The sequence below is a fragment of the Microbulbifer sp. ABF4_148 genome (assembly GCF_056158985.1).
In genome coordinates this window covers 2,890,349-2,948,019 of sequence record NZ_JBSWUI010000001.1, presented here as the reverse complement: position 1 = coordinate 2,948,019, position 57,671 = coordinate 2,890,349, and the positions used below count along the sequence as shown (strand labels likewise).

Sequence of the window (57,671 nt, the reverse complement as noted above, 5' to 3'; positions counted from 1 at the left end):
ACGAAGAGAGCACGAAATGAGAGCGAGAAACCCAAACATCCTTCACCTGGCGAGAGGCGTCTGTTTTGCCCTTGCGGGCCTGCTGGCGGTCTCTGCCAGTTGGGCACAGGAGACACCGGAGGCCCCGGAAAGTCCGGAGGCGCCGCCAGCACCGGCTGCCGCTCCGGAAGTCAGGCAGCATGATCTGGAAAAGAAAGAGGTGCGGATCCTGCGCGGCGAAGATGGCAGCCTGAGGATTATTACCCGCGACGAACGTGGTGAGCGGTCCGATGTACACGTTGACCTGGGTGAGGCCTTTGGCGGCGAAATCGCCACCAGGATCCACAAGCAGCTCGAGGCGAAGGGCATCCTTGATGAAAAGGGCCTGGTTGTTGAAAGTGCTTTGGATGGTGTGCCCAAGAACATTTCCATCGGCGTCGCAGGTAACGTCGACCCGGATGTGCGCATGCACCACCCCCGCCATGAGCCTCGTAGTTTCGAGGGGCTGATTGCGATCATGGGAATCCTGGCCGTCTTTGGTACCCCGATCTTGATTGTCTGGTTGGTGACGCGTAACAGCTATCGCAAGCGTCAGCTGCTGCTCGACAACATCAACCGGATGGTGGCTGAAGGACGGGATATCCCACAGGAGTATCTGGACGCCGTCGATGGCTCCACTGCCCCCAAGGCGCGTGACCGTGGATACACCTTGATGGCGGTCGGCCTGGCCCTCTTTATCTGGCTCAGCGCCATGGCGGGCTTCGACGTAGGGAGTCTGGCTTTGATCCCGCTCTTTATCGGTATCGCCCGGTTTGTCAGCTGGCGCTCTGAACAGAAAGACGGTCAACAGGCGGGCTAAGGGATAGCGTAATGGACCTCAATGACGAGGACTTGATCCGACGCGTAAAAGAGCAGGGGGACCAGCGGGCATACAGCCAGCTGGTTCGCCGCTATCAGTCACAGCTGCGATTCTCGCTCCGTCAGCTGTGCGATGGCGACCAGGCTCTCGCGGACGATATGGCGCAGGAGGCTTTTATCAAGGCCTACAAGGCATTGCCCGCGTTTCGTGGCGATGCCCGGTTCAGCACCTGGCTGTACCGTATCGCCTACAATCTCGTCATGAGCCATAAGCGCAAGAACGCCCCTGAAGTTGATCAGGAAGCGGTAGACAGGGCTCAGGCCCAGGAAAGCGTGGAAGAGTCCCACCAGCTCGGCATGGCCCGGGATCTGGATGCTGCGATGGAAGAGCTGAGTGACGCCCAGCGTCAGGCGGTTCACCTGTGTATGCAAAGGGGCTTTTCACACGAAGAAGCTGCAAGTATCATGAAGCTGCCGCTCGGTACGGTTAAATCTCATGTAAACCGTGCGCGGGCTAAGCTCCAGACCCTGCTTCAAGCATGGCGCGAGGAGGTGGTAAATGGATAAATTTGGCACAAAGTTTGGCAAATTGAATACTTTTGATAGCAACAGCGCGACAGAGCCATCGCTCACCGGTACTGATCCGGAGTTCGATGCCTGGCTGAGCCAGCAACTCAAGTTTAGCGAGCCGCATTTGGACAATGATGGCTTCTGCGAACGAGTGATGGAACAGCTTCCAGAGCCGGCTCCTGCGCCCACTTCAGATCGCCGCATTGTGCGCACCCAGTACGTTGGTGCCGCGCTGGCGTCCTGTATCGTCGCCTGGCAGTTCCCGGCGGGAGACGTGCTTTCCAGTGTGCTGCAGCAGTCAATTAGCCTGTACAGCCTGGTTGGCGTTGCAGTGCTGACCTCTCTGGTTGCCACGACTGGAGGCATCTTCGCCGCGCGCCGCCTCTGAGTTCGGGCTATCGGATCGAAAAAAACGGCTGAGCACTTTTCCGAGTGCCAGCCGTTTTTTGGTTTATGGGGTTTGCCAAGGGCGGGCTCAGGGTTGCTCTGGCCCTGCAAGCGGCGGATTCACACGGGTTTGTTCAGGACGCTGGCGCAGCTGCCAGTGTCGCAGCCCGACGATGGTGGCTCCGGACAGGTACATCACCAGGGAATAGATTGCTGCTGGAACCGCGATCGCTGCATCCTGCAGGATGGTGGTCGCGATGAGGATCGCCATGGTCGAGTTCTGGATGCCAATTTCGATCGTGATGGACGTGGATTGTGCGGCATTCAGCCGTGCCAGGCGCGCCGTGACAAAGCCCAGTATCGCCATGCCAAAGTTGAGGGTCAGGGTCGCCGGTCCGCTATTGCGCAATTGATCTGCAAAGGCCTCTCCCTGCTGACTGATAATGACCACGACCAGAAAGGCCAGAAATAACGCGCCAAACAGGTTGATCTTCGGTTCCAGCCAGCGGGCGAAGCCGGATGCGTATGCTTTCAGGAGCATGCCCAGCGAGACCGGCAACAGCGTGATGACGAGCAGTGTGCCGATCATCGTGGTGGCAGGCACTGAGATTTCAGTCCCGCTGCCGGAAAAGGTTGTCAATGCAAGACTGACCACCAACGGGATGGTGACAATGGTCAGCAGGCTGCTAATAGCGGTCAGGCTGATAGAAAGTGCGAGGTCGGCGCGGGCGAGATAGGAGACCAGATTTGAGGTGACACCACCCGGACAGGCGGCCACCAGTACCAGCCCGATCGCCAGAGCCGGGGTGGGCATAAGCCAAGCTGCGATCAGGAATCCGGCAATCGGCAGCATCACCATCTGCCCAAATGTGCCCAGAAACGCGGCTTTCGGATAGCGGCCTACCCGGGCAAAGTCCCCAAGCGTGAGGGACAGTCCCATTCCGAACATAATGATGAAGAGGGAAATGGGGAGAACAACCTGCGAAAAAACACTGCTGACCATGTACGTGCGACCCCTTTGACTGAGTCCTTTATTGTTGGCATTCGTGCTGGCACAGAGGCAGTGAAGCCCGGCCGGCAACTATCCAGCGTAGACGACATCGGTGGCGCGTGGAACTCCCTGGTGTCAGATTTGGGTGAAAAATGTACGAGGGTGTCCGGCTGTGCGGGCAAATCGGCGGTCGGAAGGGGTCAATTTAAGCGGATGACCCCACTTTTGCGCACCTTGATATAGGGCAGAAGTGATCTCCGAAGCCCAAGCCTTGCCTCGAGCTCGTAGGGTACGGTATCACCTTGCATGCGCATCAGCTTTGCGGCGGCCATCATGGAGCTCATAACGTTCGCCGAGGCATCGACACTCAGGTCGGCCTGGCCAAAGGCGGGGATTTCCGGGACGGTGCTGGCGGTTCCGCTCACTATCCTGTGTCCGGCAAGGTTGAGAGAGTAATACAGGCCCGAAAGCTGGAGTGGGGTATTGTTGGGGTTCAGGACACGCAGTTGGATCCGGAATTGTAAATGTCCGGTCGCACCACCCGGCACAGGCTCAAGCCCGATGACCTGGATCTCAGGCTCCTGAAACCCTGGCTTGAGCGCTGCGCAGCCAGAAAGGCTGAGCGCCACCAGCGCTGCAACGACCAGCGCCAGGACTGACAGGGATTTGCGCCCGGCTACGGTAGGTGGCAAGGCGGGTGTTGTGGTGGCAGGCACAGGCAGCTCTCTGTGAACACAAGTAAAGGGTGCGGTCAGAGTGTACTATCGGGCTGGTTTTCCGGTCGAGCCCGCTCGAAGGCATCGAGTGCGTCGCAGGCGCGTTGGATACGGTGAATCGACGGATAGTCGTGCATATCCATGCCAAAGCGCTCAGCATTGTAAATTTGCGGAATCAGGCAGCACTCAAACAGGCCCGGCTCCGAGCCCGCGGCGAATGGCGCTGGCGCAAGCTGTTCTTCCAGCGCCGAAAACCCGAGGTGAATCCAGTGGCGGATCCAGCCGGTTTTTTGTGTGTCGCTAATCCCGTACTCCCCCTGTAAATACTTGAGCACGCGCAGGTTTTGCAATGGCTGGATGTCGCAGGCGATGTTGTACGCCAGGGCCCGGATACGGGCGCGCTCAAACGGGTCGGCAGGGAGGAGGGCCGGTAATGGGTGTTGTTCGTCGAGCCACTCCAGAATGGCGAGAGATTGGGTCAGAACCTTGCCGCCGTGGGTAAGCGCGGGGAGCAGCCCCTGAGGGTTCCGGCTACGGTACTCATCGCTCCGTTGCTCACCCTTGAGCAAATTGACCGGAACGTAATCGTGATCGAGTCCCTTCAGGTTGAGTCCAATTCGTACCCGGTAGCTGGCGGATGAGCGAAAGTAGCTATGGAGCTGCAGTTTGTCTTGCATGTTGAGTCCTTATGATTGCGCCTGGGTTCGGGCGCCGGCGCCGGGCAATGCGGCCCTAATGCCTCACGCTCCGCGCCTTTAGGGGGCGATCGTTGGCGCGAGCCGCAGGCGCTGTTTGAGGTTGCGTCGGGGCGGGAAAGCTGGCGTGCAAAAAATCGGTATAATGCCGCCCCCGTCAATGCGCGGTTCGGGCGTATTGCGGGCATTTCCGCGTCAATCCGCCGTCACAATTTCGTGTGGTGGTCCCCTGAGGCTTTGCGATCTGACATTAGTGGTTACAATTGAAACCAATGTTAGTTACATTTGTTGACCGGAACAACCCTGGGGTTCGCCCCCCGAGCGGATGCGATACGGCAGATCCGCGATGCGTGAGAGCGCCAGTGAGACAGTAGCCATGACTTTTGATAAAACCGCGACACCCGATAGCCACGAAAGCGACGACCTTCGACTGGAGAAGTTCCTCCCTTACCGGCTGTCTGTCCTGTCGAACCGGGTGAGTAATGCGATCGCCGATGCGTACGGTGCGCGTTTCCGGCTGACGATTCCGGCCTGGCGCGTCATGGCAATCCTGGGACGTTTTCCCGGAATGTCCGCGGCAGAGCTTGTCGAGCAAACGGCCATGGATAAGGTGGCGATTAGCCGCGCAGTGTCAGCGCTTATCAAGCATGACTACATTACCCGCAGCGAAGACCTCTCTGATCGCCGGCGCCAGGTTCTGAACCTGTCAGAGCTCGGGCGAGAAGTTTACGCGCGCATTGTGCCGCTGGCGCAGCAATATGAAAGTGACCTGATGTCGTCACTATCGGACGAAGAGCGCGAGCAGCTCGACAGCATTATTGAAAAATTAATGGATCGCGCGCAGGCCTGGGCCGATCGCGGTCTGATTGATCGATAACTCAAAGGACATAACGGAGTTTTTATGTTTGACCATCTAGAGAGTCTGGCGCCGGATCCGATTTTGGGATTACTGGCCGAGTACCGTGCGGACGACAACCCCAATAAGATTGATCTCGGTGTGGGGGTGTACAAAGATGAGTCAGGCCATACCGCTGTACTGCAGGCTGTGAAAGAGGCGGAAACCCGCCTTTTGCAATCTGAAGAGACCAAGGCGTATATCGGGCCCGCCGGGGCCGCGGGATTTAACACTGCGATGCAAGAGTTGATTCTCGGCGCTGGTCACCCGGCACTGGTTGCGAACCGGGTGCGGTCCGCGCAAACCCCGGGTGGCTGCGGCGCCCTGCGTGTACTGGCTGAGTTTGTAAACCGGGCGGAGCCCGGCGCGACGGTCTGGGTAAGTGACCCAACCTGGGCCAATCACGTTCCACTTCTGGGCAATGCTGGACTGCAGATCAAGAGCTATCCCTACTACGATCGCGCCACCAGTAGCCTACGTTTTGATGCGATGGTGGAGACGCTCAAAAATGTGGGCAAGGGAGACCTGGTTCTCCTGCATGCGTGTTGCCATAACCCCTGCGGTGCCGACCTCAGTCGGGAGCAGTGGCAGGTTCTGGTTGAAATGGCGCAGAAGCAAGGCTTTACGCCATTCATCGATATGGCCTACCAGGGCTTTGGCGACAGTCTGAGCGATGATGCCTGGGGATTGCGCCTGATGGCAGAGTCGGTTCCCGAGCTGTTGGTTGCTGCATCTTGCTCCAAGAACTTTGGCCTCTACCGCGAGCGAGTGGGCATGGCGATGGCGATTTACAACACGCCGGAGTCCGCCGACAAGGGCCAGAGCCAGATGTTGAATGTGGTGCGTGGTAATTACTCGATGCCGCCGTCTCACGGCGCCGCCATTGTGGAATCAATCCTCATGGATGCGGGCCTCAAGGCCAATTGGGAGTCGGAACTCACCGAAATGCGCGAACGTATCAATGGTCTGCGCTCAGGTTTGGTTGCCAGTCTGGACGCTGCCGGTGCTGCGGGCGATTTCAGCTTTATTCAGCGTCAGAAGGGCATGTTCTCATTCCTGGGTATTTCTCCGGAACAGGTGCACCGCCTGCGCAGCGAGTATTCGATTTATCTTGTTGACTCCAGTCGTATCAGTATTGCCGGCTTGAGCCAGAGCAATATGGATTATTTCTGCAAGGCAGTTGCCAGCGTTTTATAAGCGGCCTGTCCATTTCTATTGCTGCCATCAGGCTCCATTGGGGCCTGATGATGCAGTCGATGTATCCAAGGGAAGTTAAGTTTTATGCAAGTTGATGCAGGATCCACCAGCTCATATTCTCCGGTTGAAAACTGGGAGCCACAGAGCTGGCGTAACCATACCGCGCACCAGCAGCCAACTTACCCGGATATGTCCGCGCTCGCCGGTGTTACCCGAGAGTTGGGTAGCTATCCGCCGCTGGTGTTCGCGGCGGAAGCGCGAGAACTGCACCGGCAACTGGGAGAGGTGAGTAAGGGACGCGCATTTCTGCTTCAAGGCGGAGATTGTGCCGAGTCATTTTCCGATTTCAACGCCGGTCGTATCCGCGATACGTTCAAGGTCCTTTTGCAGATGGCGGTGGTCCTGACGTTCGCCGGTAACCTGCCTGTTGTAAAAGTCGCCCGGATGGCGGGCCAGTATGCCAAACCCCGCTCGTCAGATATCGAACAGATGGGCGATCAGGCTTTGCCCAGTTATCGCGGCGATATCATCAACGGTATCGACTTCACCGCCGAAGCGCGTCAGCCCGACCCGCAACGGATGTTGACTGCCTATAACCAGTCGGCAGCAACGCTGAACCTGCTGCGCGCATTTGCCCAGGGCGGATTGGCCGATTTGCACCAGGTGAATGCCTGGAACCTGAGCTTCCTCGAAAATAACCCTCAGAGGGAGAAGTACGTGCAACTTGCCGAGCGTCTGCAGGACGCTCTCGAGTTCATGGAAGTGTGCGGTGTTACCTCGGAAAACACGCCGGCTATTCGGGAAACTGTGCTTTACACGTCCCACGAAGCCTTGTTGCTGGACTATGAGCAGGCATTGACGCGTACCGACAGCCTGACAGGAAAGTGGTATGACTGTTCTGCCCATATGTTATGGATTGGGGAGCGTACCCGTCAGCTGGACGGCGCGCATGTCGAGTTCCTTTCCGGCGTATGGAACCCAATCGGCGTAAAGGTCGGGCCGGGAATGTCAGAGGACGACCTGATTCGTCTGATTGATCGCCTGAACCCGGCAAATGAGGCTGGCCGACTGACGTTAATTACGCGGATGGGCGCGGATACGCTCGGAGAGAAGCTGCCCGCGCTGGCCCGGGCCGTAAAGCGTGAGGGCAGGGAAGTGGTCTGGAGTACCGACCCGATGCACGGAAATACGGTGAAAGCGAGTAGCGGATACAAGACCCGGGATTTTGACAAAATCTTGCGGGAGATCCGTGACTTTTTTGCCGTGCACCGCGCCGAGGGTACGCATCCCGGTGGTTTGCATCTTGAAATGACCGGTGAGCATGTGACCGAATGCACCGGTGGCGCCTGGAAGATTTCAGAGGCGGATCTCGCGAGTTGCTATCGCACACAGTGTGATCCACGCCTGAATGCGGATCAGGTACTGGAGCTGGCATTCTGTGTGGCAGACTGGCTGCGCGAACGACGAGAATTTTAATAGGTAATCCAGGGAGGGGCGTTATGTACCAGCTTTTTATCGGCAATAAAAATTATTCCTCGTGGTCTCTGCGGCCGTGGATTTTGCTGAAACAGCTCGAAATCCCGTTTGAAGAAACGCTGGTGCCGTTTGATGAGGGAAGCAGTTGGTCCAAGTTCCGTGCCTTTGCGCCGACTGGGTTGGTCCCGTGTCTCGTTGACGGTGAGACCACGGTGTGGGACTCGCTGGCAATTGCGGAATATCTGGCAGAAGATCATCACCGTGTATGGCCTGCGGGCAAGGCCGCACGGGCCTGGGCCCGCTGTGCCAGTGCAGAGATGCACTCAGGGTTTTCGACGCTGCGCCAGCACTGCCCGATGAATTGCGGTGTCCGTGTCACACTCAATGAAGTCCCTGATGGATTGAAAAGGGATCTCGCTCGAATCGATGAGCTTTGGTCAGAGGGGCTTCAGCGATTCGGTGGTCCTTTCCTCGCGGGTGATTCTTTTACTGCGGTCGATGCGTTTTTTGCTCCCGTTGTATTCCGGGTGCTGGGTTTTTCTCTGCCATTGAGCGGCCTTGCGCAGGAATACGTGCAGCGAGTTCGCCAGCTTCCAGCGATGCAGGCCTGGTTCGACGATGCGATTGCGGAGCCCTGGAGGGAGCAGCATCACGAGGAAGAAATTCTGGAAGTGGGTAAGGTGTTGGAGGATCTGCGCGGAACACCGGCCTGACAGTCGCGCCGTCACATACTTCGCAGGAGGAGGGCTCAATGGGGGCCTCCTCTCTGTTGCGGAGGGTCCTTACTATGCCTGCCACGCCACGCCACGCCACGCCACGCCACGCCATGCCTGCCACGCCATGCCTGCCACGGACTACTGCTTTCCCATCGTTTGATCTCCTGCCCGAGCGGTCTACTCATGGCCGCCTGATGCTTACGCCCATGCTCTACCGTCTTCCCGGAAGGCGTGTCCTCGGCTAGAGCCCTGTAACGCGGCCAGATTTCTCACAGGTCAATCGCTCACCATCGCCCTGAGGCAGGCCTCTTCTGCGGTCGCAGGAAATATCCGACCTTATATATACCAATGTATTAAGTCGTTATCATATGAGAAAACTAATATTACGGACCGACTGTGGCCCTTGGGTTGGTCAGAAAGAGGGGGCGTCATCTCCTGGAAAGCTCCAGCCGGCGGATTTACCACTCGGACCAACCCGCAAAATTGGCCTGTTTGGCGCAAATCCGGTTACACTCGAAACCTTCTTCCGATTGATAGCAAATATAAATAGAGGAAAACGCCCATGCGTCGATCACTGATTGCCCTGTCTATTGCTGCCGTTGTCTCCGCGACAGGTTGCAGTAAGGACGTGGATCAGCAGCAAGTTGCACAGTCTCCTGAGGAGTCCGCACCCGTGGCAGAAATGACTGGTTCCGCGGCAAAGGATAACGTTCTGCTGGCGGAATGGACGGGCCCATACAACGGTGTTCCGGCGTTCGACAAGATGCGTGTAGAGGACGTGAAGCCGGCCATGGAATTCGCGATGGAGAAAAATCTGCGCGAAATCGATGCGATCGCGGCCAACCCCAAACCGGCCACTTTTGAAAATACCATTGCTGAACTCGAGCGGAGCGGTAAAGAGCTCAATCGTGTGTACAGCTATTACGGCATCCTTTCTGCCAACATGTCTTCACCCGAGTTCCGGGCGGTGCAGGCTGAGTTGGCCCCGAAACTGTCCGCATTCCAATCCAAGATCGTTCAGAACGATGCGTTGTTTCAGCGTGTGAAGGCGGTCTACGACGCGCGGAATGGTTCTGATCTGAACGCTGAGCAAAAGCGTGTTGTCGAGTTGATCTACCTTCAGTTCGCTAACAATGGCGCAACACTCGATGGTGAAGCGAAAGACCGCTATGCGGAGATCAATCAGCGCCTGGCGGAGCTGCACACCAAATTTTCCAACAATGTGCTGGCTGATGAAGAAGGCTACGATATTTTCCTGACAAAAGATCAGCTGGCGGGTCTGCCAGAGTCATTTGTCAAAGCTGCCGCTGCGATGGCGGAAGAGAAGGGTCAGGCAGGTAAATACGCCATCAAGAATACCCGTTCTTCCATGGACCCCTTCCTCAAGTATTCCGAGGAGCGGGAGCTGCGCAAGCAGATTTGGACCAACTACTACAGCCGCGGTGATAACGGCGATGAGCATGACAATAACGGCATCATCGCGGAGATTCTAAAGCTCCGTCATGAGCGCGTTGGTCTGCTCGGCTTCGATAATTATGCGGAGTGGCGTTTGCAGGATCGCATGGCGAAGCACCCTGCGCGTGCAATGGAGCTGATGGAGTCCATCTGGCCAGCTGCGACTGCTCGTGTTGCGGAAGAAGTGGCTGACATGCAGGCAATCGCCGATGCAGAAGGTGCGAATATTACCATTGAGCCGTGGGACTACCGTTTCTATGCGGAAAAGGTCCGCAAGGCGAAATATTCCCTCGATTCTGATGAAGTGAAGCAGTACCTGCAGTTGGATAACCTGCGTGATGCCATGTTCTTTGTGGCCGGCGAGCTGTTTAACTTCACGTTTAGCCCGGTGGAAGAGGGTAGTGTTCCCGTTTTCCACGAAGACGTGAAAGTCTGGGAGGTGAACGACAAGACGACCGGTGAGCATATTGGTCTCTGGTACCTCGATCCGTTTGCTCGCTCTGGTAAGCGCTCTGGTGCCTGGGCAACGATGTATCGCAGCCATACTACCTTTGATGGCAAGCAGAACGTGCTTTCTTCCAACAACTCCAACTTTATTAAAGGCGCACCTGGCGAACCGGTACTGGTGAGTTGGGACGATGCGGAGACGTTCTTCCACGAATTTGGTCATGCGCTGCACTTCCTTGCTGCCAACGTTGCCTACCCGACGTTGAACGGCGGTGTGCGCGACTACACCGAGTTCCAGTCCCAGCTGCTTGAGCGCTGGTTGCTTACCGATGCGGTCATTGACAAGTATCTGGTGCATCATAAGACTGGGGAGCCGATTCCTGCTGAGCTGGTTGCGAAGATTAAAAAGTCGTCAACCTTCAACCAGGGCTTCGCAACGACCGAGTATCTCGCGTCTGCGCTGATCGACATGAAGCTGCATACGACTGATCCGGAAGGTATTGATCCTGATGCGTTTGAGCGCGACACCCTCGCGGCACTGGGTATGCCCAGCGAAATTGTCATGCGCCATCGCACGCCGCATTTCGGTCATATTTTCTCTGGTGAAGGCTATTCAGCAGGCTACTACGGATATATTTGGGCCGAGGTGCTGACTGCAGATGCCAGTGAGGCGTTTGAAGAGGCTGAGGGTGGCTTCTACGATAAGGAAGTCGCTGCGAAGTTGGTTGAACACCTGTTTGCACCGCGCAATGCCGTGGATCCTGCAGACGCGTACCGTGCATTCCGCGGCCGTGACGCTGACATTGGCGCGCTGATGCGTGACCGTGGATTCCCGGTGCCGGAAGAGAAGGCGGATACTGTCGCTTCCAACTGATGCCGTGAATGGCAATCAGGCTGCCCGCAATCTCGTCAGAGTTGCGGGCAAATTAAAAAACCGCCCTATGGGCGGTTTTTTTTGGGCCTGATAGAGGGGCTTGAATCCTCAGTCTTTTGAGTAAACGCGCTCACCTTCGACCCAGGTTTCGGCGACGCTCACTTTCCAGATGTCATCTGCGGGTATCTCGAAAATATTCTTATCCAGCAGGATGAAGTCAGCGAATTTTCCTGCCTCCAGTGATCCGATGACTTTTTCCTGATGGCTGGCATAAGCCGCGTCCAGGGTAAATGCGCGCAGCGCTTCGGCCAGGCCCATCGCTTGTTCCGAACGCCAGCCTCCATTCGGGGCGCCGTCTCGGTCCTTGCGCGTCACTGCCGCGTGTAGGCCGAATAGTGGGTTCGCAGGCTCCACCGGAAAATCGGATCCACCGGCAATGCGCGTTCCCTGCTTGAGGAAAGTGCGCCAGGCGTAAGCGCCTTCCAGGCGATCTACACCCAGACGGTCACCGGCCATGTTCTTGTCACTGGTTGCATGGGTGGGTTGCATCGATGCAATCAGATCCAGGCGAGTGAAGCGGGGTATGTCCGCGGGCACCAGTACCTGGGCATGCTCCACCCGGTGACGCAGCGGACGTTGGTCGCTGTCCTGATGCAAGGTTTCCAGGTGATTCAGAACGAGTTGGTTGGCGCGATCACCTATCGCGTGGACATTCACCTGGAAGTTATGGTCCGTCGCCAGCTTCAGCAGCGAGAGAATTTCATCTTCCGGATGCAGCAGCAGTCCGCGCTCTCCCGGTCGGTCCTGGTAGGGGGCGAGCAGGGCGGCGCCGCGGCTTCCGAGTGCACCGTCCGCAGAGAGCTTGATGCTGCGAACGTAAACACGCTCTTCTGGACTGCCGATCGGGCCGGCACGCAGGAGTTTCTCAAGCTGTTTGTCTTCGACGGCAATCATCGGGTAAACACGCATGGGGATGGCGTCTTCGCGGGCGAGTGCCTGATAGGCCTCGAGCGTCCGGCTATCGACGCCGGCATCGTGCACCCCGGTCAGCCCGAGAGAGATGGCGCGCTGGAACGCGGCTCTCAGTGAGGTTTTATCTTGCTCCAGGCTCGCGGCGGGAATGGCTTGTTCCAGTAACAACATGGCATTGTCAATCAGGATGCCTGTTGGTTCACCTTCAGGGCCCCGCAAGATTTCGCCACCGGCCGGGTCTTGCGTGGTGGCGTCAATGCCCGCGAGCTGCAGGGCGGCTGAGTTCGCCCAGCCTGCATGACCGTCGACACGCCGGAGCCAGATGGGGTGGTCGATGTCGAGGCGATCCAGCATAGCCTTGTTGGGAAACTGGCGACCTTCCCAGAGAACCTGATTCCATCCTCGACCCTGAAGCCATTGGTCCGGTTGCAGGGTGTCTGCGAAGGTTTTGGTCGCAGCCAGTGTCTGCTTGAGGCTCAAGTCCCGTACGTCGAGTTCCTGCCGCAATCTCCCCAGGGCGAGCACATGGCCGTGTGCGTCTATCAGTCCGGGGAGCAGGGTGCGGCCCTGAGCATCCTGGCGCGTCGCGTTCGGGAATTGCTTGGTCAGGGTGGCGAAGTCGCCGGTCGCTAGCACCCGTCCCTGGTCGAATGCCAATGCATCAAATTGTTCCAGACCCTCAGCCGTGGTCTGATAGCCGGAAAAGTTGTGCAGTAAGGTGGTTGCCAGGGCGGGCAGCGGCAGAAGGCACGTGACAGCGATGAGCAGCAGTCTGGTAGGCAGCATGGTGCAGTCCTTTTTGTTGTTTTGGCCTGCAAAAATACTAACAGTAGGGTTGAGAGATCGGCAAACTGCCTGGTGCGATGGGCGACGCCGGTCAGGAGGGTGGTCTGGTGTCTATCTGCCGGTCTTTCAATATTGCGCGGTTGCGCGGATAAGTGGCGGGGGCCCCGGAGGTAAAGAGCCCGTTATTCTTCTTCCAGCAGCTGATCCAGTGGCAGCTCGGTCCGGTAGCGTACCTGCTTGAGTGAGAAGCTGCTCTTGATGTGATCGATACCTGGCACCTCTGTCAGTTTTTTATCGAGGAATTCCTGATAAGACTGCAGGTTTGGCACCACGACGCGGAGCAGGTAGTCGAAGTCGCCTGTCATCAGGTAGCACTCCATGACCTCGGGCCAGTCGGCGATCACGGATTCAAAGTCCTGCAGTTCCTTTTTGACCTGGTGATTCAGGGTGACCTGGATAAAGACGCTGACGGGCAGGCCAACTTTTTCCGGCTCGAGCAGGGTGACGGCGCGTTTGATGAAGCCCTGCTCATGGAGGTTCTTGACCCGACGCGAACAGGGAGAAGGGGAGAGACAGACCTTTTCCGCAAGCTCGATATTGGGAATCGTTGCGTCAACCTGCAGGATTTCCAGGATTTTCTTGTCGATGGCGTCCAGAATGTATGCCATGGTTGCGTTCTGCTCCCGATCTGGTTGTCTGTCTTCTCTGTCGTTCTGACTGCCCGTGACCTTGCGTTCGAGGTCATTCTCCCGAGAAGTGCTTCTTTCCTAAACTCCCCGGAATTCAGTGAATTGTTGCGGTGAGTATAGATTCTTTGGTGAGTTGTGCCCCTATTATGCCCTAGTCGAGCTTATTTTGGTATGACCTGCTTCTGCGGCCAGTGTTAATTTGATGGCCAACGCAATAATCATAAGCAGGTGCCCCGATGGCGATGGTAGAGAGCGATCAGGAGTTGGGATTCGACCGCGAGTATTCACTCGAAGCGGCCTTTACCCGTGATTCCGGTCGAGTATTTCTGACTGGTATCGATGCTCTGGTCAGGCTGCCGCTCATGCAAAAACAACTGGATGAGGCCGCCGGCCTGAATACGGCTGGCTTTATTTCCGGTTATCGTGGCTCTCCCCTCGGTGGTTATGATCAGGCGCTGTGGCGCCACAAATCCCTGCTCGCGCAACGCGACATTCACTTTGAGCCGGGCATTAATGAAGATCTGGGTGCGACGAACATCTGGGGAACCCAGCTACTCGATCACTATCGCCAGCAGGCAACGCGCGACGGTGTTTTCTCGATTTGGTATGGCAAGGGCCACGGTGTCGATCGCAGTGCAGACGTGTTTCGTCAGGCAAATGTTCAGGGTACGTCGCGTCTTGGTGGGGTGCTGGCGCTTTGCGGGGACGACCATACCGCTGAATCTTCTATGTTCTCGCACAATACCGATCAGATCTTTGAATCGGTCATGATGCCTTTGCTGTTTCCTGCTTCTATCGATGAATACCTGACACTTGGCCTGGCCGGCATCGCATTATCGCGCTTTTCCGGTTTGTGGGTAGGGTTCAAGACGATTACCGAGACGGTAGAGAGTGGCGCGTCTATTGTGGTGCCCGAGCTACCGCAGTTCTCTGCGCCAGCTGATTTCCCCATACCGGCGCACGGTTTGAATTACGACCCCAATCTCAACTGGCCGGCAGAGCGTCTGGAGTACGAGCGCCGGATGCTGGAGGAACGCTTGCCGGCGGCACAGGCATTTGCTTACGCCAATCGCCTGGATCGTGTTGTCGTAGGCTCCACCAAGAAGCGGTTGGGTATTGTCACGGTGGGTAAAGCCCACGGAGATTTGATGGAGGCTCTGCGTCTACTCGGTTTGAGTGAGCAGGATCTCGATCGAGCTGGAATCTCTGTTTACAAAGTAGCGATGAGCTGGCCGCTCGAGCCTCGCGGGATGAAAGAGTTTGCCCGTGGAATGGAAAGGTTGCTGGTGGTGGAAGAAAAGCGGCCGCTGGTTGAGGATCAGGTAAAGAATCTTTTGTATGGCTGGCCTGATCGTGAACGCCCATCGGTAGTGGGCAAGAAAGATCTGAGTGGCAACGATTTGTTACCCGCAGCGTGGGGTTTTGGACCCGATCACGTTGCCCGTGCAATCAGTCGCTGGCTGGCGGACACGGAGCTGGGTAGCGCTCTTGCCGCAGCGGCAGAGGGCCTGGGAGCCGGCATTCCCGCACGTGCCGCGGGCTTGCTCGCCCGCGAGCCCGTTTTTTGCGCCGGCTGTCCGCACAACACCTCAACCAAGCTCCCCGAGGGGAGTACCGGAAGCGCAGGTATCGGTTGCCATATCATGGCGTTGGGCAAAGGGCTGCGGACCGACACCTACTCGCATATGGGCGGAGAAGGTGCGCACTGGGTGGGCTTACATCGCTTTTCCAGCGCTGGGCATATTTTCCAGAATATGGGAGATGGTACTTACAATCACTCTGGCCTGTTGGCGATACGCCAGGCCGTTGCCAGTGGCGTCAACATTACCTACAAGATCTTGTTGAATGATGCGGTTGCAATGACAGGTGGGCAGCCCGCAGATGGCGAGGTCAATGCGCCCAGCCTGGCCGCGCAACTCTTTGCTGAAGGGGTGGGAGAGGTAATCCTGGTCACCGAACACCTGGAGCATTGGCAGCAAAATCGCGCAGAACTCCCTGCGCAGCTGGAAATTTTGCACCGTTCCGAGATGGACGCGGTGCAGCGGCGCTTGCGCGAAGTACCGGGCGTGACGGCCATTATTTATGAGCAAGTTTGCGCTGCTGAAAAGCGTCGCCGTCGCAAGAAGAAACAGATGGAAGACCCTGCCCACCGCCTGTTGATCAACCACCGGGTGTGTGAGGGGTGTGGCGACTGCAGTGTGCAATCCAGTTGTATTGCCGTTGAGCCCCTGGAAACCGAATACGGCCGCAAGCGCCAGATTAACCAGTCCAGTTGTAACAAGGACATGCGCTGCGCCGATGGGTTCTGCCCGAGTTTTGTCAGTGTTGAGGGCGGCGAGCTCAAAAAGCCGCCTGTAGTCTCTCTTGCCCAGGCTCTGGATGAAGCGATTGCCGATCTTCCCGCTGCTCCGGAAGCGCGCTTGGGCGATCCACTGGGTATCCTGGTGGCGGGGATTGGCGGCAGCGGTGTACTGACAGTGGCCGCGCTGCTGGGTATGGCGGCACATCTGGAACAAAAGGGCAGTACGACCCTGTACTTTACCGGGCTCTCGCAAAAAAATGGGGCGGTGGTTGCCCATGTCAAAGTGGCCTCCAGCGCAGAAGAGCTCACCACGGCAAGAATCCGCGATGGGTCTGCGGAGCTATTGCTCGGCTGCGATATGGTAACCGCAGCCGGCCAGCGCCCGAAGCTGGCAGAAGGACGAGTGAAATCCTTGGTGAATACCGCGGAAGTGCCAGTCGCCGCATTTATCCGCAATAACGAGTTGGCGTTTCCCGCGGGAGAAACCCAGGACAGTATTCGCGCGGTGAGTGGTGAGTACTTTGCCTTCGACGCAAACCGGTACGCGCAAGCGCTTTTTGGCGATACCGTTGCCAGCAATCTGATGATGATGGGTTATGCGTGCCAGCAAGGGTTGTTGCCCATTGGTGTCGCCGCGCTCGAGCGGGCAATTGAGCTCAATGGGGTCGCCGTGGCGAATAATCTGCGTGCCTTCCGTGCCGGACGCTTGCTGGTAGCCCGCCCAGAGGCCGTTGAGCAGTTGATTGCGCCGGTTCAAACCGTCCAGATTCAGGAAGCCCCCGAATCTCCAGAGGCTCTGATCGATCGGTTGGAACAGGAGCTGGTTGCGTACCAGAACAGCGCTTATGCGTCTTTATTTGGTGCGGCGATCCGAAAGCTGCACCAGGCAGAGGTTCAGCTAACCGGGCGTAAAGAAGCGCCGTTGACTCAGGTTGCGGCACAGGCTCTCTATAAAGCCATGGCATACAAAGATGAATATGAAGTGGCACGTTTATACAGTGGTGCCGATTTCAAGCGGCAACTGCAGGAGACGTTCACCGGGGACTACCGCCTGAGCTTCCATATGGCGCCGCCGTTGCTGGCGCGACCCGATGCGGCGGGTAAGGTGAAAAAAATCCGCATCGGTTCTTGGCTTGCACGACTGCTACCACTGTTGGCACGGGGCCGCGTGCTGCGTGGTACTGCGCTTGATGTGTTTGGTTACACCAGTGAACGCAAGGCAGAGCGACAATGGGCAAAGGCCGTTCGGTCTGTGGTCGTGATGGTGGCCGAGCAATTGCGCCACGACAATTATTCCCAGGCTCAGCAATTACTGGCGCTGCCTCTGAAAGTGCGTGGCTATGGTCACGTTCGGGCCGGGAAATTTGCCGATATTCACGAGGAGTGGCAGACGCTGCTCGACAGCTTCAGTCACGATCATGGTGCTCAGCCAGTGCGCGGGCTGGCGGTCAAGGATGCGGCTTGATCGGAGAGAAGATTGCGTTTCGGGGCGAGAAGGGGGTGGGCCCGAAGGTTGTACAGCGGAGTGGGAGTCCTGATTGGGACTCCCACCACGCGTGCTAATTAGGCCGGGCGAAAGGAAAGCAGTGGATTGATCAGCTTGCCGAGGAACCCGGTAATGGCGACCGGTGCCTCGACAACCGACAGGCACAGGCAGTCCTGGTCCTGGGTGGCAATCGGGCGATGTACATCGCCTGGTTCACGCATCAGGAAGTCCCCGCGGGCATAAACGCCTTCCGAGTCGGAAAAGCTCCCGTACAGCACGACGGTCACTTCGCAGCCTCTATGGTCGTGTTCAGCAACTTTTCCACCAGCACCGATTTTCTGGAAGGCCACTTCAAACTGATCCTGGCCAGTCTTCAGTCGGGCAGACTTCAGAGCAGGAGAGGCGCGGCGCCACTTGAGTGGACCGTTACCCGCAACAACCTTGCTCACGACTCGGGGGAGTGAAGCCATCATAGGGTCCCTGCGACAGGGGTCCACTTTTGCCGGCACCGTCTCAGAAGGTTCGAGCACGTTGGTGCTGGGGGCCTCATCGATTCGGGCCATGAGCTTGCCAAGAGCATCTTCATCTGTGGCCTGCGGTGCACAGTCCTCCAGCAAACCGCCACCAATCTGATTCATCTGATTGACGGCTGCACGGCACTGTGGGCACATTTGAATGTGCGCAGAAATCGCCAGACTAACGGCCCAGGGGGCAGTGCCTGCGGCGTATTCGAGTAAAAGGTTATGGTCTGGGTGGTGACGGATCATAATTGCACCTACCTGTTAATAATCGTTTGTAACTTCTTCAGGGCCAGCCGCACCCGCGATTTGACCGTGCCCAGGGGCAGGCCCAACTCCGCGGAGATTTCGCTATGCGACTTCCCCTCCATATAAGCCTTTTCAAGAACGTGGGCCTGTTCGGGGGGGAGGCTGCCCAATCCTGAGGCGATATCCAGCTGATTACGCCTCTGCTGCAGCATGACCAGTGGTTGGTCGTCGGAATCTTCATCCCAGATGTCGTCGACATCGACATCAGAATCGGTATCGTGTCTGCGGCTGTTGCGCCTCAGCATATCAATCCGGCAGTTTCGGATGATGGTATAGATCCACGTATTGGCGGACGCCTTGGAAGCGTCGAACGTCGGCGCCTTGCGCCAAACGCGGAACATGACTTCCTGTACCAGCTCGTCAGCGGCTTCCGGCGAGAAGGCTTGGGTACTGCGACTGTAGTGGAAGCCTTTGATTAATGGGGCGAAATGTCGAAACAGCTGTTCGAAGGCCGCGCGATCTCCATGATCACCCACCCGAACCAGCAATCTGCTCCAATCGTCATCGCGACTCTGGGGTGCCTGCACCTGAGCGCCTTCTGTGTATCTGCCTATGGAACGCACCATTTTATCCATGCTTTTGTCCTTGACCATCCTCTGTACGGGGTTATTTCCGGTTTGGATCACCAAAAGCTTGCTAGATCACTGATTTCGGGCCATTTTCTGAGGTGCGGGAGTTCAAAAAAGATCTGCTATGACTAATCCGGTCACGGAGGCCAATCGTAGACAGGCACATCAGTCACAATGGATAAGTACTATGCCCTCCCTGATCAAGGACCTGAAGGATTTCTACGCCGATTATCTGGCGGCAGATGTGTCCCGCCTGGATGACCTGTACTCTGGTGACACGCTGTTTCGTGACCCACTGCATGAAGTGCATGGTGTTGAAACGCTCCAGCGTTATTTTCTTTCGATGCGCGAAGGTCTGCTTTCCTGCACGTTTGTATTTGAAGATGAAGTGGTGAGTGACACCGGGGCCTGCCTGCCCTGGGAGATGCACTATGCGCACAAGCGTCTGGCATCCGGCAGGCCGCTGGTCCTGAGGGGGTGTAGCTTGTTGAAATACAACGAAAAAATTCACTTCCACGAAGATTTCTACGATGTGGGCGCCATGCTTTACGAGCAGGTTCCGCTGATGGGCGGTCTGGTCCGGGTCATCAAGAAGCGGGCTGCTCAGGCGGGAGAGGCGCCGTGAGTCGGGCAATCGAAGGGCTGAATATCTGGATCACGGGCGCCAGCTCCGGCATTGGGCGCGCGCTGGCGTTGCAGTTGGCGGAGGCGAACAACTTTGTCATTGCCAGCGCCCGCGGTATGGACAGCCTGTTGGAATTACAAAGCGCTCACCCCAAGAGAATTCGTATTTTGGCGTGTGACGTTGGCAACGATGCTGACATGGCGCGCGCGACGGAAGAGTTGGCCAGTCTGACCGATGAACTGGACCTCGTGATTGCTTGTGCAGGCACGTGTGAGTACGACGATGGGTTGAAGTTGAATAGTGCCAGTTACCGGCGTGTGTTCGATGCCAATTTCTTCGGGATGGTGAATACCTTGCGTATTGCCATGCCGCTGATGGTGACATCCAGAGAGCCCGTGTTTGTCGGTGTTGGCAGCCTGTCGTCTGTGGTTGGTTTTCCGCGTGCCGAAGCGTACGGGGCCTCCAAGGCGGCAGTCGCGTATTTTCTGGATGCGGTCCGCGCGGATCTATCGCGTACCAACCTGCGTGTGGTGCATGTGCGACCCGGTTTCATCAAGACGCCCCTGACAGATCGCAATGATTTCGACATGCCATTTCTGATGACACCGGAAGACGCAGCGAAGCGGATTGTGCAGGGGATAGTACGGGGATCTGCCGTGATCGACTTCCCGCGTCGCCTGAGCTGGCCCTTACGCTTTTTCGGCTTCTTCCGATCGATCTGGTTCGGAATTTGCGCACCAAAAATGACAAGAATACGATCGCTAAGGAAAAGTTAATGCGAATTGCAATTGTGGGGAGTGGTATCTCGGGCCTTACGGCTGCTTACCAGTTGAACAAGGATCATGATATTACGTTGTTCGAGGCTGATAGCAGGCTAGGGGGGCATACTGCCACCATCGACGTCGTCGAGGGGGATCGCAAGCTCGCGATTGACACGGGGTTTATTGTTTTCAACGACTGGACCTACCCGAATTTTATCCAGCTGATGGATGAGCTGGGTGTTGAGTCCAAGCCGACAGAGATGGGGTTTAGCGTCTGCTCTGATGTCGAAAACTTTGAGTATTCCGGCAGTGGATTGAATACTCTGTTTTCCCAGAGAAGAAATCTTTTCAGTCCAGGGCACTGGCGTATGTTGCGGGACATTGTTCGGTTTAACCGGGAGTCGGTTGAAGACTGGCGATCGGGGTTGATCGATGATCAGGTGTCGCTCGGGGATTACCTTGAGCAAAAGGGCTATTCCGACGAGTTCCGCAACCGCTACCTTGTACCGATGGGGTCTGCCATCTGGTCTGCCAGCATGTCACAGATGCTGTCGTTTTCCGTCAGCTTTTTCGTACGCTTTTTTCACAACCACGGCCTGCTGAACATTGTTAACCGCCCGCAATGGCGAGTGATCAAGGGCGGTTCTCGCGAGTATATCGCTCCCCTCACTGCGGCTTTCCAGGACAAAATTCAGCTGGGCATGCCGGTTGACAGTGTTCATCGGCATGCAAGCGGGGTAACCGTCAAAACCGGAGATGGAACCCAGCATGATTTTGATGCCATCGTCTTTGCCTGCCATTCCGATCAGGCCCTTGCCTGCCTGAAGGATGCGACTGATGAAGAGCAGGCAATTTTAGGTGCTATTCCCTATGCGCCCAACTCTGTGGTGCTGCACACTGACACCTCTCTGCTGCCCTCGCGGGAGCGTTCCTGGGCGAGTTGGAATTATCGTCTGCAGGCGACGGATAACAGTTTGCCGGTACTGACCTACAACATGAACATATTGCAGGGTATCGAAAGCGAGACAACCTACTGCGTCACGCTCAATTCGGATGGCCGCATCGATCCGGCCAAAATTATCGGGCGCTATGAATATGCGCATCCACAGTTCTCTGTGGCTGGTATGGAGGCACAGAAACAGTGGGCCCGAATCAATGGCAGTAAGCATACCTGGTTCTGCGGAGCCTACTGGGCAAATGGCTTCCATGAGGACGGGGTAACCAGCGCGCTGCGCGTCGCTGAGGCGATCGCCGCTGGTAATCGGGCCGACACCCAAACCGCGATCACGCATAAGAGCCTGGGTGCTGTATAACATGTACCCGGATAATTCGGTGGAGGCCGAACGACCCGAGGCGGGGGATCTTCAAAGCGGGATCTATCGCGGTTGGGTGCAGCATCGCCGTTTTGCCCCCAGGCAGCACAGTTTTCGTTACCGGGTTTTTATGATGTATCTGGATCTTGCCGAGGTGGGCAAGGTGCTGTCCCTGTCGAGATTCTGGTCTTGTGCCCGTTGGGCTCCAGCGAGTTTTCGTCGAGAAGACTTTTTTGGTGACCCCTCACTGGATCTGGATGAGGCGGTGCGTGCGCGTGTTGAACAGGAGCTCGGCGTGCGACCCTCGGGGCCGATCAGGTTGTTAGCCAATTTGCGCTATTTCGGTTATAACATGAACCCTATTAGCACCTATTACTGCTTTGATCGTGACGGCAATGACGTGGAGTGGGTGCTGCTGGACGTACACAATACACCATGGAACGAGCGATACAGCTATGTACTGGATTGCCGTGGGGGCGCGCCGCGTGTGCAGCACGGCCGTTTTGAAAAGGAATTTCACGTCTCGCCATTCATGCCAATGAATCAATCTTACCGCTGGCACGGTACTACGCCAGGCAAGTCGGTAACCGCTTTTCTAGAAAATACGCAGGAAGAGAGTGTCGTGTTTGACGCCTCCATGAACTTGCAGCGCGAGGAAATCTCGCGCGCCACTTTGAATCGAATTCTGATCCACTATCCATTGATGACCGTAAAAGTGATAGGCGCCATTTACTGGGAAGCCCTCAGGTTGTGGTGTAAGCGGGTGCCTTTTATCGGTCATCCAAAAAGTATTACGAGGGCTGACGAAGGACAACAATCGTGATGAATTCCGCAGAAGCACAGCAGGATGTATTGGCTGCACCTACCGAAAGTTCCTGGTTCCCGCGCATGGCCAAAAAATTGGTATTGGGAAAGCTGGCCGGTATTTCTAATGGCAGTCTTGTCGTTGAAGATGGGGCGGAGCAGTATCGATTTGGAGAGAGCGAAGAATCCGCTGCGTTGAAGGCGGTCATTCGGATTCATGATGAATCGACGTATGTTCAAGTGTTGCTGAATGGCACCGTCGGTTCCGGTGAAGCCTATATGGATGGGGCCTGGACGTCTCCAGACCTGGTTGCCGTGATTCAGCTGATGGTCAGTAATATGACATTGCTTGAAAACATGGATTCACGCTGGAGTTTCCTCCACGGCATGTTTATGAAAGCGTTGCATCGATTGAATGCGAACAGCAAGTCCGGCTCAAAACGTAACATCGCCGCGCATTACGATTTGGGTAATGATTTCTTCACCTTGTTCCTCGATCACACCATGCTGTATTCATCGGCGGTATTCCCGAGTGAACAAGCAACACTTGCTGAAGCCTCTGAAAACAAGCTGGCAAAAATCTGCGAGAAGTTGCAGCTGAGCAAGGACGATCATTTGCTTGAAATCGGTACGGGTTGGGGCGGCATGGCTGTTTACGCCGCGAAGCATTTTGGCTGCCGGGTTACCACGACCACGATTTCTCAAGAGCAATATGAATACGCGCGAGCCTGGGTGGCGAAAGAAGGTCTGGAAGATCGTGTGACCTTATTGTTGAAAGACTATCGTGATCTCGAAGGCCAGTTTGACAAGCTGGTATCGATCGAGATGATCGAAGCGGTGGGTCACAAATACTACAAAGACTATTTTGCGCAATGCAGCCGCTTGCTCAAGGAAGACGGCCTGATGGTGATTCAGGCGATCACCATTCAGGACCAACGCTACGACCGCTATCGCAAGCAGGTCGACTTTATCCAGCGCTATATTTTCCCTGGTGGCTGCCTGCCTTCCAACGAGGTGGTGGCTTCTCACATTTCCAAAAATACCGATATGCAAATTGTTGCCCTGGAGGATATTACCTTCCACTACGCACGGACTTTGAATGCGTGGCGTACTGCGTTCTTTGACAAGATCGACAGTGTGCGAGATCAGGGCTTTGACGAGCGGTTTATTCGCATGTGGGATTTCTACATGAGCTACTGCGAGGGTGGTTTCCTGGAGCGTGTGATCAGCACCGCTCAGTTTGTCTTCGCCAAGCCACGCTGTAAGGCCTTACCGGTATAAGACGATGTGGCGTATCGTTGCCAACGCCATATTGTTTGATATTGCCTGGCTGGTTTGTGTACTGGCCAGCAATGTCTGGATGGTGGGTGGCTTTACCCTCCTCAATCTTATTTTGCACCTTGGCTTTATTGCCGATCAACGCAGAGAGTGGCTGTGGGTGCTGGCGGTATCGTTGTTGGGTATTGCGCTGGATACCCTGTTGTTCCAGTTCGGGATGATGGAAAACCCGGATGGCTCTGGATTCCCACCCTTTTGGCTATGTTGTCTGTGGGTGAATTTTGCGATGGCCATACGCTATTGCTTTTCTTTTCTGCAGCGCAGTATCTGGCTCCCCGTTATTCTCGGAGCGGTTGCCGGGCCGTTCAGTTACTTCACAGGCGCCACCCTGAATGGCGGGGTCACCCTCGCTGTACCGCTTTTCGTGACACTTTTTGGCTTTGCCGTTATCTGGGGGTTGTTCTTGCCGCTGTTGGTGCGTATCGCCCAAGGGCCCATATTTTCAGGTCATAAGTATGCTTAGTCTGGCTTTGGTTTTGGCTGCGAGCGTCGGTGCTGTCCCGGAAGCGCGTTGTGGCTACGAGGGTGATTACGCGGCGATGGGTGTCGCTGTGGATCCGTCCACACAAGCGGTTGCCTACTGTGAGTACCATCTCCCTGGAGAGAATGGGCAGTCGAAAGTACTCTATTTTTCCCCGGCTGGGAGAAAGATCGCGGAAAAAAGATTGGTGCGCAAAGGCAGTTCCGACGGTTCAGCATTGCCCGAAGTTTATCAGTCCGATCTGCGCCACGGAGAACAGAGACAGGTTTACCGTGAAGGTGCGCAGTGGGCATTACGTTATCGTGCCGATAAAAACAGCCCGTGGAAGAGCCGAATGTTGGGTATAAACCGTGTCGACGTTATTGATGCCGGTTTCGACGACTACGTGCGCGCAAACTGGCAGGGCTTGTCCTCCGGTAAAGCGGTGACCTTTGAGTTCGCCTCTCCGGTGCATCGCCGCTCAGTCCGCCTACGGGCACAGCGGGAAGACTGCGGAGCAGGTGAAACTGGTGCTCGAGGCGAGAGCCGTCTCTGCCTGAAAGTAGATCTGTCGCAACCGCTCCTCAGAATGTTTGCGGGTGAATTGCGGCTGGTCTACGAGGCCAACAGCCAGCGCCTGATGATATTTGAGGGCGTGGTCAATCTGCTTGATGCGAGCGCTCGTGCGCAAAAACTGCGTATTTTCTATCGGTACCCCTAGCCCCTGTAAGCTTCCATCCCTTACGCGCCGGCATTTTTCTCCCCCCTCGCTGGCGCAAATCCAATCTTCCAGCTAAACCTTTAAGGAATATGGCGACATTTGTGGATCTAAACGCCACGGTGCGCCGGACGGTTGGCCGGTATCCCTTCATTGGTGCTGGCCTGGCAAGCAGCCTGTCGGGTTGCTGAAAAAGAGAGGTGTCGGCGATGTTGATGAAATCGCTTCCTGTAATTGCCCTTATAGGGTTGTTAAGCACCGGTTGCGTGACCCAGGAACAGGTGCCAGGCGCAGGGGGTGTCGTAATCGATACCTATGGCGTCAATATGAGCCAGTATCGCGTCGATCTCTCCGAATGCCGCGGCATCGCCTCTGTGGCCAGAAATGATGCGGGACGCCGCGGAGTGACACGTGCAGCGGGCGGTGCGCTGCTTGGCGGTGCACTCGGCGCGATCGTCGGTGATAGCAGTAGCGCGGCAGCGGCAGGGGCCGGGGCGGGCGCGCTTATCGGCGGTGTCGGCGGTGTGACCAGTGCGCACGCCGAAGAGGGCTATGTCGTCCGAAATTGTCTGCGCGGTCGCGGATATCGTGTTTTAAATTGATCTTTTCGCCGACACGGCGGTCAAAGCTACCAACTCCTCCTGTTGATATTCGGCAATCTCACAGGACTTGGCTTAAGCCGGGCAAGCAGCCCGGCTTTTTTTTGCTCTGCGTTTTGTGTCGATCCTTCGCGCGTTGCACACTTTCGTTGAGAAGCACGCCAATCGAAACGTGCCACCTCGTCAGATTTCCAATGGCACGGCCAATTCGCAGTGAATAAAAAAGCGGCCAAAGGCCGCTTTTTCAGGGAATGCGCAAGTATCTGTATTACTGCCCCAATGTAAACAATTGCGTATTGCCGCCGGTGGCTACGGTGTTGACCGTTTTGGTCTTTTCTTCAGCAAACCGGAACAGGTAGTGCGGACCGCCGGCTTTGGGTCCGGTACCAGAAAGTCCCTGGCCACCGAACGGGTTGACCCCAACAACAGCGCCGACCATATCGCGGTTTACATAGCAGTTGCCGACATTGACCCGCTTGAACACGGCGCCGGCGCGGCCCTCGATACGCGAGTGCAAGCCGAAGGTAAGGCCGTAACCGGTGGCATTGATGCGTCGAATTACGTCTTCCAGTTCGCCGGCCTTAAAGCGCACGACGTGCAGGAACGGGCCGAACACTTCGCGCTTGAGGATTGAGAAATCCTCGATTTCCACCACCTGGGGGCCGAAGAAGGTGCCACGCGCGGGCAATTTTTCCGGGGCAAAGCCAAACAGTGGTTTGGCCTCGGTCTGCATGCGCTGGCGATGCGCTTCCAGCGTAGTGCGCGCTTTATCATCGATTACCGGACCAATATCCGTTTCGAGCAGCGCGGGATCGCCAACGGTGAGTTCTTCACAGGCACCACGCAACATCGACAGCAGGTTGTCGGCAATCACATCCTGCACGCAGAGAATACGCAGGGCGGAACAACGCTGGCCTGCGCTCAGGAAGGCGGACTGGATTACGTCATCTACCACCTGCTCGGGAAGTGCGGTTGAGTCGACGATCATGACGTTCTGTCCACCGGTTTCCGCAATCAGCGGGGTGATCGGGCCTTCTTTCATGGCCAGTTGCTGGTTGATCAGACGGGCAGTTTCGGTAGATCCGGTGAATACGACGCCCGAGAGACGGGGGTCTTCAATCAGAGGTTTACCGACCGCAGCGCCGGTGCCTGTGATCAGGTGCAAAACCTGTTGCGGTACGCCGGCTTCATGCATGAGCGCGACAGCGCGCGCCGCAATCAAAGGCGTTTGCTCAGCAGGTTTTGCCAGTACGGCATTGCCCGCCGCCAGTGCGGCAACGACCTGGCCGGTGAAGATTGCGAGAGGGAAGTTCCATGGGCTGATGGCTACGAAGACGCCGCGGCCCTCAAGGTACAGCTGGTTACTCTCCCCTGTGGGTCCGGGCAGCGTTTGTGGTTCGCTGAAATGCTTGCGTGCACCATTGCCATAGTAGCGACAAAAATCGACGGCTTCCCGTACTTCACTGATGCCGTCATTGAGAGTGCGACCCGCTTCCGCGCAAATCAGCGCGGTCAGCTCATTCATATGGATTTCGTACAAATCGGCAATGCGATCGAGGATTCTCCCGCGCGCCTCACCGCCGAGGCGATTCCAGGCGATCTGGGCTTCGGTTGCGGCGGCATAGGCAGTATCAATCTGATGCTTGTCGCTATTCGCCGTATGTCCCACCAGCTCGCCACTTGCGGGGTTGTAGACCGGTTCGTTCGCGTCACCCATGACGCCGCTGATAATGGGTCCGCCTTTGAATTGCGTGCCGCTGGCCGTTTCCACAGTTTCCATCAGTGGGGTAAGCGCGAGTGGGTCGGTCAGCTCGATACCGTGGGAATTCTTGCGTGGCAGCGCTTCGTGTCCGAGGTAAATGTCCCGTGGCACGGGGATCTGAGGATGTCGGAACGGTTTGCACTGCTCACTCTGGCTGATGGTGTCCTGCACCAGCTCTTCAATCGGCGTCTGCTCGTCCATAAAACGGTTGACGAAGGAGCTGTTGGCGCCGTTTTCCAGCAGGCGTCGCACCAGGTAGGGGAGCAGGTCTTTGTGTGCGCCGACAGGGGCGTAAACACGCACGGGTACGCGGCGACCGTGCACCGCCTCGACCTGCGCGTAGAGCAGGTGGCCCATGCCGTGCAGGCGCTGGAACTCGTAGTCGCCGGTATCGCCGGCCAGTTCCAGGATCAGGCCGACCGTGTAGGCATTGTGGGTGGCGAACTGCGGATAAATCGCGTCGCGTGCTTCCAGCAGTTTTTTTGCGCAGACCTGGTACGACAGGTCAGTGTGGCATTTGCGCGTGTAGACCGGGTAATCATCCAGGCCCATTTGCTGCGCGTGTTTGATTTCTGAATCCCAGTAGGCACCTTTAACCAGGCGTACCATGAGTTTGCGGCCGGTGTCGCGGCCCAGCGCGATCAGCCAGTCGGCGACGTGCGGCGCACGTTTCTGGTAGGCCTGCAGTACAAAGCCCAGCCCCTGCCAGGCAGTCAGTTCCGGATCGCGGGCGAGGGCTTCAAAAATATCGAGGGAAATATCCAGTCGATCCGCTTCTTCGGCATCGATGTTCAGACCCATGTCGTACTTGGCTGCGGCCAGACACAGAGCTTTCACCTGCGGCAGCAGTTCGTTCATCACGCGTTCGCGTTGCAGCACAGTGTAGCGGGGGTGCAGGGCAGACAGCTTGATGGAAATGCCATTGGCTTCCACCACGTCCCGCTTGTCATTGTCCTTGCCAATCTTCTCGATGGCCATCATGTACGCATCGAAATAGCGGTTGGCATCGGCCATGGTGCGCGCACCTTCACCGAGCATATCGAAGGAGAAGCGGGTTCCGGGCTGGTTCTCTGCCGGACCGCGCTTGAGGGCTTCCTCAATGGTGCGCCCGAGCACGTACTGGCCGCCCATGATCTTCATGGCCTGCATCATGGAGGTCCGCACCATCGGCTCTCCCATGCGGCTGACCATGCGCTTCATCCAGTTGGAGGGCTTCTCGGTGATATCCGGATCCAGCTCCACGATATTGCCGGTGAGCATCAGGCCCCAGGTGGAGGCGTTGACGAACAGTGAGTCGGACTGACCGCGGTGGCTGGACCAGTCACCGGAATGTACCTTTTCCGCAATCAGTTTGTCGGCAGTATCGGCATCAGGTACCCGCAACAGGGATTCTGCCAGGCACATCAGCGCAACGCCTTCCTTATTGGACAGGCCGAATTGCTGCAGAAAGGCATCCAGGGTGCCGCGCTTGCTGCGCTGCTGGCGAGAGTGGGCGACCAGCTCCCGTGCGGTGTGCAGGATTTTCTTGCGGAGTGTGTCATCGGGACGCGGCGCGGCGAGCAGCTCGGTGACGCATTGGTTTTCGTCGGCGTGCAGGTACTGTCGTGCCTGTTCCCGCGCGTTCTGCAGGTCTCCGGCGAATGATGTTGGCATGCTAACTCCAGATTCTAAAATCGCTTCAGGATAAAAATCGGATTATGTGGGAAAATCCTCAGAATTAATCGCCATTCTTGCGTTGAGTGTGGTTAAATATAGTGCTTATTCGCTTGATCACTAGTAGGGTATGTTGCTATGAGTCGACAACTGGAAGATCTGGACCGCATTGACCGCCAGATTCTGCGTATCCTGCAGCGCGCCGGACGCCTGCCCAACGTCGAGCTGGCCCGCCGCGTAAATTTGAGTCCCACTCCCTGTCTGGAACGCGTAAAAAGGCTGGAGCGTGAGGGATTCATTCAGGACTACGTTGCGCTTCTGGATCCTCTTAAAGTGCATGCCGGCCTGGTCGTCTATATCCAGGTGAATCTTGCGGACACCGCGACGGAGGCGCTGGAAGCTTTCAACAAGCATGTCTCCAGCCTCGAAGAGGTGCAGGAGTGTCACATGGTTGCCGGTGGTTTCGACTACCTGATCAAGATTCGTATCAAGGATATGCTGGGTTATCGGCGCTTCCTGGGTGAAAAACTGGCGTCGATGCCGGGGGTCCGCGAAACCCATACCTACGTGGTGATCGAAGAAGTCAAAACCGATACCGCGGTAGCGGTGCCGGATCCGGAACCCAAAACCAAGCCCGGCAAACGCTAATTGCGTCTGGTTTTGACCGGGCCTGTTCAGACGGGTCAGGTCGAACGCTTCTTCGCTCTCGAAGTAGCTTAGCTGCTGATGTCTGATTGAGTAGATCATTGCGATGGCTGTAAATACTCCCCATGACAATCGTCGCGCATACCTTCTCGCGCTTGCGGCCGTGCTCTGCTGGTCAACGGTGGCCAGTGCTTTTAAGTTATCGTTGCAATTTCTGACGCCACTGCAACTGGTGACGATCTCCTCGGTAGTGTCGACGTTACTGATTGGTGGCATCGTCACCGCACAGGATCGCTGGGGTGAGGTTGGAGCCCGCTGGCGGAAAGACTACCGTTGGTTCTTGCTGCTGGGATTGTTCAATCCCTTTCTCTATTACCTGGTTTTGTTCAGCGCCTATGATCTGCTCCCGGCGCAACAGGCGCTTGCCCTGAATTACACCTGGGGTGTGGTGCTTGCATTGCTGTCAGTGCCGGTACTAGGCCAGAAATTGCGTCGACGCGACATACTGGCAGGTCTACTGTGTTATGCGGGCGTGCTGGTGATTGTTACTCAAGGCCAGCTTGCCGGCTTTGAAGTGAGTTCGCCGCTCGGGGTAGGGCTCGCGTTGATGAGTACCCTTATCTGGGCTTGTTACTGGTTGCTCAATACCCGCATACCCTCTGCCGGTGCCGTGAATCTATTGCTGTGCTTTTTGTGCGGGTTGCCCTGGCTGCTACTGGTGACGGTGCTGGCAGGCGATTGGAGTAATCCACCCATCGAAGGTTGGTTGGGTGCAATTTATGTCGGTCTGTTTGAAATGGGGATTGCCTTTTTGCTCTGGCAGGGTGCCCTGAAGGCCTGCGATAACACGGCCCGAATCAGTAATCTCGTTTATCTTTCACCCCCGCTTTCCCTGTTACTGGTTGCGGTACTCGTCGGCGAAAAGATCCATTTGTCCACGCTCGTGGGTATTAGCTTTATTCTGGTCGGCGTGGGCTTTCAGCAAAGCCCGCTGCGCGAATGGGCGCAGCGAGCCAATCGAAAATTCTTACAACAAATAAAACGTTCTCAAGGTGATGCATGAACTTCTCTCTCAGTGATGAACAGCAGATGATCCAGGACGCCGCGCGCCAGTTCGCGGAGCAGGAACTAAAGCCCGTTGCCGCGGAGTTGGACCATAGTGGCAATCGCCCGTTACTGCTGGAAAAACTCAGTCAGTTGGCGGAGCTCGGGTTTATGGGAATCAATGTGGATCCCGAATTCGGCGGCACTGGTGCGGGTACCGTGGCGTTCAGTCTGGCGATTGCCGAACTTGCGCGCGGTTGTGCCTCCACGGCCACTACCTGCTCGGTAACGAATATGGTCGCGGAAGTTATTCAGGCCGTGGGTAATGACGCGCAAAAAGCCAAATACCTGCCCAAAATCTGTTCCGGTGAATATGCCGCGGGGTCGTTTTGCCTGACCGAGCCTGGTTCCGGCTCTGATGCGGCGGCCATGCGCACACGAGCGCGAAAAGACGGTGACGAGTATGTGCTGGACGGCAGCAAGTTGTTTATCAGCAGTGCGGAGTTCGCCGGTGTGTTTGTGGTCTGGGCGGTAACTGACAGCGAGGCGCCAAAAGGCAAGGGTATCTCTTGTTTCCTCGTGGATGCAGGAACCCCCGGCCTGATTATCGGCAAGGCGGAAGAGAAAATGGGGCAGAAGGCCTCCGTCACCAATGAAGTCGCGTTCGACAACTGTCGGGTCCCTGCCGGTAATATGCTCGGCGAAGAAAACCGTGGTTTCCGCATTGCGGCGGGTGAGCTCGCCGGCGGGCGTATCGGCATTGGATCGCTGGCGCTGGGGATCGGGCTCGAGGCGCTGGATTGTGCGCGCGCTTACCTGCAGGAGCGCGAGCAGTTCGGCAAGCCCCTGGCACAATTCCAGGGCTTGCAGTGGCAACTTGCCGACCGCTACACCGAGATGGAAGCGGCGCGCCTGTTGCTACTGCAGGCGGCGTGGCAAAAAGATGCGGGGCAGGCGTTTGGTCCGGCGGCCTCGATGGCCAAGCTCTTTGCCAGCGAAAAAGCGAATGACGCTTGCTACACCGCGCTGCAAATGCATGGTGGGGTAGGCTACACGCGGGAGTACCCGTTGGAGCGCATGTCCCGGGATGTGCGGATTACCACGATCTACGAGGGGACCAGCGAAATCCAGCGGCTGATTATTGCCCGTCACTTGCTGGATGGGGTGCGCTGAAGCTCGTCACAAAGAAGGCTGCACCCTGAGCGAAAGGCGTCCGTTCTCAGGGCGCAGCTTCCCGTTAAAACGAATGGGAAATAAACAGTTTCCCTTCCCAGACTTCTAGCCCGCCGGTGTCCAGAGCTTCCTGTGAAAGTTCAAACTCAATCATGGTTTGCGCACTGGGCACCCAGCGCGCACCAGCTCTAAGGAACGCGGAGGACGATGCCGAGTCCACGGTCTGCAGGGCGCCACCAAAAATCCTGCCGTCGTTGACCCTGTCCATTTCCAGGCGAATGCCGCCTTCCACAAACGGAATCATGTAGCCAGTGTCGAATCGGATAACTCTGTCTACTTCTAGTGCGGTTTTCATAAAGCCTACATCTTCATTGTTGTCTTCAAACCGCAGGTTGATGGTCTGTTGAAACGCCATGCCGCGCAAGTAGATGTCTTCGTTGTCGAAGTCAGAATACACAAAGTAGACGCTGGGGCGCAGGCGCCAGTCATTGAGTGCGTACCGGCCTTCCAGTCCAATATCGCCCACCCACTCATGGGTTTCACTGCCACCATGGAGCGTCAGGATGGAAGTGTCCGCATCCGTATAGCGATACCCTAGAGTTGCATTCAGGGCAACGTGTGGGCCGAGGCGATAGCCAAGGTAGGGGCCAATGGTGTATCGGTCCGCTTGCGTGCGCCAGTCTCCATTGAACCACTCGCTATCGTATCGCGCCGCGGCAACGTAACCGCCGATCACAAGGTTGTCGGTAACTTTCCTGTCTAGGCCAAGGGTCAACCGTGTTTCATCCGCGTCGAGGTCCCGTCCTGCGCGTCGATCACGAATCTCATAGTGGTCGATTTCCATCCAGGAATCCCAATTTGTTTCCTGTGCGGTGGCAAAGGGCAGGGTGCTCGATTCGCGTCCCGGCGTAATGGGTACAAGTCCCTGTTGCCGGTTGACCTGATTGGCCGGTGCGCGGTACCAGCGAGGTTGATGGTTACCCGGGCAATAGACTTCGCCGCCACGATAGGTGGCGGAAACATGTCGGCCATCTTGCGGATTCACGCAAACGACCCAGAGTGCATTGGCGCCGGCGATGGCTTGGCGACGTGTACCTGGCGGATTGACTTCTGTCGCGGTTTCTCCAGAGCCATCTCCCCCACCAAAGCCGCCGCCGGAACCGCCCTCGCCACCGTCGCCACCACCGTACCCACCGCCGGCGCCTCCAGAGCCTCCAGAGCCCCCGCCGTCCGGATTAATAATCCATATGGGGGGCTGAGGTTCTACCGGTACTTCCGGGGTAATCCCGGTCGGCGGGAGAGTTCCTATCGGTGGTGTCACCCCAATCGGTACTTCTGGGGTAATCCCGGTCGGTGGGAGAGTTCCTATCGGCGGTGTCACCCCAATCGGTATTTCTGGCGTGATGCCGGTGGGCGGAAGCGTGCCAATCGGCGGCGTTACACCGATTGGCAGTTCGGGGGTGATACCTGTAGGAGGCAAGGTCGCAATAGGAGGGACCGGTTTTACCAGGGGCGGTAAGGTGATATCTGGCGGAATAGTGATCCCGCCTTGTTGATTCTGGGTATCCAGCAGGCAGTCCCTGTTGCCGGAAACATCAAACAGCCGATGAGTCCCACCATTGCCCTGGGACACAACTGGTGATTTGGATATACGCAGGCCTGGCGCGCTCTTGCTCCACTGATCCACACGCTGCTGCCCCTGGGCAGCCTCCAATGCGAACTGACCCGCTGAGGTCTGGGATAGCCATACCGATGCGCTCTCATCGGATGTGACGCCGACAAAGGTGAGCGTGCCAGTCGCATTACAATTGGCTGCGAAAGCGGAAGAGGACTGGAAGGCCGCCAGTGTCAGGCCAACAGCGACTGAGAGTTTCTGAAATTGATGGCACGAATTCTGGAATGCTTCCATGGGCCGACCAACCTCCTGTCGACTACTTGCCCTGAATCCCGACTTTAAAGTGGCGGGTCACTGTATTCATAGTGGTCGGAGCGTTAGTGCATCGCAAGTGCATCAGTCTTAGAGGTCGACTGGAGTCGTAGAAAAACACCACTGGAAGGATCAGTACGCCTTTTTTAGTGGGTACAAATGTTTAGCCGCCGTAGAGTGAAATCACCTGCCAAAGAGTGACAAGCGACTTCTAGAATTTTTCTATTTGGTGTGCTGCCTGGAAGTGGTGTATGGGTCGCATTCAAATGCTTCGCGCATTTCTCATATTTTGCCTTTCGTCGACACTGGCGGCGAAGTTGGCAGCTTCGGACGCCGATCTGGCCCAGGAGCTGGCCAATCCGATCGCCAATCTGATCAGCTTTCCATTACAAAGCAATTTCGAACGGGATGTCGGCCCGGTTGAGGGTGGACGTCGTTATCTCCTGAATGTTCAGCCGGTGATTCCGATTGAGCTGAATGAAAACTGGAATCTCATCACCCGCACGATCATCCCGGTGGTTAACCAGGAAGATATTTTTCCTAGTAGCCGCGATCAGACTGGCTTAGGTGACACGGTACAAAGCCTTTTCTTTTCGCCTTCCAAGCCGACTGACAATGGCGTGACCTGGGGAGTGGGGCCGGTGTTCTTGTTGCCGACCGGCACCGAGCCGCTACTCGGCGCGGAGAAATGGGGCGCCGGGCCGACAGCCGTGGTGTTGCAACAAAAAGGTGGCTGGACTCGCGGCGGGCTGGTGAATCACATCTGGTCTTTCGCGGGGTCAGACAGCAGGGACGACATCAGCCTCACTTTTATTCAGCCATTCATTACCTATACCACCCCCTCTGCCTGGAGCTTTACGTTTACGGCAGAAAACACCTATGACTGGAAAAGCGACCAGTGGACGATTCCACCCGGTTTTTTCATTGCCAAAGTTTTTGAAGTGGGTAAGCAGAAATATCAGATCCAGGCTGGCCCCCGGTATTTTGCCGATAGCGGCTTTTCCGGGGCGAATGGTTGGGGGTTCCGCCTGAACTTTGTCCTGTTGTTCCCGAAAGGTTGAGCGCAGACGATGACGCCAAGAATGTGAGGTAAAGAACGTGAATAGAGACAAGCTGCGTCGCTTGATCGGTTTGACCGTACCCGTACTGGCATTGACGGCATCGGCCTCCCATGCCGGGGGTATTTTGCTGTGGGAAATCGGTACCCCCACGCTCGGTACCGCGAGCGCTGGCTGGGCGGCAATGCCGGAAGACGCGGCCACTGCCTTCACCAATCCTGCGGGAACGGTGTGGCGGGACGAAACGGATATCCGTGTTGCGGGCCAGCTCCTGTATGGGGATGTGGGCTTCTCTGACGGTGGGCTCACCAATGTGGAAGGCGGTGATGGCGGCAATCCGTTGGAGTGGTTTCCCGGGGCGGGTACGTTTGTGGCGGGTAAACTCAATGACCGGATCGGCTGGGGCTTTGCCGCAACGGGCAATTTTGGCCTGGGGCTGGATTATGACGACGACTGGTCCGGTCGGCGTTTCGTACAGGACGTGGATCTGCTCAGCATGAGTCTGGTACCGTCCGTCAGCTGGCAGGCCAATCCATGCCTCTCTTTTGGTCTCGGGCTGAATGTGGTCGCCGGGTATTTCAAATACGAAAGCGCACCTCGCGCCGGACTGATCCCCGGAGACGCGCGCCTCAAGTATGGCGGTGATGTCGACTTCTCCTACGGTGCCAATCTCGGCATGATGTATCGCCCTGTGGAGGGCACCACCTTTGGACTGACTTATACCAGCGAAGTGGACCTGGACTTTTCGAGTCGTCTCGAGCTAAGGAATTTTGGCCCCTTGTACGAGGCGCTCGTCGGCAGACTGGATGGCGCCCGTACCAAAATTGACACCCGTATTCCGGCGACTTTGACGGCCAGCTGGCAGCAGCAACTGCAGGATAACACCACCTTTTACGCGAACGTCGGTTGGCAGGACTGGTCGGAGTTCAGCTATTTCGGGCTCGAAATCGCTGATCCGGCGCAGGTCTCGGTGACGGTCGATCGCGGCTATAAAGACACCGGGCATGTGGCCTTTGGTGTGCGCCATCAATTTACCCGAGGTTGGTTAACGGACTGGACGCTGTCCTCGGGAATTGCCTTCGACAACTCCGCGGTTGCGGAAGCCAATCTGACCGCGGACCTGATCACGGATAAGGCGTATCGCCTTGGGCTCGGTGCGCGTCGGGAGATCTGCCCGGAAGTGACACTGGACGTGGGGTACACCCTGGTGTGGCTGGGCGACGTGGATATCGATCAGGAGGGTGGGGCTATCTTCAATCCGCGCTTGCAGGGGACGTATAAAGACACCGCGCTGCATTTCTTCGGTGCCTCGGTACAGTTTGGGCTCTAGACGTCTGACTGCATCGAAGGGCAGGGCGGCCTTTGCAAACGTCCGCCCATTCACCTGGAGGAGTGCCACAAACACTACGCCGATAGCGCAGCCTCAGGCTTTTTTACTTCAGGATTTTTGTGCGCGGTGAACTGCAGAATACCGTCGTCAATCGGTGACTCCTGCAAGATTTTTTTGTCCTTCTCATAGTCATTCAGCAGCCGCCACGGATAGCGACTGCCCTGACGCGGCAGCAGCTTGTCTGCCCGCTGTACGTAGCCGGATTGGAGCGCTGCCATCACCGATTCGGTTTCGGCACAGCCCTCGCGGTCCTCTGGTTTGAATACGCCCTGGTTGTGCTGTGCCATATGGTTGAGCAAGCGACACAGGTAGTCTGCTGACAGGTCGGATTTCAGTGTCCAGGCAGCATTTGTGTAGCCAAATACCCAGGCCATATTGGGGACGCCTTCCATCAGCACACCTTTGTAGGTCAGGCGATTGTGCATTTCCACGGGCTTACCATCGACATGCAGGGACATTCCGCCCAACAGCTGGACCTGTAGCCCGGTGGCCGTAACGATGATGTCTGCCGTGATCTCCTTGCCAGATTTCAGCCGGAGTCCATCCGGAGTGAAACGCTCAATGTGATCCGTGACGACGTTGGCACGTCCGCGCTTGATTTCCTCGAACAGGTCACCGTCCGGTACCGCGCAAAGTCGCTGATCCCAGGGCGCGTAGTCGGGTGTGAAGTGGGGCAGGTTTGCGCTGCCATCCAGGGCTTTGCGGGCACCGCGTAACATCAATGCCCGCACGAGACGGGGCCAGCGGCGGGCGGCCTTGAACAACAGTCGGTGCAAGCGCAGGTTGCGCCAGCGTCCAATGCGATATAGCCACTTTTCCGGCAGGTATTTACTCAGGAATTCCAGCATCCCGTCGCGTGCCGGCATCGACATAATGTAGGTCGGTGAGCGCTGCACCATCGTCACCTGCGCACCTTCTCGCGCCAGCGCCGGGACCAGGGTAACGGCGGTGGCGCCACTGCCAATGACCGCGATGCGCTTCCCGGTGCAATCGAGGTCCTGGGGCCAGTGTTGCGGATGGACGATGGAGCCCGTGAAGTCTTCAATATTGTCGAATTGGGGCAGGTAGCCGGCGCGGTAGTCATAGTAGCCAGTGCAAGAGACCAGGTAGCGGCAGGTGAACTGACGCACTTCGCCATCGGGTCCTGTGCTGGTCAGGGTCCAGCGCTGCGATTCGGAATCCCAGTCAGCCCGCTGCAGATCCACGCCGTAACGGATATGGCCGGTGACATCGAAGGCTTCCGCCGTTTCACGAATGTAATTGCGGATGGAGTCACCGTCGGCGAGCACCTGTGTACCATTCCAGGGGCGAAAGCTGAATCCGAACGTCAGCATGTCCGAGTCTGAGCGAATGCCTGGATAGCGAAACAGGTCCCAGGTCCCGCCTATCTGCGCGCGACGCTCAAGAATCGCAAAGTCCAGATTCGGGCAGTGTGCCTTCAGGTGGCAGGCCGTGCCGATGCCCGACAGGCCGGCACCGATAATCAGGAGGTCGTGGTGTTGGGTGGATATCGCCATGCTGCAGCTTCACTCTGTATCGCCTCACCATCGGGTGGGCGTTTCGGAAAATTTTTATGCCATTTTTACCATTTTCGCAAAAAGATGAAACTGTTGGCCGCTCACGGCAAGTCCCGGTTGTTATCTGGATTTTCGGCAGGTAGTCTCCCGCCCGCGGATCCTGACCGGTCGCTTCTGTGCGCATAATGAAAGACCAGGTCGACGCTGATGGTCATTCGTGGTTGCCTGGTTTGCCCGTATGGGCACGTGACCACATTGTTTACACGGTTCACGCGATCATCCGCCCAATGAATATTTTACCCAGTACCGGCATTGGCGTCGGCAATTGGCTAGCAAATCCCCGAGACGATGACGAACGAAGACAAACGCCCTCTGTATATTCCCCATGCGGGTCCCTCTCTGCTGGAAATGCCACTGCTGAACAAGGGCAGTGCCTTTACGTTGAAAGAGCGTATCGAGTTCAATCTGGTCGGCCTGCTCCCCAATAATGTGGAGACGATCGACGAGCAGGTTCGACGTGCTTACCGCCAGTATCAACAGTGCAAAACCGATCTGGACCGGCATATCTATTTACGTGGCATCCAGGACGACAATGAGACGCTGTTTTTCCGGCTGATCCAGGAACACATTGAAGAGATGTTGCCGATTATCTACACCCCGACGGTGGGTGAGGCGTGTGAAGAGTTTTCCAACATCTACCGTAACCACCGCGGTCTGTTTGTGTCTTATGCCGATCGGGAGCACATGGACGATATTCTGCGCAGTGCAACCAAGGATAACGTCAAGGTAATCGTGGTGACCGACGGGGAGCGCATTCTCGGCCTGGGCGACCAGGGCATTGGTGGTATGGGCATTCCCATTGGCAAGCTGTCCCTGTACACAGCGTGCGGTGGCATCAGTCCGGCCTATACCTTGCCGGTCACTCTGGATGTCGGTACCAACAACCGAACGCTGTTGAATGATCCCATGTATATGGGGTGGCGCCATGAGCGTATTCCGCAAGAAGAATATGATGCGTTTGTTGCGGAGTTTATCGCGGCGGTTAAACGTCGTTGGCCCAAAGTCCTGGTGCAGTTTGAAGACTTTGCCCAGACCAACGCCATGCCACTTCTGGAACGTTACCGGGATCAGCTGTGCTGTTTTAATGACGACATTCAGGGCACTGCGGCAGTGTGCCTGGGGACGATTCTCGCAGCCTGCAAAGCGCGCAAAGAATCGCTGGGCCAGCAGCAGGTTGTGGTGGTCGGTGCGGGCTCTGCCGGTTGTGGTATTGCGGAGCAAATCGTCAAGGCCATGATCGAGGAAGGCGTTTCAGAAGCCGACGCGCGTGCACGCCTGCACATGTTCGATCGGTATGGATTGGTCACCGATGATATGAAGGCGTTGCACGATTTTCAGGCGCGTCTTGCCCAGCCGGCGGATCGCTACGCCCAGGCCAGTGAGTGGGATCTGGAGCAACTGATTGAGCAGGTGCAGCCGAGTATCCTGATCGGTGTATCCGGGCAAGGTGGCCTGTTTACCCAATCCGTCATTGAAGCCCTGCATCGCGGTTGTTCGCGCCCACTGGTTTTACCGCTGTCGAATCCAACCTCCCGTGCCGAGGCGACACCGCGAGAAATTCTCAGCTGGACAAATGGTGAGGCGCTTGTGGCGACGGGCAGTCCGTTTGAGCCCGTCGAGATTGATGGTCAACTGTATCCGGTTGCGCAGTGTAACAATGTCTATATTTTTCCGGGCATCGGGCTCGGGGTTATCGCATCCGGAGCTTCCCGGGTTACCGACAACATGTTGATGGCGGCGTCCAATTCGCTCGCGGAGAGTGCGCCAGTCGTTACCCAGGGGGCAGGCTCACTGTTACCCGCGCTCAGTGATATTCGTGGCATCACCAAAGAGATCGCGCTGGCGGTGGCCAAGCAGGCCCAGGACGATGGCGTCGCACCCGTCGTCGCAGAAGAAAAGCTGCTTCTCGCCATTGAAAGAAATTTCTGGATACCCGGATATCGCAAGTATCGTCGACGCTCTTTCTGAGCGGCGTGGCCTGTTTGGTCGGGGAGATGCGAAGGGCTCGTTGGGTATTCCGACGGGCCTTTTTTACATCGGTACCGCGGGGAGTTGGCTGGCGCGTGCTAAATGCCGCGTGTGGCGTTGTTCGTCGCTATTCCGGTTGTCGCTGTTTCACGACACTGCATGCAGTTTGTGGCGCAGCCGTGCTGGTTGGTCGATGGTTGGGTTCTCTGGGATTCCGCGGTAAGGTGTGCGCACTTGCCGCTCGCTCAGTGTCTTCGATAGTGGCGGCACTGTAAGCGATTGGCCGCGAGCGCGACAAAGCATGACCATAACACCGCTTCGACGGCATTGATCAAAGGGAGAGTCGATATGCATGAGGTCGTACAGGACTATTACGGGCGTCAGCTGCAGGGTACGGAGGATTTGAAAACCAGTGCCTGCTGCGACACCAGTGCCGTTCCGGACTGGCTCAAACCTGTACTTGCCAATATCCATCCGGAAGTGCTTTCGCGCTACTACGGGTGTGGTCTGCTAAGCCCCCTGAGCCTGCGTGGTTGCCGCGTGTTGGATCTGGGCTGCGGCAGTGGTCGTGATGTCTATGCCCTGGCCCAGCTGGTTGGCCCTGAAGGCGAGGTGGTCGGGGTCGATATGACCGCCGAGCAGCTCGATGTGGCAGAGAGGCACCTGGACTACCATGCGGAAAAATTCGGGTTTCGCAATGTACGCTTCGTTCACGGCTATATCGAGAAGCTCGAAGAGCTGGATCTCGAGCCCGGCAGTTTCGATGTGATCGTTTCGAACTGTGTGATCAATCTGTCTCCCGACAAGCCAGCTGTGCTCGCAGGCGTTCAACGATTGTTGAAAGAGGGCGGCGAGTTCTATTTTTCCGATGTCTATGCCGACCGTCGTGTACCGCAGGAAGTGAGAGAGGATCCCGTCCTGTACGGAGAATGCCTGGGCGGTGCGCTGTACTGGAAGGATTTCGAGCGCCTGGCGCACGCGGCAGGTTTTATCGACCCCAGGCTGGTGGAAGATCGGCCGCTGGGAGTCACTGACCCCAAATTGGCTGAGCGTATCGGCAACCTGCGCTTTTTTTCAGCGACCTATCGCTTGTTCAAGCTGGGACAACTGGAAACCGCCTGTGAGGATTACGGCCAGGCAGTGATCTATCGCGGCACTGTCGAACGGGCTGAATCGGCGTTTACCCTCGATAAACATCACCATATTGAGGCCGGTCGCGTCTTTCCGGTCTGTGGCAACACCTGGCGTATGTTGGCGGACACGCGTTTCGCCGAGCACTTCAGCTACATTGGCGATTTCTCTACCCACTACGGGCTGTTTGAAGGTTGCGGTGACGCTTTGCCCTATGAAACTCAGCAGAACGAAGCGGGTTCAGGGGCCTGCTGTTAGCCGCAGTCCCAATGATCGGGAGGTTGTTGCAGTAGACGGAAGTGTGTTTACAGCTTTCCGTGTAAGTAAAAAAGCCGGCACACCATGCCGGCTTTTTTTTGAGGTGTTTACAAGTGTGGAATCGTGAGCTTTGAAACCCGTGAGCTGCGGTAGGGCACTTCGATCTCATAGCGCCTGTCGTCGAGTTTCTGATAGAGCGCGCCTTCCGTGTCGATGGCCAGTGTTACCACATGCCCCGGGGGCACATCATAGGATGTGGTAAAGAGTTCGACGGAAATCTTTTGCTCCACCCCAACCGCCGCATTGCGCACCGTGATCGGTGCATGGGTGATCAAACGTCCCCAGCCAAATGCATCGGTATCGTACAGGTGGACATGCAGTTGAACGTCCGGCTTACTGGGCTTGATCCACATCTCCAGCGTGGGGGCGCCGCGGATCTTCAACGTGGACCACTGCACTGGAGAGTTGTATTCAATGGCATAGTAGCCATTAATTCCCGTCATGTCCGTGAACACCGGAATACCCAGCGCCTCGAGTGCATCGGATACGATGGGAATGCCGGTTCCCGCCTTGGTGTCTGAGCCTCCATGAAACTCATCACTGGTACGCCATCCGGAATAGGGCGACGTTTTCATCTTGGAATTGTTGAAGTAGGTCAGGCGAGGATGCAGGTAGTACTGCTTGGCTTTACCGGTTACCGGATAATCTGCGAACTGCTCCAGACGGTTGTCGATACGCACAAACATGTCGACCTTGGGCTCACTATCAATGCCATTGTTCTCGCCTTTGAGATAATGGTCGAACCAACGAAATGCCGTAGACCAGATGTGGCCGTCGTTTCCGCCCAGGGTCTCGCCGATGGCATGTGTGCCGGGGTTTAACATCAGCTTTTTCGGCACGGTAAGCTGTTCATAGAGCCGGGTCATACTGTTGGGTTTGAACAGATAGTCGGCAAAGTTATTCGACAGCAGGATAGCCGGCGCATTGGCATTCAGTGCGTCAACATTGGCCAGTGCTGAGCGCGGTTCGGCGAATGCGTAAACACCGGGAATGTTGCTGCCATTGCGGAGGTCTGACCAGACGACGTCCACAGAGGGGTCCAGGTTCAGGGCCGATAGTGTTAAGAGACTGCCCCAGACAAGATTGACGGTTTCGTTGGGGTAGAGCGCCTCGATGATATCGCTCCAGCCCGAGAGCGCGGCCACCGCATCCACCCGTGCATCCTTCGCTGCAAACATCAGCGATGTGCCCGCGCCATAGGAAATTCCGGCAACTCCCAGCTTCCCCATGGGGTACTGCAGCTCCAGCCAATCGATCAGGGCTTTGGCATCAGCGAGCGTCGCTGGGCCCGTAACATCGACCGTACCACCGCTGGCGCCAAAGCCGCGGGTGGAATAGCTCATGACCAGATAACCGTTAGTTGCCAGCTCTTTGGCCTGAAGCAGGTACTGGTGCTTGTCCAGCGCCCAGCTATTGGTGAACAGGATCGTGGGATAGCCCTCTGCGGGGGCTGGGCCCTCCGGTACAAACAGGTTGGCGTCGATGGTGGTCCCATCAAAACTGGTGATGTGAATGTCCGGTATGAAGGTCGGCTCCGCAGCCGCGGACAACGGCAGTATGGCCGCAACAGCTGCGAGCAACAGCGTCGCTAGTGGTTTTTTCATCGCTTGTTGGCTCCGTTTTTTATTATGAGTCTTGACGGTCGCAGGCGAACTTCAGGCACTCGCGCTGCTTCCTGCAAAGCCGTTCCGGTTATTGGTTATAGAACCCGGATGCCGGCTGACCCAAACCGTACAAACGTTCACGGAATTTCGCGGCAAAGTGACGCGACAGTTCTGCAAGGTGCGGAACTGGCGCAAAGAATTTGGCGCCGTTTACTTCGACTTTTGGGCGATTGGCATCTAAATCATCGCTCCGTACATTGGAATGACGTGCCAGTCATTGCTGGGGAGGCGCGAGGCATTGAGGTTGAGGGGGGATGTGCAGGGTGTTTCTTCACGGGCCCGCGTGTCAGATGAGCGCCGCTCATCCTCAATGCGGGCCGTGCTGCCTATTCGTAGCGGATTTCCACGACATAGTAGGTCGTCCATTCCTCACCGGAACGCAGGTCCACTTCATCGTCCAGGCGCCGCCCAAGCAGGGCGCGAGCGACGGGAGAATCCATGGAAATCATGCCCCGCTTTACGTCGAACTCGTCGGGTCCAACAATCCGATAGGTGAGGGAGTTTTCGTTATCGTCTTCCAGCGTCACCCAGGCCCCGAAGTAGATTTTTTCGATGTCATCGGGTGTTTGATCGACAACGGTCACTTCTTCCAGCCGCTTGGTGAGAAAGCGGACCCGGCTATCGATTTCACGCAGGCGCTTTTTGCCATAGATATAGTCGGCGTTTTCCGAGCGATCCCCCAACTTGGCCGCTTCGCTCACGGCACTGGTGACTCGGGGCCGCTCGACCTCCCAAAGTTGTTTGACTTCTTCACGCATGCGTCGCGCACCTTCCGGCGTGATGTAACGCGATCCCCGTGGTCTTGGCGGTCTCCATCTACCCATGACTTAATCCAGATTTTCGATCGTGATCCCGGGGCCAGGTTGTGCAAGCGGAAAATGGAACACGCGGCTGTAGAATTCCAGTTCACCTTCAAGGGCGAGTTTGATGCTGTCTCCGGAGCGAAATCCATGTCCTTCCTCGGGGAAGGCAATATACGCAACGGGTATATCACGTGCTTTGAGTGCTGCAACCATTGTTTCGGCTTGTTCGGGCGGCACGACCTTGTCTTCCAGCCCCTGAAAAAAGATCACCGGGCAATCCAGTTGTTCGACGTGGCAGATCGGTGAACGCTCCCGGTAAGTGGACTCGGCGTCAGGCCAGGGGCCGACCAGTTTGTCGAGATAGCGGGATTCAAACTTGTGAGTGTCCCGGGCGAGGCTCGACAAGTCCCCAATGCCATAGTGGCTGGCGCCCGCCTTGAAAGTATTGTGGAAGGTGAGGGCGGCCAACACGGTATAGCCGCCGGCGCTGCCACCCTTGATCAGCAGCCGGTGGGGGTCTGCCAATCCTTTTGCGACCAGATACTCCGCGCCTGCACAGACATCCTCCACGTCCCAGATTCCCCAACGGTCGCGCAACCGATCTCGATATTTACGGCCATATCCGGTGCTCCCGGAATAATTGACGTCGAGGATCGCAAATCCGCGGCTGGTCCAGTATTGCACCTTTAAATTAAGTCCGGCAGCGGTGGCACCGGTGGGGCCGCCATGACTGAACACGATGAGCGGGGGCAGGTCACCTTCCGGAGCCGCGTAACCCGGGTTGGTTGGGGCGTAATAGAACGCGTGGACATCGCGCTGGCCAGAGGGAAACTCTACAGCCTGCGCCACGGAAAAGTTGTCTTCCGGCAACGTGCAACGATTGCTTGAGGCGATTTCCTCAAAAGACCGGCTCGCATCATCGTAGAAGATGACGGCTGGAAAGCTGGTGGCGGACGCGCCGATAAATAAGGCCTGACCCCGGTCACAGCGAAGGCTCTCAATGTCGCAATTGGGCTGGTCAATAATCTGATGCCCGCCATCGGCAAGATCAATGAGGCCGAGTCGCCAGCGCCCCGCTTCGGTAAACGTACAGAGAATCTCCGTTTCGCTCAGGAATCCGTAGGTCGACATCCCGAAAACCCACTGAGGTGTAGCGAATTCAGCTTCTCGCTGCCAGATGGGCTTCACCTCGCCCTGACGATAGAGGTTCCACCAGTTGTTGCGATCCGATACGTAGAAGAGTTCCCCGCTGGGACTCCACTGGGGCTGGAAGATCGATTCCTGTTGTTGGCCGGCCACTACCTGTAATTGATCGGCGCTAATGTTGCCTTCACCATCCAGCGGGACCAGGCATAGCTCCGTGGCATCCCAGGGCATGTTGGGGTGGCTCCAGCGCAAATAACTGAGCGTCTTGCCATCGGGGCTCAAAGCGGGGTTGGAATAGAAATCATCCCCGTCGATCAATACGGAAAACGTTCCGGAGGAAGACGGCTCCAGGGGGATGGTAATGATCCGCGCCTCGGGTTCGTGCGCGGCCCCATCGTTTTCCTGCACGCAGATCAGCCGGTTGCGGGCCCTGTCCAGAAACAGGTCCGCATGTCGGTATGGACCCTCTGGCGTCAAAGGCTCCGGTAGCTCGGCGCCCAGTGCCATCCGATAGACCCGTTGATCGGCGGCGAGGACAAAATAGACAATGCCCTGATCGACCAGATAACTCGCACCCCCATATTCGTGCGCCTTGGAGCGAATGCTCAGTGGCGCAGGATTAATGTCCCGCCGCTCGCCATTCGGCTGCGCCTCCACCAGCACAGAGCGCCCCTTTTCTGACGGGCGAGATTCAAGCCAGTAACATCGGCCGTCAAAAATGGTTGCCTCGCTGAGACGAACACTATCGCTGACCAGCAAATCTGCTGTGATTGGAGAATGCCAACTCCCATAGGGCGCTGTCGTCGACGTGCTATCGCTGTTCATGATGCGTAATCCTGACGAATTTTTTCCGTGCGGTCGGTGGATGGCGCGGACCTTTTGTTCTGTCGCGCATTCTGCCGATGGAGCGAGGCGGGTACAAGAGCCGTTCGCACGACGGGAAATTTCTACCTGATTAGCATACGCAACCACGGCGGCATCGGGTTTGCCTCATCACCCAGCATTGCAGCTGTGTTCACTAGACTTACCAGCATGCCCACTGCCGCAGTGCGACGGCGTGTGGTCGTACCACGAAGGCGACGCCAGATAGACTTTTGCCGTGTCGCTTCCCCTTAACGTTTATTTGGGAATGTATATGCAGTCTGTGCTCGAAGTACTGGATAAGCTTATTGGCTGGGGAATGGCGCTGTCGTGGGGTGGCCTGGGTGGCTATTGGTGGGCAGGCATTCTGATCGCAGTTTTGTTGCCAGTGGGTGTGTATTTCTCCTGGCGCAGCCGTTTCATCCAGATTCGATCTTTCGGACATATGCTGCAGGTCATGCGGCATAGCTTGCGACACAGCCACAAAGGATCGGTCAGTTCGTTCGAGGCCTTCGCCACGAGTGCGGCAGCTCGTGTCGGTACCGGTAACATCGCCGGTGTGGCGGTGGCGATTTCTGCGGGCGGGCCCGGAGCGATCTTCTGGATGTGGATTGTCGCACTGGTCGGGATGGCGACCAGCTTTATCGAGAACACGCTTGCGCAGACCTACAAAGAGCGAGGAGATGAGGAGGGCACCTTTCGCGGAGGGCCGGCTTATTACATCGAAAAGGGTTTGGGGCACCGATGGAAATGGCTCTCGATCTGCTTTTCCGTATTCCTGGTGATCAGTTTCGGCTTCTTCTTCAATGCCGTTCAGGCCAATGCCATGGCTGAAACGATTGCAGGGGCGTGGAATGTTTCGCCGCTGTTTATCGGCGTACTGGTGGCAGCGGCTGCGGGCATGATTGTATTCGGCGGTATCCACGCCATCGGTCGCTTCGCAACGTTTGTTGTGCCAGTGATGGCACTGGCGTATTTACTGGTCGCGCTGGTGATTATCCTGATGAACCTGAGTGAAATACCGCGGGTCATTGCCACGATATTCAATAGTGCGTTTGGCTTGCAGGAAGCGGGCGCTGGCGCGTTTGGTGCGGCAGTGGCTAACGGGATCAAACGCGGGTTGTTCTCCAATGAAGCGGGAATGGGTTCCTCGCCAAACGTTGGCGCTGCCGCAGATGTCGATCACCCTGCAGTGCAGGGCTATGTGCAGATGGCTTCGGTCTTTCTCGATACCATCATGATCTGCTCCGCCACCGCCGCAATCATCCTGCTCGCGGATGCCTATCAGGTGGGCGCGATTGAGGGGGCGACACTCACCCAGCAAGCGCTGATCAGTGAGGTGGGGCAGTGGGGTGGGAGTTTTATTGCGATCGCACTGACCTTTTTCGCGTTTACGTCGATCATCGCGAATTACTATTACGCGGAAACCAATATCTATTTTATCTGGCATACCCGAGCGTCTATCTGGGTGTACCGGGCGCTATTCATCCTGTTTATCCTCTTTGGCGCCTGGGTCGCATCCAGTGGTAGTAATGGCAACTTCGTGATGCTCTGGAATATGGCGGATATGTCCATGGGCCTAATGGCGTCAGCCAATTTACTGGCCCTCGTGCTGCTGTCTGGCGTTGCGTTCAAGGTATTGGACGATTACGAGTCGCAAAGAGCGCGGGGCGTGGTGGAGCCTATTTTTGATGCGCGCCATTTCGACATCCCGGGGGTTGAGCGTGATGTCTGGAACGGCAACCCGGACTAGGACCGCTGAGACCGCGCAAGTCATCATTGCATCCTGAGCATGTCTCCTGTCTCCTGTCTCCTGTGGCCTGTTGCGGGGCAGGGCATGGGTTCTGGCCGCCAGCCCGCATGTCCAGCTATTTTGACAGGTTAGGCAGGTTTCCTTAATATCCATTCGCGATATCAATTCCCGGCGCTAATGCGATTGATTATTGATGTGTGCCAGTGCCCGGAAGCGGTTCATCGCGCGTGGCGCTCATTTCATCGATATGCCTTCCGGTATCTGGAGGCCTGAACGTCTAGCCGGGTGTATTTCTGTCAAACCGGTGTTTTCTATGCCTGCTACCCCTATCAAGACCCATGGGTTCTCGCGTTTGTTGAGTGTCGCCCTGGCAACCACTTTGTGTGTCAGCGGTTCTGCGCTGGCCGCGATCCAGCAAACGAAAGGTGACTTCGAAGACAAGTTCCGTCAGCTTGACGAGGTGTTGCCGACACCGAATGTCTACCGCAGTGCCGCGGGAGAGCCGGGAGAGGCCTACTGGCAGCAGCAGGTGGACTACCAGATTGACGCGAAGCTCGATGAGGGCAAACGCCGCATCGAGGCGGAGCAGAGCATCCGCTATCAGAACAACTCCCCCTATACCCTGAAGTACCTGTGGTTGCAGCTCGATCAGAACCGCTTCCGACTCGATTCCATGGCGGAAACCACGCTGACATTTGGTGGTATCGGTAATCGCGGCCCAAACACCCGCTCCAAGAGCGCGGAGGCACCTGCCGGCGTCAGCCTGAGTGAGCTTCGTCGGCAGCAGTGGCTGGCGGATAACGAGGTGGGCTATACCATCGAGAACGTGGTGGATAGCGAAGGCCGCCCGTTGCGGGTCACCATCGTCGGCACCAACATGCGTATCGATCTGGCGGAGCCGCTGAAGCCGGGCCAGGATATGCGCTTCAAGATGGACTTTGCGTTCAATATTGTTGAAGAGGACGCAGTCTCTGCCCGAGCGGGTTACGAGCACTTTCCGGATGATCCCCGCAAAGGCGGTAACGATATTTTCTTGCTGGCGCAGTGGTTCCCGCGTCTGCACGCCTTTACCGACTACGAGGCCTGGACCAACAAGGAATTTTTGGGTCGCGGAGAATTTACTCTCGAGTTTGGTGACTACACCGTCGACCTGACCGTACCCGCAGATCATATTGTCTCTGCGACCGGCAGCCTCCAGAACGCGGATCAGGTGCTGACCAAGACCCAACGCGATCGTCTGGAGCAGGCCCGCACGGCCAAGCGTCCTGTCTTTATTGTGACCGAAGAAGAAGCGCGTGAAGCGGAAAAAACTGCGACGCGCAAAACCAAGACCTGGCGTTTCCAGGCCGATAACGTCCGTGACTTTGCCTGGGCGTCCTCGCGTAAGTTCATGTGGGATGCCCGCGGATACCAGCAGGGCGGCGACGTGATGCCGGAAGTCATGGCAATGTCGTTCTATCCGAAAGAGGGTGGCGATCTGTGGAAGAAGTACTCCACCGAGTCTGTCATTCACACGATGGAGGTGTATTCCCGGTTCTCATTCGACTATCCGTATCCGGTGGCGCAGAGCGTCAACGGTCCGGTCGGTGGTATGGAGTATCCGATGATCACCTTCAATGGTCCGCGTACGACCCTGCACGAAGACGGCTCCCGCACCTGGACTCAGGCGGAGAAGCGTTTCCTGATTGGCGTGGTCATCCATGAAATTGGACACATCTATTTCCCGATGATCGTCAATTCTGACGAGCGCCAGTGGACCTGGATGGATGAAGGCTTGAACAGTTTCCTCGACGGCGTTGCCGGTCGTGAATGGGACCCGGAAATGCCATGGGGTGTTGAGCCGCGCGATATCGTTGACTACATGAAGTCCGATATCCAGGTACCCATCATGACCCAATCCGACTCCGTATTGCGTCTGGGCCCGAATGCCTATACCAAGCCCGCAGCAGCACTCAATATCCTGCGCGAAGTGATTCTGGGTCGCGAGCTTTTCGATTTCGCTTTCCGTGAGTTCAGCACCCGTTGGCAGTACAAGCGTCCGACCCCGGCTGACTTCTTCCGCACGATGGAAGAGGCCTCTGGTGTAGATCTCGACTGGTTCTGGCGCGGTTGGTTCTACAGCACGGATCACGTCGATATCAGCGTCGATCGTGTTTGGCAGCTGCGTCTCGATACCAAAAACCCGGATATCGATTTTGAACGTCGTCGCCAGGAAGAGGCGGACAAGCCGACTTCCCTGTTCGTTCAGCGAGAGCGCGACGCGGGCAACGAGACCTGGCTGGAGCGCAATCGCGATATCCGTGATTTCTACGACGAGAATGATCGCTTCACCGTGACCAACAAGGAGCGCAACGAGTACCGTCAGCTGCTCGAAGACCTGGAGCCCTGGGAGCGTCGCGTGCTCGAGCGTGCGGTTAAAGAAGACCAACACTACTATGTGATCGACTTCAGTAATATCGGCGGACTGGTGATGCCCATTCTGTTGCAGCTGACCTATGAAGATGGCTCCGTAGAGGATCGCTACATTCCGGCAGAGATCTGGCGTCGTTCCCCGAAAGCGGTGTCCAAGCTGGTCGTAACCGACAAGCAGCTGGTTCAGGTTGTGGTCGATCCTCGCTGGGAAACCGCCGACGTAGACAACGAGAACAACCACTATCCACGCCGTATCATCAAGTCGCGAATTGAGGCCTACAAGGCTGAAGATCGCACAGATCCGGTCTACCGCGACATCATGCATGATTCGACCACCGAGAAGGTCGATCCGACGCCGGGTTTCCATAAGAAATGATGCGTCTATTGCTCTGTATCATCACGCTGACGATGGCCTGCCAGGTGCAGGCCCATCAGATGAAAGCGGCGATTACCAAAGTGCTGTTCAATGAGCGCTCTGGCAACGTGGAGATCATGCATCGCTTTTATGTGCATGATGCGGAGCATGCCCTTGCGAAAATCCTCGGCAAGCAGGTGCATCTACTGGACGATGAAGCGTCGCAAAAGATGTTCGGCCGCTACGTCACTGCCCATTTCGACATGGGTTTTGATGAGCCGAAAGCTCAGCAGCTTTCCTATGTTGGGCAAGAAGTCGATGGCAAGTTTATCTGGGTTTACCAGGAACTGCCGATACCCGATTCGATATCCCGTCTCTGGTTTCGCCATGATGCCCTACAGGATCATTGGCCGGATCAGGTCAACCAGGTGAATGTGGAAGGCCTTGGAAAGGTCCGGTCTCTGCGCTTTGATCGCGAGCAGGACTGGCAGTCCCTGGACTTCTGACCACCAGATTGGGACGCGGGTTTTTCCATGGGCTGTGCAAGCCCGGCTCGCGTTCCCACTCCCGAACAAAATTTATTCAATTGTTAAGCGCCGCACATTTGCGCTGTGTCGCTGATCTCGCCGCCAGCGTGCGATGTGCGTGATTTTGACAGCTGGCGCGTAATTACCCCTTCGACCTGAGAACCAGTGCCCATCGAGCTTGCTGGCGGCTGTATTAGGCTTGCGCACCGGCAGTCCTCTCATCTGAAAATCACCAACGACTGCCCTGGAGTTGGAAACATGGCTTCTCAGGAATTGTTCCAGATCGTTTCATCGGGAAAGACGTTACGTTCTTTGACAACAGACCGCGTGCTGGCCGACGCGATGAAAGCCTTTGGGATTGCGCAGGCGCAGGCTCGTCGCCTGCTGCTAAAAGGGTGGGTGATTCGTGACAAGATGACCTCTCGTGAAGTCATCGGCTATCAGTCCCGGCTGCAAAAAATTGGTCTGCGCGTTGAGGTCTTCCCGGCCGGAAAGTACAGCAATGAAGCCATGCTGGCGCGGATTCGCTATGCGCAGCGCCGCAAGGAGTCCGGCAAAGAGACCAGCGCGAAGGGAGATAGCCAGGACACCGGCGCCCCGCAGGCTGCAAACATTGATAGCAGTGCCCCCAGCCAATCACCCGCAGAGCCAAAGGTTGTCGCTGCGACCCCGCTCAAACGTGAAAAAGCGGCAGAGCCCGCCGGTGAACAGCGCGATCAGTCTGGCCCTGTTGAGAAGGTCAGCCAGCCATCCGCAAAATCTGGCAGCGACTCGACCGCGCGTGCTCAGATTGCTGCACTGTTCTCCAGGCAACCGGCGCATCCCACCGTTGGGAGTACCGCGGACAGGTTGCAATTGTTCGGAGCGATGCTCCCTGCATTGTTGATCCCGCTCGTGTTGTTCGGACTGCTACTGATCGCCATCTCCAATATCCTCATGGCCGGACAGGAACTCGTAGCCGTCACTATCGCGAGTGGTTTTCAGCTCACCAGTGCTGTGGGCTTCGCACTGTCCTTGCTGCTTTCGGCACTGGTAGTGATGTTTCTTCCATTGCCATTCATCCTCGCGGCGAAATTGAATCACGTCGATGCCGAAGAGCGGGGACAACAGCGCGAGCTGCAGCGTAAAGAGGCCCCGGGGGTCTTTCTCCTGCTGGATAAGCTTTGCGAACGCCTTGGTCTTCCAGTCGTTACTTCGGTGCGCCTGTTGTCGACAGCAACGGTTTCGGTCAGTGATCGTCAATTGCGAGATGCACTGGGCAAAAATGTGAATGTGCAGCTCGGTCTGGGCGCAGTGACTGCGCTCGGAGGGCGCGAACTGATGGCTCTGTTTGCACACGCTTTAACGACCTGTGGCAGTCGGCTCCAGCGGGTCTGTCACTGGCTGGTGTTCGAGACTGACCGACGTCTTCAGCTCATCCCGGAGGCCCTGGACAGCGAAGCGATTGCGCTCGGCGCGGATGGAGACTCGTCTACACATAGCGGCGCTACCCATCTGCCAATGGGCGTTTTCAAGGTCCTTGGGCGCGCCGTCGTTCCGGTTTTCGAGCGTCTGGGGCAACTCCATCGAACGCTCGCAGCACCGTCTGCGCAGCGATTACAAGGCATTGCGGATCGGAGTGTTGCGCGAGTCATCGGCAGTGAGCAGGTCGCAGGTTTTGCGCTGCAGTGGCAACAAATGGCGCACGCAGCCCTGGTGGTCCGTGAAGTCGAGCGGGAGGCCGCTGTGGCGGGACAGTGTCTCGAGAATGTGCCATTTGCCATTCGCCAGGTGCTCTCATCCCTGGATGAGGAGACGCGCTCCAATATCGAAGAATCCATGGCGATGCCCAACGATGTCTGGGATCGCGACCAGGGCATGGACGGACAACGTGCATCGCTCGCTGAGGCGATGGGAGAGCCTGCACAACTCAGTGCGGAGTTTTCTGTGCACAAGCTCTTTGCCGATCTACCCGGACTGGCTCGCGAGATGAGTGTGTCGGTCGAAGGCGGGCTGACCCCGGTACCGAATGACCAGCTGCTTTCCAACAACAGTGGCTTAGCTGACGCGCGTGCGGCAATCCATGAATACTTCAATGGTGTTGTCCCGAAAGACTACCTTGGGCTGACACTGCCCGTAGGCGAACAGTTTGACGGGTTGGACTTACAGGGGTGCATCGATTGGCTCAGAGGTGGTTTGGTTGACTTGCGGGAACAGCTGGTAAGGATCGAAGATCTGGAGTCCCGTACAGCGATTCAGCTGATTGGGCGATCATTGATCCGAGCACACCAATCGGTGGATGCGCGGACCTACCTGCTGAGCGGAGATACGGTGACGGCCGCGGATGAGTCGCAACGAGATACCCAGGCCCAACTGGACGTCATTCGCCAACAGAGTGAGCGGGTATTCTCGGTATTTGCCCTGCGCATCGAGCGGGTTATTCAGGAGATGCCACCCGCCCAAAAAATGTCGGCCCGCAGTAGTTGGGAGCGGCTTCAGGCGTACCTTCCGCTGGCCACAAGGTTGCGCAAGGCGCGCCATTTTGGCGACGCGCTGTCCGCAGCGCTGGATCGCGGTGCGATGGATGACGGGGCGCGTCCTGTGATTGACAAGATTTGCCAGATGTTGGCTCAGGAGCTGGTGGCGGCACTGGGGCATGTCGAGCATTGCGCGTTGCTGCGCAGTGCCGGATTGGCTGAGACGGTATCCAGCCGGGTCGGCGATAGCCTGAAAGAATTTGTAAGTTTGCCGCCCGGTCGTAGAAAGGCGACAGCGGTGGTCGAAGACCTGGTGCGCCGTTGCACCAGCCTCTGGATGGCGGTTTGGAATAGTTATGAAGTAGAACTGGGCGACCTGATGCGGTTGTGCATGGACCATGAGCAGTCCATAAAAGTGCGTCCCTTACGGCTCGCTGCGCCATTCCCTGTTCAGGAGGCGAGTTAACCGTTTTCCCTTGAGCCCGGCGAGCGAAATCGCGCTCGCCTGGCGTTCCGCTCGGGCAGCAGGGGCGAGCAGGTCGGCGGTTAGCCGCCGGCAAATTTCACTTTAAAGGATTTTGCCTCCAGCAGCGCTTTGAGTTCCTCGCGTTTGTCGCCCTGAATTTCGATAATCCCGTCTTTCAGGGCACCTCCACATCCGCAGCGCTTTTTCATTTCGGCGAGGAGCAGTTTGAGCTCGGCATCAGTGCCTGGCAGCCCGCGTACCGTAGTGACCCCTTTGCCTTTTCTTCCTTTGGTTTCGCGTTGGATGCGAATCACTCCATCGCCCTCACGGCGAGTCTCCACCGGCTTGTCTTGTGTTACACGTCCACGGTCTGTGGAATAAACCAGGTTTCGCTGCTTCGCCATATCAGATGCTCCGGGAAAGAACGTTTGGGGCGCTAAGACTACTGCGAACCGGATCTGGTTACCACGTTTGCATAGACGCAGGATTGTCAGTCCCAAAGGGGGTGGTCTACCGGGCCCGCGGATTTGTCGTGGCAGGGGAAGAGGCGATATAGTCACCCGGTGCCTGAGGAGGAAATTATGGCGCTGACTGGAAGCCGCAAGTGGCTGAACGAGGTGATTTTTGGGACGGAAACGCCGCTTGGCAAGGCGTTTGATGTCTTTTTGATCTGGGCTATTGTGATCAGTGTGGCGCTGGTGCTACTGGTGTCAGTAGAAAAGATTTCCGGGCACTACGGACATATCCTCTTTGTACTGGAATGGTTTTTCACCGGTCTGTTTACGGTCGAATATCTATTGCGTATTTATTGTGCAATAGACCGGCGCAAGTACATTTTCAGTTTCTTTGGTCTCGTTGACCTGCTTGCCATCCTACCCAGCTACCTGGCTTTGATTTATACCGGCGCCGGATATTTGTTGGTGATTCGCCTGCTCAGGGTGCTGCGTGTATTCCGGGTTCTCAAACTCGTGCGTTATCTGCGCGATGCCAATTTGCTGATGCGCGCACTCTGGCAATCCCGTCGTAAGATTTTTGTGTTTTATTCCAGCATGTTGGTGTTATGCGTCATCATGGGCGCGTTGATGTTCATGGTTGAAGGCCCCAAGCACGGGTTTACCAGTATCCCGCAGAGCGTCTACTGGAGTATCGTCACGGTAACGACGGTGGGATATGGTGATATCACGCCAGAGACACCCCTTGGGCAGGCCCTGGCATCCCTGGCGATGCTGATCGGCTACTCCATTATTGCGGTGCCGACCGGGATTGTTACGGCGGAGCTGGCGAGCGAGCTGGGGCGCGAACGGTCGTTGATCCGCTGTGATAACTGTAGCCGGGCAGGGCATGATGCGGATGCTGAGTATTGCCGGTATTGTGGCTATAAGTTGGCCGAGCTCGGGCCGGACGGCTCGTTACCGGAATAGCCCGGCTCGCTGCCTCCAATAGGCATAGGATGCCTACCAGTTATCTGGCACGCGGACAGCAACCACATCGGCTGTTGCGCAGATAACGCCGCGACTGATCAGCGTGCAGTGCAACACCGTTTTTCTGGGGCCACGCTCAAGGATCTGCGCTTCGAGTTCTACGGGCGCGTCAATGGCAGCAGGCGCGCGATACTGCACGTCGAGTTTGCCGGTCGCATACCAGATTTTATTCCCCTGTCCGACGTCCTGGCCTGACTGCAGGTAGCCATCTGCGATCGCTGTGCAAACGGTATGGCAATCAATAACCGTCGCGATAATGCCGCCATTGAGATATTGGGTGGGGCCGGCACAGTGGTGAGCGGCGGGGATAAACTCGCAGCGGGTGCGATCACTATCGATCCAATAGCTCTTGATCCTCAGGCCCTGCTGATTGCCGGGGCCGCACCCGAAACAATGATTTCCCGGGATCTGGTCTTGAATGGCTGGGGAGGCGTTCATTGGCGTTTCTCTATTGGAACCTTGGCTTCTTGTGCAAAGCGCCATGCTAACCATTTGCGCTCTACAGGGGAAGAAACTACCCTTGCGCCTCGATTTGACGGTAGGAACCCCCCATGGAGATTTATGGTCACTGCGCCCCGGGCTTTGAAGTCCTTTACGATACGTTTGCGGAAAACTTTCGCAGTCACGGCGACACGGGGGCTTCCTTTGCCGTTTGCCAGCATGGTGAACTGATCGTCTCTCTTTGGGCGGGAATGGCCGATCGTCAGGGCGAAGTGCCCTTTACTGAAGATACCCTGGCCAATGTCTTTTCGACCTCCAAAGGCATACTCGCGTTACTGGTATTGCAGCAGGTGGATGCAGGCACACTGGATCTCGACCGGCCTGTTGCAGACTACTGGCCGGAATTTGCCGCTGAAGGCAAGCAGTCGATCACGGCACGGCAGTTACTGTGTCATCGCTCGGGACTGATTGCGTTTAAAGAGCGCGTTGCCGACAAGCTGATTTTTGACTGGCCTGAAGCATGTCGCACGGTCGCCGCAACGGCACCCTGGTGGTCCCCGGGGACTCGCCAGGGCTATGCACCTTTCCTGTACGGCTGGGCCCTAGGCGGCCTGGTAGAGCGCGTCGCGAAGCGACCCCTGCAGGATCTTTACCGCGAGCATGTCGCAACGCCCCATGCGCTTGCCGGTGGTTTTGGTGCCCAAGGCCATCGCTCAACGCGAATTGCCGATGTTGCGCCCCTGAAGAAGCCTCTCCCGGAGTTGCGTGAAAACGCCGTTGGGCATTCGATCAAGTCGGATCGCAATGGTCCTGTGGCCATGGCCTTTACCAATCCGATGAGCCTGATGATGGGGAACAACGGGGATGATTGGCGTGGCGCACTGATACCGGCGGCCAATGGACATTTCTGCGCTTCTGATCTGGCGAAGGTCTATGCCGATCTCGCTTCGGAGTCACCGACACTGCTGAGTTTGGCGCTACGCGACGAGGCCCTGAAGGTGCAGAGTGCGGATCACGACGCGATTCTGCAGGCAGACGTTGCGTTTGCTGCCGGATTTATTCGTAGTGGGCGCGCGGCGGATCTGAAATTTGGTGGCGAACGTGGATTTGGCCATCCGGGCGCGGGTGGCAGTGTCGGGTTCGGCGATCCGGAGCGGGAGCTGGGCTTTGGCTATGTTTCAACCAGAATGGGACAGAGCCTCTTCATGGATCGTCGTGCGGTTGCTCTGGTGAATCAATTATACGGGTTGCTGTCATGAGTAAAGAGGATCTGCCACCACCAGCTGCAGCGCCGGTGGAGCCGGCACGGTATAGCGCGCTCGAGGAGCGGGTGCAGGAGCTTGAGAGTCGGGTTGCGTTTCAGGAGCATACGCTCGCCCAGTTAAATGACGTGATTGCCACGCAGGATGCCAATATTCGCGAATTGGTTTCCCGTCTCCGTGAACTGGGAGGAAAATACCAGGATCTTGTGTATGAAATGCAGGGCGCAGGGAAGGGGACAGACGAAAAGCCGCCGCACTACTGACGGGCTTTTGAACGGCAGCGTGATCGACCGAGTAAATTTCGGCGTCGTGCTGGCGACTTTTTCCGCGTGGACAAGGAGGATTTGGATGCGTCACAAAGCTTGGCGTATTTTTCTTCCCCAATTGCGATTAAATGGACCTTGTGGCTATTGACAATTTTTTTCCACATGTCTTTGCAGTCGCCATGGAGGTTTGCTCAGCCGCGTTCATTTGGTACGCAAAAGAATTGAATAGCTTTAACCTATTGTTTTTTAAGGGAAAAATGTAGAGGTTAAAAAGTGCGCAATGTGCTGTTTACTAGGGTTGTCGCCGTTTCGCGCTGTCTTTGAGCCATTCGTGCACAGAGTTATCCACAGAACTTGTGGAAGACTTTACAGACCTTCACTGAACCGGGCAATGTGACACCTGTCCATAGGGAGGTCGCGCAAGCCTCTGGTTGGGCCCGATGAACTTTCATGGTTCAGGTGATGGGATTGTGTGCGGCAGGCCGTAGACGATGTGTTCATTTCCGCATACCCTTCGCAGCCATTGATGGCCTGGTTCAGGTTCTGGACAGGTAAATTACGGCACCATGCTGATCAAGGCGATGGGGCTTGGAATTCCGTCAAAAGTAAAAACACCTTCCCGAAAGC

The 57,671-nt window shown here is 56.8% G+C and carries 46 protein-coding genes; 31 read left to right on the top strand and 15 right to left on the bottom strand.

What is annotated here, in order from left to right:
• The first annotated feature begins 16 nt into the window (after positions 1 to 16).
• The 3 genes from ACXAD0_RS12895 to ACXAD0_RS12885 are packed head-to-tail and all read left to right on the top strand — an operon-like array spanning position 17 to position 1,795.
• Positions 17 to 838, top strand: coding sequence for a DUF6249 domain-containing protein (locus ACXAD0_RS12895; RefSeq protein ID WP_475088882.1), 822 nt, complete (start codon positions 17 to 19; stop codon positions 836 to 838).
• An 11-nt stretch (positions 839 to 849) separates the two neighbouring features.
• A complete protein-coding gene (locus ACXAD0_RS12890; RefSeq protein WP_475088881.1) occupies positions 850 to 1,404 on the top strand; it encodes an RNA polymerase sigma factor in 555 nt (184 codons plus the stop codon).
• Positions 1,397 to 1,795: a hypothetical protein gene (locus ACXAD0_RS12885; RefSeq protein WP_475088880.1), complete on the top strand. Its 399-nt coding sequence runs from the start codon at positions 1,397 to 1,399 to the stop codon at positions 1,793 to 1,795. The genes ACXAD0_RS12890 and ACXAD0_RS12885 overlap by 8 nt, the downstream gene beginning before the upstream one ends.
• A gap of 87 nt (positions 1,796 to 1,882) precedes the next feature.
• On the opposite strand, the gene ACXAD0_RS12880 is transcribed toward ACXAD0_RS12885, so the two are convergent.
• From ACXAD0_RS12880 to maiA, 3 genes are all read right to left on the bottom strand, one after another.
• A complete protein-coding gene (locus ACXAD0_RS12880; RefSeq protein WP_475088879.1) occupies positions 1,883 to 2,797 on the bottom strand; it encodes a bile acid:sodium symporter family protein in 915 nt (304 codons plus the stop codon).
• 188 nt (positions 2,798 to 2,985) lie between these two features.
• Entirely contained in the window at positions 2,986 to 3,501 is a 516-nt protein-coding gene (locus tag ACXAD0_RS12875) for an LEA/WHy family protein (RefSeq protein ID WP_475088878.1), read from the bottom strand.
• A 35-nt stretch (positions 3,502 to 3,536) separates the two neighbouring features.
• Entirely contained in the window at positions 3,537 to 4,178 is a 642-nt protein-coding gene (gene maiA, locus ACXAD0_RS12870) for a maleylacetoacetate isomerase (protein WP_475088876.1), read from the bottom strand.
• 394 nt (positions 4,179 to 4,572) lie between these two features.
• Between maiA and ACXAD0_RS12865 the strand changes: the two genes are divergently transcribed.
• The 5 genes from ACXAD0_RS12865 to ACXAD0_RS12845 all read left to right on the top strand — a co-directional run bounded on the left by ACXAD0_RS12865 (position 4,573) and on the right by ACXAD0_RS12845 (position 11,256).
• Entirely contained in the window at positions 4,573 to 5,073 is a 501-nt protein-coding gene (locus ACXAD0_RS12865; protein ID WP_475088875.1) for a MarR family winged helix-turn-helix transcriptional regulator, read from the top strand.
• A 24-nt stretch (positions 5,074 to 5,097) separates the two neighbouring features.
• Positions 5,098 to 6,288 (top strand): amino acid aminotransferase, encoded by a 1,191-nt coding sequence (locus ACXAD0_RS12860; protein WP_475088874.1) that lies wholly within the window; start codon positions 5,098 to 5,100, stop codon positions 6,286 to 6,288.
• 84 nt (positions 6,289 to 6,372) lie between these two features.
• A complete protein-coding gene (locus ACXAD0_RS12855; RefSeq protein WP_475088872.1) occupies positions 6,373 to 7,764 on the top strand; it encodes a class II 3-deoxy-7-phosphoheptulonate synthase in 1,392 nt (463 codons plus the stop codon).
• Between the two features lie 23 nt (positions 7,765 to 7,787).
• On the top strand, positions 7,788 to 8,477 hold the full coding sequence (locus tag ACXAD0_RS12850) for a glutathione S-transferase family protein (protein ID WP_475088870.1): 690 nt from the start codon (positions 7,788 to 7,790) through the stop codon (positions 8,475 to 8,477).
• Between the two features lie 565 nt (positions 8,478 to 9,042).
• On the top strand, positions 9,043 to 11,256 hold the full coding sequence (locus tag ACXAD0_RS12845; protein ID WP_475088869.1) for a M3 family metallopeptidase: 2,214 nt from the start codon (positions 9,043 to 9,045) through the stop codon (positions 11,254 to 11,256).
• A 108-nt stretch (positions 11,257 to 11,364) separates the two neighbouring features.
• Here the strand turns inward: ACXAD0_RS12845 and ACXAD0_RS12840 are convergent, their stop codons facing one another.
• Complete coding sequence (locus ACXAD0_RS12840) at positions 11,365 to 13,014, bottom strand: amidohydrolase (RefSeq protein ID WP_475088868.1); 1,650 nt, start codon at positions 13,012 to 13,014, stop codon at positions 11,365 to 11,367.
• A 182-nt stretch (positions 13,015 to 13,196) separates the two neighbouring features.
• A complete protein-coding gene (locus ACXAD0_RS12835) occupies positions 13,197 to 13,682 on the bottom strand; it encodes an Lrp/AsnC family transcriptional regulator (protein ID WP_475088867.1) in 486 nt (161 codons plus the stop codon).
• Positions 13,683 to 13,939: 257 nt separating this feature from the next.
• Here ACXAD0_RS12835 and ACXAD0_RS12830 point away from each other — a divergent pair, with 257 nt between their 5' ends.
• Positions 13,940 to 17,470, top strand: a complete 3,531-nt coding sequence (locus ACXAD0_RS12830) for an indolepyruvate ferredoxin oxidoreductase family protein (RefSeq protein WP_475088866.1) — start codon at positions 13,940 to 13,942, stop codon at positions 17,468 to 17,470.
• 98 nt (positions 17,471 to 17,568) lie between these two features.
• On the opposite strand, the gene ACXAD0_RS12825 is transcribed toward ACXAD0_RS12830, so the two are convergent.
• Entirely contained in the window at positions 17,569 to 18,258 is a 690-nt protein-coding gene (locus tag ACXAD0_RS12825) for a ChrR family anti-sigma-E factor (protein ID WP_475088865.1), read from the bottom strand.
• An 8-nt stretch (positions 18,259 to 18,266) separates the two neighbouring features.
• Positions 18,267 to 18,893 carry a sigma-70 family RNA polymerase sigma factor gene (locus ACXAD0_RS12820; protein WP_475088864.1) on the bottom strand — a complete coding sequence of 209 codons (627 nt, stop codon included), beginning with the start codon at positions 18,891 to 18,893 and terminating at the stop codon, positions 18,267 to 18,269.
• A gap of 181 nt (positions 18,894 to 19,074) precedes the next feature.
• On the opposite strand from ACXAD0_RS12820, the gene ACXAD0_RS12815 reads away from it, so the two are divergent.
• From ACXAD0_RS12815 to ACXAD0_RS12780, 8 genes are all read left to right on the top strand, one after another.
• Complete coding sequence (locus ACXAD0_RS12815; protein WP_475088863.1) at positions 19,075 to 19,512, top strand: nuclear transport factor 2 family protein; 438 nt, start codon at positions 19,075 to 19,077, stop codon at positions 19,510 to 19,512.
• Positions 19,509 to 20,288: an SDR family NAD(P)-dependent oxidoreductase gene (locus ACXAD0_RS12810; RefSeq protein WP_475088862.1), complete on the top strand. Its 780-nt coding sequence runs from the start codon at positions 19,509 to 19,511 to the stop codon at positions 20,286 to 20,288. The genes ACXAD0_RS12815 and ACXAD0_RS12810 overlap by 4 nt, the downstream gene beginning before the upstream one ends.
• Complete coding sequence (locus ACXAD0_RS12805) at positions 20,288 to 21,586, top strand: NAD(P)/FAD-dependent oxidoreductase (protein ID WP_475088861.1); 1,299 nt, start codon at positions 20,288 to 20,290, stop codon at positions 21,584 to 21,586. Before ACXAD0_RS12810 ends, ACXAD0_RS12805 begins: the two co-directional genes overlap by 1 nt.
• Before the next feature lies 1 nt (position 21,587).
• Positions 21,588 to 22,409 carry a DUF1365 domain-containing protein gene (locus ACXAD0_RS12800; protein WP_475088859.1) on the top strand — a complete coding sequence of 274 codons (822 nt, stop codon included), beginning with the start codon at positions 21,588 to 21,590 and terminating at the stop codon, positions 22,407 to 22,409.
• Positions 22,409 to 23,671 (top strand): class I SAM-dependent methyltransferase, encoded by a 1,263-nt coding sequence (locus tag ACXAD0_RS12795; protein ID WP_475090387.1) that lies wholly within the window; start codon positions 22,409 to 22,411, stop codon positions 23,669 to 23,671. Before ACXAD0_RS12800 ends, ACXAD0_RS12795 begins: the two co-directional genes overlap by 1 nt.
• Positions 23,672 to 23,675: 4 nt before the next feature.
• A complete protein-coding gene (locus ACXAD0_RS12790) occupies positions 23,676 to 24,191 on the top strand; it encodes a DUF2878 domain-containing protein (RefSeq protein WP_475088858.1) in 516 nt (171 codons plus the stop codon).
• Entirely contained in the window at positions 24,184 to 24,909 is a 726-nt protein-coding gene (locus ACXAD0_RS12785) for a hypothetical protein (RefSeq protein WP_475088857.1), read from the top strand. Before ACXAD0_RS12790 ends, ACXAD0_RS12785 begins: the two co-directional genes overlap by 8 nt.
• Positions 24,910 to 25,121: 212 nt before the next feature.
• The gene (locus ACXAD0_RS12780) at positions 25,122 to 25,508 is read left to right on the top strand and encodes a glycine zipper family protein (RefSeq protein ID WP_475088856.1); all 387 of its coding nucleotides are present in this window, start codon (positions 25,122 to 25,124) and stop codon (positions 25,506 to 25,508) included.
• Between the two features lie 265 nt (positions 25,509 to 25,773).
• Here ACXAD0_RS12780 and putA read toward each other — a convergent pair whose 3' ends face one another.
• A complete protein-coding gene (putA, locus tag ACXAD0_RS12775) occupies positions 25,774 to 28,920 on the bottom strand; it encodes a bifunctional proline dehydrogenase/L-glutamate gamma-semialdehyde dehydrogenase PutA (RefSeq protein ID WP_475088855.1) in 3,147 nt (1,048 codons plus the stop codon).
• A 138-nt stretch (positions 28,921 to 29,058) separates the two neighbouring features.
• Between putA and ACXAD0_RS12770 the strand changes: the two genes are divergently transcribed.
• The 3 genes from ACXAD0_RS12770 to ACXAD0_RS12760 all read left to right on the top strand — a co-directional run bounded on the left by ACXAD0_RS12770 (position 29,059) and on the right by ACXAD0_RS12760 (position 31,782).
• On the top strand, positions 29,059 to 29,568 hold the full coding sequence (locus tag ACXAD0_RS12770) for an Lrp/AsnC ligand binding domain-containing protein (protein ID WP_475088854.1): 510 nt from the start codon (positions 29,059 to 29,061) through the stop codon (positions 29,566 to 29,568).
• 103 nt (positions 29,569 to 29,671) lie between these two features.
• The gene (locus ACXAD0_RS12765; protein WP_475088853.1) at positions 29,672 to 30,628 is read left to right on the top strand and encodes a DMT family transporter; all 957 of its coding nucleotides are present in this window, start codon (positions 29,672 to 29,674) and stop codon (positions 30,626 to 30,628) included.
• The gene (locus ACXAD0_RS12760) at positions 30,625 to 31,782 is read left to right on the top strand and encodes an acyl-CoA dehydrogenase family protein (RefSeq protein ID WP_475088852.1); all 1,158 of its coding nucleotides are present in this window, start codon (positions 30,625 to 30,627) and stop codon (positions 31,780 to 31,782) included. The genes ACXAD0_RS12765 and ACXAD0_RS12760 overlap by 4 nt, the downstream gene beginning before the upstream one ends.
• Before the next feature lie 64 nt (positions 31,783 to 31,846).
• On the opposite strand, the gene ACXAD0_RS12755 is transcribed toward ACXAD0_RS12760, so the two are convergent.
• Positions 31,847 to 33,691, bottom strand: coding sequence for an autotransporter outer membrane beta-barrel domain-containing protein (locus ACXAD0_RS12755; protein ID WP_475088851.1), 1,845 nt, complete (start codon positions 33,689 to 33,691; stop codon positions 31,847 to 31,849).
• A 269-nt stretch (positions 33,692 to 33,960) separates the two neighbouring features.
• On the opposite strand from ACXAD0_RS12755, the gene ACXAD0_RS12750 reads away from it, so the two are divergent.
• Positions 33,961 to 34,770 (top strand): transporter, encoded by an 810-nt coding sequence (locus ACXAD0_RS12750; RefSeq protein ID WP_475088849.1) that lies wholly within the window; start codon positions 33,961 to 33,963, stop codon positions 34,768 to 34,770.
• 37 nt (positions 34,771 to 34,807) lie between these two features.
• A complete protein-coding gene (locus tag ACXAD0_RS12745; RefSeq protein ID WP_475088848.1) occupies positions 34,808 to 36,097 on the top strand; it encodes an OmpP1/FadL family transporter in 1,290 nt (429 codons plus the stop codon).
• Between the two features lie 74 nt (positions 36,098 to 36,171).
• On the opposite strand, the gene ACXAD0_RS12740 is transcribed toward ACXAD0_RS12745, so the two are convergent.
• A complete protein-coding gene (locus ACXAD0_RS12740; protein WP_475088847.1) occupies positions 36,172 to 37,674 on the bottom strand; it encodes a flavin-containing monooxygenase in 1,503 nt (500 codons plus the stop codon).
• A 348-nt stretch (positions 37,675 to 38,022) separates the two neighbouring features.
• Here ACXAD0_RS12740 and ACXAD0_RS12735 point away from each other — a divergent pair, with 348 nt between their 5' ends.
• Both ACXAD0_RS12735 and ACXAD0_RS12730 read left to right on the top strand, forming a co-directional pair.
• Entirely contained in the window at positions 38,023 to 39,702 is a 1,680-nt protein-coding gene (locus tag ACXAD0_RS12735; protein ID WP_475088846.1) for an NAD-dependent malic enzyme, read from the top strand.
• A gap of 348 nt (positions 39,703 to 40,050) precedes the next feature.
• Positions 40,051 to 41,091 (top strand): methyltransferase domain-containing protein, encoded by a 1,041-nt coding sequence (locus ACXAD0_RS12730; RefSeq protein WP_475088845.1) that lies wholly within the window; start codon positions 40,051 to 40,053, stop codon positions 41,089 to 41,091.
• Positions 41,092 to 41,198: 107 nt separating this feature from the next.
• Here ACXAD0_RS12730 and ACXAD0_RS12725 read toward each other — a convergent pair whose 3' ends face one another.
• The 3 genes from ACXAD0_RS12725 to ACXAD0_RS12715 form a co-directional block, all read right to left on the bottom strand.
• Positions 41,199 to 42,755 (bottom strand): alpha/beta fold hydrolase, encoded by a 1,557-nt coding sequence (locus tag ACXAD0_RS12725; RefSeq protein ID WP_475088844.1) that lies wholly within the window; start codon positions 42,753 to 42,755, stop codon positions 41,199 to 41,201.
• A 386-nt stretch (positions 42,756 to 43,141) separates the two neighbouring features.
• On the bottom strand, positions 43,142 to 43,639 hold the full coding sequence (gene greB / locus ACXAD0_RS12720; protein ID WP_475088843.1) for a transcription elongation factor GreB: 498 nt from the start codon (positions 43,637 to 43,639) through the stop codon (positions 43,142 to 43,144).
• 3 nt (positions 43,640 to 43,642) lie between these two features.
• Complete coding sequence (locus ACXAD0_RS12715; RefSeq protein ID WP_475088841.1) at positions 43,643 to 45,589, bottom strand: S9 family peptidase; 1,947 nt, start codon at positions 45,587 to 45,589, stop codon at positions 43,643 to 43,645.
• Positions 45,590 to 45,899: 310 nt separating this feature from the next.
• On the opposite strand from ACXAD0_RS12715, the gene ACXAD0_RS12710 reads away from it, so the two are divergent.
• The 4 genes from ACXAD0_RS12710 (at position 45,900) to ACXAD0_RS12695 (ending at position 53,594) form a co-directional block, all read left to right on the top strand.
• Positions 45,900 to 47,378: an alanine/glycine:cation symporter family protein gene (locus ACXAD0_RS12710; protein ID WP_475088840.1), complete on the top strand. Its 1,479-nt coding sequence runs from the start codon at positions 45,900 to 45,902 to the stop codon at positions 47,376 to 47,378.
• Positions 47,379 to 47,691: 313 nt separating this feature from the next.
• Positions 47,692 to 50,166: a M1 family metallopeptidase gene (locus tag ACXAD0_RS12705; RefSeq protein ID WP_475088838.1), complete on the top strand. Its 2,475-nt coding sequence runs from the start codon at positions 47,692 to 47,694 to the stop codon at positions 50,164 to 50,166.
• Positions 50,163 to 50,651 (top strand): DUF6702 family protein, encoded by a 489-nt coding sequence (locus ACXAD0_RS12700; protein WP_475088837.1) that lies wholly within the window; start codon positions 50,163 to 50,165, stop codon positions 50,649 to 50,651. The genes ACXAD0_RS12705 and ACXAD0_RS12700 overlap by 4 nt, the downstream gene beginning before the upstream one ends.
• 279 nt (positions 50,652 to 50,930) lie before the next feature.
• The gene (locus ACXAD0_RS12695) at positions 50,931 to 53,594 is read left to right on the top strand and encodes a hypothetical protein (RefSeq protein ID WP_475088836.1); all 2,664 of its coding nucleotides are present in this window, start codon (positions 50,931 to 50,933) and stop codon (positions 53,592 to 53,594) included.
• An 80-nt stretch (positions 53,595 to 53,674) separates the two neighbouring features.
• On the opposite strand, the gene yciH is transcribed toward ACXAD0_RS12695, so the two are convergent.
• Entirely contained in the window at positions 53,675 to 53,998 is a 324-nt protein-coding gene (gene yciH / locus ACXAD0_RS12690; RefSeq protein WP_475088835.1) for a stress response translation initiation inhibitor YciH, read from the bottom strand.
• 177 nt (positions 53,999 to 54,175) lie between these two features.
• Here yciH and ACXAD0_RS12685 point away from each other — a divergent pair, with 177 nt between their 5' ends.
• Positions 54,176 to 55,015, top strand: coding sequence for an ion transporter (locus ACXAD0_RS12685; protein ID WP_475088834.1), 840 nt, complete (start codon positions 54,176 to 54,178; stop codon positions 55,013 to 55,015).
• Positions 55,016 to 55,048: 33 nt separating this feature from the next.
• Here ACXAD0_RS12685 and ACXAD0_RS12680 read toward each other — a convergent pair whose 3' ends face one another.
• On the bottom strand, positions 55,049 to 55,513 hold the full coding sequence (locus ACXAD0_RS12680; RefSeq protein WP_475088833.1) for a PaaI family thioesterase: 465 nt from the start codon (positions 55,511 to 55,513) through the stop codon (positions 55,049 to 55,051).
• Between the two features lie 113 nt (positions 55,514 to 55,626).
• Here ACXAD0_RS12680 and ACXAD0_RS12675 point away from each other — a divergent pair, with 113 nt between their 5' ends.
• On the top strand, positions 55,627 to 56,775 hold the full coding sequence (locus ACXAD0_RS12675) for a serine hydrolase domain-containing protein (RefSeq protein WP_475088832.1): 1,149 nt from the start codon (positions 55,627 to 55,629) through the stop codon (positions 56,773 to 56,775).
• A complete protein-coding gene (locus ACXAD0_RS12670; protein ID WP_475088831.1) occupies positions 56,772 to 57,041 on the top strand; it encodes a SlyX family protein in 270 nt (89 codons plus the stop codon). Before ACXAD0_RS12675 ends, ACXAD0_RS12670 begins: the two co-directional genes overlap by 4 nt.
• Positions 57,042 to 57,671 lie beyond the last annotated feature (630 nt).

Bases quoted from the DNA above. Each gene is read 5' to 3' on its own strand.
- ACXAD0_RS12795 (WP_475090387.1), top strand. From the start codon at position 22,409: ATGAATTCCGCAGAAGCACAGCAGGATGTATTGGCTGCACCTACCGAA.
- ACXAD0_RS12730 (WP_475088845.1), top strand. From the start codon at position 40,051: ATGCATGAGGTCGTACAGGACTATTACGGGCGTCAGCTGCAGGGTACG.
- ACXAD0_RS12895 (WP_475088882.1), top strand. From the start codon at position 17: ATGAGAGCGAGAAACCCAAACATCCTTCACCTGGCGAGAGGCGTCTGT.
- ACXAD0_RS12760 (WP_475088852.1), top strand. From the start codon at position 30,625: ATGAACTTCTCTCTCAGTGATGAACAGCAGATGATCCAGGACGCCGCG.
- ACXAD0_RS12885 (WP_475088880.1), top strand. From the start codon at position 1,397: ATGGATAAATTTGGCACAAAGTTTGGCAAATTGAATACTTTTGATAGC.
- ACXAD0_RS12880 (WP_475088879.1), bottom strand. From the start codon at position 2,797: ATGGTCAGCAGTGTTTTTTCGCAGGTTGTTCTCCCCATTTCCCTCTTC.
- ACXAD0_RS12750 (WP_475088849.1), top strand. From the start codon at position 33,961: ATGGGTCGCATTCAAATGCTTCGCGCATTTCTCATATTTTGCCTTTCG.
- ACXAD0_RS12840 (WP_475088868.1), bottom strand. From the start codon at position 13,014: ATGCTGCCTACCAGACTGCTGCTCATCGCTGTCACGTGCCTTCTGCCG.
- ACXAD0_RS12705 (WP_475088838.1), top strand. From the start codon at position 47,692: ATGCCTGCTACCCCTATCAAGACCCATGGGTTCTCGCGTTTGTTGAGT.
- ACXAD0_RS12755 (WP_475088851.1), bottom strand. From the start codon at position 33,691: ATGGAAGCATTCCAGAATTCGTGCCATCAATTTCAGAAACTCTCAGTC.
- ACXAD0_RS12790 (WP_475088858.1), top strand. From the start codon at position 23,676: ATGTGGCGTATCGTTGCCAACGCCATATTGTTTGATATTGCCTGGCTG.
- ACXAD0_RS12805 (WP_475088861.1), top strand. From the start codon at position 20,288: ATGCGAATTGCAATTGTGGGGAGTGGTATCTCGGGCCTTACGGCTGCT.
- greB (WP_475088843.1), bottom strand. From the start codon at position 43,639: ATGGGTAGATGGAGACCGCCAAGACCACGGGGATCGCGTTACATCACG.
- ACXAD0_RS12825 (WP_475088865.1), bottom strand. From the start codon at position 18,258: ATGATCCGTCACCACCCAGACCATAACCTTTTACTCGAATACGCCGCA.
- ACXAD0_RS12685 (WP_475088834.1), top strand. From the start codon at position 54,176: ATGGCGCTGACTGGAAGCCGCAAGTGGCTGAACGAGGTGATTTTTGGG.
- ACXAD0_RS12865 (WP_475088875.1), top strand. From the start codon at position 4,573: ATGACTTTTGATAAAACCGCGACACCCGATAGCCACGAAAGCGACGAC.
- ACXAD0_RS12800 (WP_475088859.1), top strand. From the start codon at position 21,588: ATGTACCCGGATAATTCGGTGGAGGCCGAACGACCCGAGGCGGGGGAT.
- ACXAD0_RS12740 (WP_475088847.1), bottom strand. From the start codon at position 37,674: ATGGCGATATCCACCCAACACCACGACCTCCTGATTATCGGTGCCGGC.
- maiA (WP_475088876.1), bottom strand. From the start codon at position 4,178: ATGCAAGACAAACTGCAGCTCCATAGCTACTTTCGCTCATCCGCCAGC.
- ACXAD0_RS12735 (WP_475088846.1), top strand. From the start codon at position 38,023: ATGACGAACGAAGACAAACGCCCTCTGTATATTCCCCATGCGGGTCCC.
- ACXAD0_RS12785 (WP_475088857.1), top strand. From the start codon at position 24,184: ATGCTTAGTCTGGCTTTGGTTTTGGCTGCGAGCGTCGGTGCTGTCCCG.
- ACXAD0_RS12765 (WP_475088853.1), top strand. From the start codon at position 29,672: ATGGCTGTAAATACTCCCCATGACAATCGTCGCGCATACCTTCTCGCG.
- ACXAD0_RS12855 (WP_475088872.1), top strand. From the start codon at position 6,373: ATGCAAGTTGATGCAGGATCCACCAGCTCATATTCTCCGGTTGAAAAC.
- ACXAD0_RS12780 (WP_475088856.1), top strand. From the start codon at position 25,122: ATGAAATCGCTTCCTGTAATTGCCCTTATAGGGTTGTTAAGCACCGGT.
- ACXAD0_RS12700 (WP_475088837.1), top strand. From the start codon at position 50,163: ATGATGCGTCTATTGCTCTGTATCATCACGCTGACGATGGCCTGCCAG.
- ACXAD0_RS12860 (WP_475088874.1), top strand. From the start codon at position 5,098: ATGTTTGACCATCTAGAGAGTCTGGCGCCGGATCCGATTTTGGGATTA.
- ACXAD0_RS12675 (WP_475088832.1), top strand. From the start codon at position 55,627: ATGGAGATTTATGGTCACTGCGCCCCGGGCTTTGAAGTCCTTTACGAT.
- ACXAD0_RS12835 (WP_475088867.1), bottom strand. From the start codon at position 13,682: ATGGCATACATTCTGGACGCCATCGACAAGAAAATCCTGGAAATCCTG.
- ACXAD0_RS12845 (WP_475088869.1), top strand. From the start codon at position 9,043: ATGCGTCGATCACTGATTGCCCTGTCTATTGCTGCCGTTGTCTCCGCG.
- ACXAD0_RS12850 (WP_475088870.1), top strand. From the start codon at position 7,788: ATGTACCAGCTTTTTATCGGCAATAAAAATTATTCCTCGTGGTCTCTG.
- putA (WP_475088855.1), bottom strand. From the start codon at position 28,920: ATGCCAACATCATTCGCCGGAGACCTGCAGAACGCGCGGGAACAGGCA.
- ACXAD0_RS12670 (WP_475088831.1), top strand. From the start codon at position 56,772: ATGAGTAAAGAGGATCTGCCACCACCAGCTGCAGCGCCGGTGGAGCCG.
- ACXAD0_RS12715 (WP_475088841.1), bottom strand. From the start codon at position 45,589: ATGAACAGCGATAGCACGTCGACGACAGCGCCCTATGGGAGTTGGCAT.
- ACXAD0_RS12770 (WP_475088854.1), top strand. From the start codon at position 29,059: ATGAGTCGACAACTGGAAGATCTGGACCGCATTGACCGCCAGATTCTG.
- ACXAD0_RS12815 (WP_475088863.1), top strand. From the start codon at position 19,075: ATGCCCTCCCTGATCAAGGACCTGAAGGATTTCTACGCCGATTATCTG.
- ACXAD0_RS12830 (WP_475088866.1), top strand. From the start codon at position 13,940: ATGGCGATGGTAGAGAGCGATCAGGAGTTGGGATTCGACCGCGAGTAT.
- ACXAD0_RS12725 (WP_475088844.1), bottom strand. From the start codon at position 42,755: ATGAAAAAACCACTAGCGACGCTGTTGCTCGCAGCTGTTGCGGCCATA.
- ACXAD0_RS12890 (WP_475088881.1), top strand. From the start codon at position 850: ATGGACCTCAATGACGAGGACTTGATCCGACGCGTAAAAGAGCAGGGG.
- ACXAD0_RS12710 (WP_475088840.1), top strand. From the start codon at position 45,900: ATGCAGTCTGTGCTCGAAGTACTGGATAAGCTTATTGGCTGGGGAATG.
- ACXAD0_RS12820 (WP_475088864.1), bottom strand. From the start codon at position 18,893: ATGGATAAAATGGTGCGTTCCATAGGCAGATACACAGAAGGCGCTCAG.
- ACXAD0_RS12680 (WP_475088833.1), bottom strand. From the start codon at position 55,513: ATGAACGCCTCCCCAGCCATTCAAGACCAGATCCCGGGAAATCATTGT.
- ACXAD0_RS12695 (WP_475088836.1), top strand. From the start codon at position 50,931: ATGGCTTCTCAGGAATTGTTCCAGATCGTTTCATCGGGAAAGACGTTA.
- yciH (WP_475088835.1), bottom strand. From the start codon at position 53,998: ATGGCGAAGCAGCGAAACCTGGTTTATTCCACAGACCGTGGACGTGTA.